The organism is Pseudomonas sp. PME37.24/025 (genome assembly GCF_055556615.1).
Genome location: NZ_JBVHNK010000017.1, coordinates 57,672 through 115,342 on the forward strand (window position 1 = coordinate 57,672; position 57,671 = coordinate 115,342).

Here is a 57,671-nt window from a genome sequence, read left to right on the forward strand (position 1 = left end):
CAGCGGTTACGACGCGAGCAAACGCACTTACACCGACAAATCCGGCTGGGGCTACGAAATAGGCGAGGACGGTTTCGCCAAAGTCGACCCGACCTTGCAAGACCCACGCTGCGTCTACCAATTAATGAAGCAGCATTACAGCCGCTACACCCTGGAGCTGGCCAGTCAGGTCTGCGGCATGCCCGTGGACGCGATGAAGAAAATCTGGGAGGAGATCGCCACCTGCTCGCAACCGGGCAAAACCATGACGATTCTCTACGCGCTGGGCTGGACCCAGCATTCGACTGGCTCCCAGATGATCCGCAGCGCGGCCATGGTGCAACTGCTGCTGGGCAACGTCGGCATGCCGGGCGGGGGCGTCAATGCCCTGCGCGGGCACTCCAACATCCAGGGCCTGACCGACCTGGGCTTGCTGTCCAACCTGCTACCCGGTTACCTGACCTTGCCGGCCGAAGCCGAACAGGATTACAACGCCTACATCGCCAAGCGCGCGCTCAAGCCGCTGCGTCCGGGGCAGATGTCCTACTGGCAGAACTACGGCAAGTTTCACGTCAGCCTGATGAAAGCCTGGTACGGCGCCAATGCCACTGCCGAGAATAACTGGGGCTACGAGTGGCTGCCCAAGCTGGACATTCCCGGCTACGACATCCTGAAAATGTTCGACATGATGGGCAAGGGCGAGGTCAATGGCTACCTGTGCCAGGGCTTCAACCCGATCGCCGCCTTGCCGGACAAGAACCGGGTGATGAAGGCGCTGGCCAAACTCAAATGGCTGGTGGTGATGGACCCATTGGCCACCGAAACCTCGGAGTTCTGGCGCAACGTAGGGCCTTACAACGATGTGCAAACGGCCGAGATCCAGACCGAAGTCATCCGCCTGCCCACCACCTGTTTCGCCGAAGAGAACGGTTCGCTGGTCAACAGCGGTCGCTGGCTGCAATGGCACTGGAAGGGTGCCGATGGCCCGGGGCAGGCGCGCACCGACGTGAAAATCATGGCCGAGCTGTTCTTGCGCCTGCGCAAGCGTTACCAGGCCAACGGCGGTGCCTGGGCCGAGCCGATCCTGAAGCTCGACTGGCCCTACAAGATCCCCGATGACCCAACGCCGGAAGAGCTGGCCCGGGAATTCAACGGCTACGCCATCGCCGACGTCACTGACGCCTCGGGCGCGGTGGTCAAGGCCGGTCAGCAACTGTCCGGCTTCGGCCAACTCAAGGACGATGGCAGCACGGCGTCCGGGTGCTGGATCTTCTGCGGTAGCTGGACCGAGCAGGGCAACAACATGGCCCGGCGTGACAACAGCGATCCTTTCGGCATGAAGCAGAACCTGGGCTGGGCCTGGGCCTGGCCTATGAACCGACGGATTCTCTACAACCGTGCTTCGTGCGACCCTCAAGGCAAACCGTGGGATGCGAACAAACGGCTGGTGTGGTGGAACGGCAAGGTCTGGACCGGCACCGACGTGCCTGACTACAAGGCCGATGTGCCGCCGGAAGCCGGGATGAACCCGTTCATCATGAACCCCGAAGGCGTGGCGCGTTTCTTCGCCCTCGACAAGATGAACGAAGGGCCATTCCCGGAACACTATGAGCCGTTCGAGACGCCCATCGGCATCAACCCGATGCACCCCAACAACAAGCAGGCGACCAGCAACCCGGCCGGGCGGATCTTCGATTCAGTCTGGGACACCCTCGGGCAGGCCAAGGACTTCCCGTATGCGGCGACCAGCTACCGGCTGACCGAACACTTCCACTTCTGGACCAAGCATTGCCCGATCAACGCCGTGACCCAGCCTGAACAGTTCGTCGAAATCGGCGAAGTGCTGGCCAAGGAGAAGGGCATTGCTGCCGGTGACCGGGTGCGGGTCAGCTCCAAGCGCGGGCATATCGAAGCGGTGGCGGTGGTGACCAAGCGGATTCGTCCGCTGCAGGTCAACAATCAGGTGGTGCACCAGATCGGTATCCCGTTGCACTGGGGTTTCACCGGCGCCACTCGTCACGGTTACCTGACCAACACCCTGGTGCCGTTCCTCGGCGATGGCAACACACAGACCCCGGAATCCAAGTCATTCCTGGTCAACGTGGAGAAAATCTAAATGGCCAGCCAAGACATCATCGCCCGCTCGGCCACCACCACCGTGCCGCCCTCGGTGCGCACGCAAGAGGAAGTGGCCAAGCTGATCGACACCACCAAGTGCATCGGCTGCAAGGCCTGCCAGGTCGCCTGCTCGGAATGGAACGAGCTGCGCGACGATGTTGGTCACAACCTCGGCACTTACGACAACCCTCAAGACCTCAGCGCAGACACCTGGACCTTGATGCGCTTCACCGAGCATGAAACCGACGCCGGTAACCTCGAATGGCTGATTCGCAAGGACGGCTGCATGCACTGCGCCGAGCCCGGCTGCCTGGCGGCGTGCCCGAGCCCCGGCGCGATCATCAAGCACGCCAACGGCATCGTCGACTTCGATCAGGACCATTGCATCGGCTGCGGGTATTGCATCACCGGTTGCCCGTTCAACATTCCGCGCATCTCGCAAAAGGACCACAAGGCTTATAAATGCACACTGTGCTCGGACCGGGTGGCGGTGGGGCTGGAGCCGGCCTGCGTGAAAACCTGCCCGACCGGCGCCATCGTTTTCGGCAGCAAGGAAGACATGAAAGAACACGCCGCCGAACGGATCGTCGACCTCAAGAGTCGCGGTTTCGAAAACGCCGGGTTGTATGACCCCGCAGGCGTCGGCGGCACTCACGTCATGTATGTGCTGCACCATGCCGACACGCCGAGGTTGTATGCCGGGTTGCCGGATCACCCAGCGATCAGTCCGTTGGTGGACCTGTGGAAAGGCCTGAGCAAACCCCTGGCGTTGCTGGCCATGGGCGCGGCGGTGCTGGCCGGATTCTTCCATTACGTGCGCGTTGGGCCGCAGTTGGTCGAGGAGGACGAACATCCCGTCATCGTCGACCCGGCGGTGCATGAGTTCGATCCATCGGTGCACACCTTTGATCCGACGAAACCCGGCGGGGAGGACAGGCCATGAACGACAAAACGATCCTGCGCTACACCTCCAACCAGCGCACCAATCACTGGCTGGTGGCGATTGTGTTTCTCATGGCTGCGCTGTCGGGGCTGGCGTTGTTCCATCCGGGGTTGTTCTGGCTCAGCAACCTGTTTGGCGGCGGTTCGTGGACGCGCATTCTGCATCCGTACATGGGCGTGGCGATGTTTGTGCTGTTCCTCGGCCTGGTGTTCAGTTTCGGGCGGGCGAATTACTTCAGCGCTAACGACCGGTTGTGGCTCAGACGCGTCGGGACTGTCATGCGTAACGAGGAGGAGGGCGTGCCGCCGATCGGCAAATACAACCCGGGGCAGAAGCTACTCTTTTGGGTGTTGCTGATCTGCATGCTGGTGCTGTTGTTCAGCGGGCTGGTGATCTGGCGTGCCTGGTTCAGCGCGTACTTCGGCATCACCGGTATTCGCTGGGCGATGCTGCTGCATGCGCTGGCGGGGTTCATCCTGGTGCTGAGCATCATCGTTCACGTTTATGCCGGTATCTGGATTCGCGGCTCGGTCCACGCCATGGTGCGTGGCAGGGTCAGCCGCGCCTGGGCGAGAAAACACCATGAGCTCTGGTACCGGGAAGTGACCCAAGACGAGACGCCCGAGCGACCGATCAGCAAAAAAGGATGACCCTGTGGCGACAATTCTCGAGCCTGGGCAAATAGAAGCGGCGGCGAGTTCACCGCCGTTTCTGTACCTGCCACCGAACAACCTGTTCACCTTGCGCGCGCTGCGTCTGGAACGCCTGGCCGACGGGCATCCCATGGCGGATTACCTGCGTTTGGTAGCCGGACTGTGTCACGTTCAGCAGAACCTGATGGACGATCCGCCCGTGGCTGCCGTGCCCGATCCCGAACGTCTTCGGGTGTGCGTGGAACATGGCTTGCCACCGTTCGCCGCCGACAGTCTGGTGCGCGAAAATGTTTGGCTACCCTTTCTCGAAGCCTTGTTGCAACGCTATCAGCCACCGCCACAGGCTGCAGTAGAAAACGCCGTGGCGACGTTGCGCAGTGCCAGCCCAGGGCTGCTCAAAGCCTGGGCGATTGCCTTGGTCAGCGGTCAATATTCAATGCTGCCGGCAGAGCTGGTGCCGTTCCTCGGTGCAGCGCTGCAAGCGGCCTGGAGCCATTGGTTGCTGAGCTCACCCAACCTTGAACTCAAGCGCGGCGACAGCCTCAGCCAATGCCCGGCCTGCGGTTCGCCGGCGATGGCCGGAGTGATTCGTCATCGCGGCAAATACAACGGTTTGCGTTATCTGGTGTGCTCGTTGTGCGCCTGCGAATGGCATGCGGTGCGGGTCAAGTGCGTGTATTGCGAACAGAGCAAGGGGCTTCAATACGTCAGCTTCGAGGATGACCGTCATGCCGCCAATCAGGCACCGTTGCGGGCGGAAGTCTGCCCCGGCTGCAATAGCTACCTGAAGCTGATCTACCTGGAAAACGACGCCGAAGCCGAAGCCCTCTCGGCGGACCTGTCCAGCCTGATGCTGGATATGCGCCTGGAACAGGAAGGCTACCAGCGCCTATCGCCGAATCTGATGCTGGCACCGGGAGGGGACTGAGCTAATCCCTTTGAGCAGTGAGCCCAGCGACTACACTCAGACGCGACGGTCATTCGCTTCCGGGAGCCTCCGATGTCCGCACCCTCCGCCAGCCAAGCCTTGCGGCTGCCCTCCATCGACAGCTTGTTGCGCCATCCCGCCTGCCAAGCATTGGCCGAACGTTACGGGCGTGACGCGTTGCTGGCCGGTCTGCGGCAATTGCTTGATGACTTGCGCGAACCGGTGCTCAAGGGTGAATTCGATGCCGTTGAAATCGCCCCCGACGTATTGGCGGGCAGGGCGGGTGAGCGTCTGGCGATCCAGCATCGCAGCCAGGTCCGGCGGGTGTTCAACCTCACCGGCACGGTGCTGCACACCAACCTCGGGCGCGCATTGTTGCCGGAGGAAGCCATTGCCGCCGTGGAACGGGCCGCTCGCTATCCGCTCAATCTGGAATTCGACCTGCACAGCGGCAAGCGCGGCGACCGCGATGATTTGATCGAAGGCCTGATCCGCGAGCTGACCGGCGCCGAAGCGGTGACCGTGGTCAACAACAATGCCGCCGCCGTGTTGCTGACGCTCAACAGCCTGGGCGCGCGCAAGGAAGGCATCATTTCCCGTGGGGAACTGATCGAAATCGGCGGCGCTTTCCGCATTCCCGACATCATGGCCCGCGCCGGCGTGCGGCTGCACGAAGTGGGCACCACCAACCGCACCCATGCCGGCGATTACGAAGCTGCGATTGGCCCACGCAGTGGTCTGCTGATGCGTGTACACGCGAGCAACTACTCCATCGAAGGTTTCACCGCCCGGGTGCCGACGGCTGAATTGGCCGAGCTGGCTCACCGTCACGGGCTGCCGCTGCTCGAAGACCTGGGCAGCGGCAGTCTGCTGGACCTGACTCGCTGGGGCTTGCCCGCCGAACCGACGGTGCGTCAGGCTCTGCTTGATGGTGCGGACATCGTTACTTTCAGTGGTGACAAACTGCTCGGCGGTCCCCAGGCCGGGTTGATTGTCGGCCGCAAAGACCTGATCGCGAAGATCAAGAAGAACCCGCTCAAGCGCGCGCTGCGGGTCGACAAACTGACCCTGGCCGCCCTCGAAGCCGTGTTGGCGCTGTACCGCGATCCTGATCGGCTGGCCGAACGCCTGCCGAGTCTACGCCTGCTGACCCGGCCCCAAGCCGACATCTTCGCCCAGGCCGAACACCTGCAACCGTCACTGGCGCAGGTGTTGGGGGACGGCTGGAGCGTCAGCGCGGTGCCGGCGCTGGGCATGATCGGCAGCGGCAGCCAACCGGTGGCGCGCTTAGCTAGCGCTGCGTTATGCCTGCGGCCCAACGTTTCCAAACGTCTGCGCGGGCGGCGATTGCTGGGGCTGGAGGCCGCGTTTCGTCAGCTGCCGATTCCCGTGCTCGGGCGCATCGACGGTGATGCGCTTTGGCTGGACCTGCGCCAACTCGACGACGAAACCGCATGGCTGGCGCAACTCGATCAGCTGGCGCCATTCGATCAACTGAAGGAGGAGGGCCGGGACGGGTGATTGTCGGCACGGCGGGGCACATCGATCACGGCAAGACCTCCTTGCTCCAGGCATTGACCGGCCAGGCCGGCGACCGTCGCCGGGAAGAACGCGAACGCGGCATGACCATCGACCTCGGCTATATCTACGCGGCGCTGGAACCGGACGCCGCGCTGACCGGTTTTATCGATGTTCCCGGTCATGAGCGCTTCACCCACAACATGCTGGCCGGGGCTCAGGGCATTGATCTGGTGTTGTTGGTGGTGGCGGCCGATGACGGCGTCATGCCGCAGACCCGCGAACATTTGGCGATTGTCGAGCTGCTGGGCATCCCTCGGGCACTGATTGCAATCACCAAATGCGACCGCGTCGACCCTGCTCGTGTGCAAGCCGTCCGGGAACAGATCGAAGCTTTGTTGGCACCCGGCCCTTATGCCGACGCGCCGCAAATCGCGCTGTCGAGTGTGACCGGCGAAGGCGTCGAGACACTGCGTCAGGCCTTGCTGGGTGCGCAACATGAGGTGCTTCAGCGCAGTGTCAGCGGCGGTTTTCGCCTAGCGATTGATCGGGCGTTCAGCGTGGCCGGCGCCGGTATCGTGGTGACCGGCACCGCGTTGTCCGGCCAGGTGGCCGTGGGCGATACGCTGGTGTTGAGTCCGCTGGGCAAACCGGTGCGGGTGCGAGGCCTGCATGCGCAGAACCAAGCGGCCGACAGCGCAACGGCCGGGCAGCGAGTCGCGCTGAACCTGAGTGCCGACCGTCTGGCCCTGGAGCAGATTCACCGGGGCCACTGGCTGTTGGCCGAATGGCTGCATGCGCCGACCCAGCGTCTGGATATCGAGATGACCTTGTTGGCCAGCGAGGCGCGAAGCTTCGAGCACTTTCAGCCAGTGCACGTGCATCTCGGCACTCAGGACGTGACCGGGCGAGTGGCGTTGCTGGAGGGCAGCAGCCTGGCGCCGAGTGAGCAGATGTTTGCGCAACTGCTGGTGAACGCGCCGGTACTGGCGGTGAAGGGCGACCGCTTGATCCTGCGCGATCAAAGCGCGCAACGGACCCTCGGCGGCGGCCAGGTGCTTGACCCGTTCGCCCCGGCCCGACACCGCCGCAGCCCCGAACGATTGGCGCAGCTACAAGCGCTGGCCACCACGACCAGTCTGGAAGAAGCACTGCCAGCGCTGCTGGCCAACAGCGACACCGGGCTCGACCTGCAACGTCTGGAGCGTCAGTTCAATCGCCCGCGCGATAGCTGGGCGTTACTCGATAACGTGCGCTTGATCGATACGCGGCAGGGGCCGTTGCTGTTCAGCGCGGTGTGCTGGGAAGCACTGAAAGCGCCGATGCTGGAACACCTCGCACGCTTTCATCAACTCGAACCGGATCAAATGGGACCGGACCGGGATCGCCTGCGTCGCTTCGCCGGCACCGCGCTGGACCGGCCGACCTTTATCAGCCTGCTCGACGAATTACTGGCCAGCGGTGCGATCGTCGCCAGCGGTCCATGGCTGCATTTGCCCGATCACCAAGTGCGGTTGAGCGAGGATGACGAAACCCTGTGGCAACAATTACAGCCGTTGTTCGAACAGGCGGGTTTCGATCCGCCGTGGGTGCGTGATCTGGCTAAAGCGACGGGCCATGAAGAGGCCGCGGTGCGCCTGCTGCTGCGCAAGATGGCGCGGCTGGGGCTGGCGCACCAAGTGGTCCGTGACTTGTTTTATACCGAGATAGTGGTGCGCCGATTGGCGGCTATGCTGGTGCAACTGGCAAGCGACAACCCGGTGATTCAGGTCACCGCGTTTCGCGATGCCGTGAGCCTGGGGCGCAAGCGCAGCATTCAGATTCTTGAGTACTTCGACCGAATCGGCCTGACCCGGCGCTTTGGCGACCGGCGCCACATCCGGCTCGACAATGCACTGGCTCAACAAGCAACAGACTGAGTTCAAGGAAGGCAATCGCGCCCGGTGGCGCGGCCGGGCTTCAAACCCGGTTGGGGACGGCATCCGTTCCCGGGCAGGTTCGACTCCGGCTGCCTTCCGCCATTTGGTAGAACACAGGGACAGGCGCAATCCCTGTGGGAGCGAGCCTGCTCGCGATAGCGGTGTATCAGTTGATAGAAATGTTGAATGTGAGTCCGCCATCGCGAGCAGGCTCGCTCCCACAAGTTTGCGCACCTTGACTTACCGGCATTGGGGCTGCCCCCTCGCCACAGGTTCTGCAGTTGTCATGCATTAGGGGCAGACAGACCATTGAAAACACGCCAACAAACACAACTATGACCTACGCTTATTTCAGACGCATGTTCAACGAACAGCGGCTCTTCCCTGATCGAAAACAACAAGAACAGCTATCCGGAGACGACTCATGTTTGCATTGGCCCGTCGATTCAGCAGCAACCTCGCCGTTTTAGTTACCGCCGCCGTGCTCGCATCACCGGTTTTTGCGCTGGACACCGTCAAGTTCATGGCCCCGGGTTCGGTCGGTGGTGGTTATGACCAGACCGCACGCGTCCTGGGCAAAGCCATGGTCGAGGCCAAAACGGCAAAAGCCGTCACCTTCGAGAACAAGGGCGGCGCCGGTGGCACCCTGGGGTTGGCGCAATTTGCCAACGGCACCAAGGGCGACGCCAATGCCCTGATCGTGGTCGGCGCGATCATGGTCGCGGCCATCGAGCAGAACAAACCGCAAATCACCTTGAAGGACGTGACGCCGATCGCCCGGTTGTTTACCGAATACAACGTGATTGCCGTGCGGGACGACTCCCCGTACAAAACCCTGGACGACCTGCTCAAAGACTTCAAAGCCAACCCGTCCAGTATCAAATGGGGCGGTGGCTCCAAGGGGTCGATCGACCACATTGGCATCGCCGAACTGGCGAGCAAAATGGACGTTCCCGTCAATAAGGTGAATTACGTTGCCTTCGCAGGTGGCGGCGAAGTCGTCGCCGCGGTGCTGGGCGGCCACATCACGGTGATCACCGGCGGTTACGCCGAGCTTGCCAAATACGTGCAGTCCAAGCAGTTCCGCTTACTCGCCATCGGCGCGCCCAGCCGTGTAGAAGGCATCGATGCACCGACCCTCAAAGAAAGTGGCTATGACGTGACGATCGGCAACTGGCGTGGCGTTTACGGCGCGGCGGGCCTGACGCCTGAACAGCGCAAAGAACTGACCGAAGCCGTCCTGACCGCGACCAAAAGCACTGTCTGGCAAGAAAACGTAAAAACCAATGCATGGTCACCGAGCATTCTGACCGGGGATGACTTCGGCAAATTCGTCGAAGAAGAACATGGGCGGCTGCGCGCAATGCTGGTCAAGGTCGGGCTGCTTTGAGATGGCCGGGCGCTGGAGCGTCATGCCGGCCCAACTGGCGATTGGTTTAGGTGTCGTCGCCATCAGCGCGGTATTGGCGTTCGGTGCCTCGCGATTTCCTCCCGAAATGGGCTTCGTCATCATGGCGGCCTACGTCTATCCCTACGCCGTCGCGGCGTTTCTGGGCGTGGTCGGTTTGTTGATGTGCTATCAGGCGCTCACCGGTGGTTTTCGCAACCTTCCCGACGACCATGAGACCACCCGTGCTCAGCCCGGCGGCAAGCTCGGCGCAACCTGGGTCACGGCGGGGCTGGTGGGCGTCGCCGTGCTCATTACCTACCTCGGCTTCGTATTGGCTGCTGCACTGCTGTTTGCCTGTTCTGCACGGGGTTTTGGCAGTCGCAGCCCGCTGCGGGACCTGGCCATCGGCATCGCCCTGACGCTGCCGATTTACTGGCTTTTCACCGCCGGGCTAGGGGTTTCCCTTCCGCCCCTGGTCAACGCCTGGATCTGATCCAGGCCGAAGGAGGTCGACAAGGTGGACATTCTCTCGAGTCTGGCAAGTGGCTTCGGTGCCGCGTTGGCACCGATCAATCTGATGTGGGGTTTTATCGGCTGCCTGCTGGGTACTGCGATCGGTGTTTTGCCGGGAATCGGACCGGCGCTGACCGTCGCCTTGCTGCTGCCGATTACCGCCAAGGTCGATCCTACCGGCGCGCTGATCATGTTCGCCGGCATCTATTACGGCGCTCAGTTTGGCGGCTCCACCACCTCGATTCTGCTCAACACCCCAGGGGAATCGTCCTCGATGGTCACGGCCCTGGAAGGCAACCTCATGGCCCGCAACGGACGGGCAGGCCCGGCCTTGGCGACGGCCGCTATCGGTTCATTTGTGGCCGGTACCATCGCGACAATCTTGCTGACCTTGTTCGCCCCACTCGTGGCCACGCTGGCGCTGAAGTTCGGGCCGGCGGAATATTTCGCGATTCTGGTACTGGCTTTCACCACGGTGTCGGCGGTGCTCGGTGCATCGATGTTGCGCGGCTTTGCCTCATTGGGCATCGGGTTGACCATCGGCTTGATCGGCCTGGACTCGACCTCGGGCATTGCCCGCTACACCATGGAGGTGCCCGAACTGGTCGATGGCATTGAGGTCGTGCTGGTGGCGGTCGGTTTGTTTGCCGTCGGTGAGGCCTTGTACAGCGTGCTCTACCAAAAGGAGGAAACGGGCAGCCGACATCGCCTGACCTCGTTGTGGATGACCCGTGCCGACTGGAAACGCTCGATTCCCGCGTGGCTACGGGGCACCTTGATCGGTTTTCCCTTTGGCTCGATTCCGGCCGGTGGCGCGGAAATTCCGACGTTCCTGTCTTATTCGACCGAACGCAAACTCAGCAAATACCCGAAAGAGTTTGCGGCCAGCAAAGGCGAGGGCGCCATCGAGGGTGTCGCCGGTCCGGAGGCGGCCAACAATGCGAGCGCCACCGGTTCTCTGGTGCCGCTGCTGACCCTGGGCATACCGACTTCGGCCACGGCGGCGATCCTGTTGGCCGCGTTCCAGAACTACAACCTGCAACCGGGGCCGTTGCTGTTCCAGACCTCGGGCGACCTGGTCTGGACGCTGGTGGCCTCGCTGTACATCGGCAACGTTATTCTGCTGGTGCTGAACCTGCCGTTGGTGGGGCTGTGGGTGAAACTCTTGCAGATTCCGCGACCGTACCTGAACGCCGGCATTCTGGTATTTGCCACCATCGGCGTGTATGGCATGCGCCACTCAACGTTCGACCTGTTTTTGATGCTGGGCATCGGCTGGGCCGGGGTGTTGATGCGGCGTTTCGATTTCCCCGTCGCCCCGGTGATCGTCGGCATGTTGCTGGGTCCGATGGCGGAAAAACAACTGCGTAACGCCTTGTCCATCAGCCAGGGCGACTGGATGGTGTTTGTGACGCAACCGATTGCGGCGTCGGTCCTGGTACTGACGCTGCTGGTGCTGCTGGTTCCGTACCTGCTGCATAAACGCGGTATCAAATTGCATGAGGATGATTGAGCGCCGATCGTTCCCACGCGATCGTAGGAACGATCAACTTTGTGGCGCACAACTTTCCAAGACGTTTCCTACAACGTACCCTGTTGCCGCGTTTCGGTATCGACCCCTATAGTTCGGGCTCGCGGAAAACACCGCGAACGACCTTGGCCGGTCGGTCACCCAAAACGCATCAGCGTCATTGTTCAGACCTTTTTATGTCTGTACATCGTGTTATGGCAGCTGTGCGTGGGACACCCTTGGGTGTGCCGGATCTATGGGTGCCGGTCGGCCAACCCGCACACAGCTGCCACCTTTTCCGCTTGGCCGCGGATGGTGGTAGCTCTATTTGGAGTTACACCCATGTTCGACCAAGTCATGCCCCGTTACCTCCCCATCGACACCTACGACGCCGAAACCCCGGTGCTCTTCATCAACACCCACAAAGAACTCAGCGACATGGCCGCTTGCGCCATGCACCGCTTCACCGTGGTTCGCGATTTGACCGACACCTTGTCCAGCCTCAACCTCACAGGCATTTCCGACTGCGACCTGACCCGCATCACCCGGGCGGTGCATCTGCTGACGCGTGAAGGTTGTGCCGTGCTGGATGTGATCCAGGCTCGGGCGTTGCAGCGGGAAGAGGGGTTCAAGACTACTGTTTAGCGGGGTGTCATCTGACGCTATCGCGAGCCTATGTGGCGAGGGGGCTTGCCCCCGTTGGACTGCGCAGCAGTCCCATTTTTTGGGGCCGCTTCGCGGCCCAACGGGGGCAAGCCCCCTCGCCACAGGCTCGCGAATGGACCTCAAGATCGCAGCCAACGCCTGATTGACTGCCTTGCCAAGTACAAATCAGAAACGGAACGCTTGTCGTCCTACCAGTAGCCATTTGCCTTTCTGTTTCTGCCAGATCTGGAAGTTCTCGATTTCCGTGGGAACGATCTCGGTGCCCTTGATGGCTTGTGCCGAAAAATGATGGCGGACCAACGCCACATCACCCGAGACGGTAATTTTCTGGTTCTGCATCTCCAGCGTCTGGAAAGCGCTTTTGCCGGTTTCGATGTCGGCGATGAATTCTTTCTTGTCCTGGATTTTCCCGCTGGAATGCCCGTAGGTAAGGTTCTCAGCGGTCAGCGCTTGCAGTTGGGGTACGTTCTTGTTCAGCATGGCTTGAGTCAGATGGTCTACCGCTGCGGCAACATCCTTCTCGCCCGATGAAGGGGCGGCCGCTACGTAGCCGCTGAACAGGCATAAAAAACCGATAAGCAGTTTCACTTTTTTCATGGATATTTCCTTGTTGTTATGGGTGCGAGGACGACAGATGAATCGCGCCAACTCATCTGTCGTCGTACAACTTAGCAGGTTTTTACTGAAGGTGCGTATATGGCATTCAGCAAGTGCTAGGGCAGCCGTCCCTCATGAAGTAGACGCGCGCCAATACGCTGAATTTCAGTTTCACCCTGAACCAGCGCCGCTCTGCTGGTGTGTACCGAATAACTGCCCAGCACCAAATCGTGCGGGTGCTTCACCGCCGAGCCCAGCACGAAAGAGGTGTCGCCGTGCGCCACGAAGTCGATAGGTTGGCCTGACTCCTCGAACACCGCCAGTTCGCCAGCATTGACCGGACCACCCACATCCAGCCGACCGGTATTGACCGCCAGCCACGCCACGTTGTGGTCGGCGGGAGGCGTGTAGCGCCAGCGTTCTCCATCTTTCAAGCGCACCACGAGGTAGTTCATGTCGGCAGGTGCCGCAATAGCACTTTTCGCGTCGCCGTAACGTCCGAGCAGCACACGCACCGGGCCTTCTTGCGGGATCTGTGAGGGCGCCAGGTAGAGACTTTCCGCCGGAGAGTTTTCGTGCGAAGCGGGCAGGGCGACCCAGAGCTGGAAGCCCAATATTGAGCCGTCACTGACCGGTGTAGCGTCATGCCACACGCCATTACCGGCACTCATCCACTCCACACCTCCAGTGGGCAGCATGCCGGTTTTGCCCGTGGTGTCTTCGTATGCCACGCCGCCTTCAATCATGTAGGTCAGCGTTGCGATCCCTGAGTGCGGGTGCATGCCGAAACCTTTCTGCCCACCTATAGGCTTGAAGCCGAAGAGATCAAGAAACACAAAAGGCTTCAACAACTGGCCCAAGTCGCCAGGGCTCATCAGCCGCGTGATCGGCCCGTGAGTGCTGCCGGATGTGCGGTGGACGATGGTGCGAGTCTGCGTTGCGACGATGCTGTTCATAGATTTTCCTCAAGTCTTGAGTCGGCCGCCGTTCCCATGGTTCAGCGCGCTACGAGCCAGGCCACGGGTTTCTGCCGCCAGGCTGCGAAGGCAGACATTGTCAGCAGCACCAGGGCAGGGGCGGGATTGCCGCCAATCACGAAGAGATGCGTGACCAAGGCGCCAGCCATGGTCGCCGTCAGCAGCAACCCGGCGAAAAAGCCCGTGACAGGGATCAGCAGCAATACAGCGCCAACCACCTCAATGGCACCGGTCAGGTAGCGGAACCATTGACCAACACCGACCGCGTCGAACACCTGGATCATTTGCGGCACGCCGGCCAGTTTGGCGATGCCGGCCGCGGCGAACGTCAAGGCCAGAAAAATGCGAACGCCCCAAAGGATGCGTTTCTGCATAGGGGAGAGGGATGAGGTATTAGTCATGGAAAACGATGTCCTTGCCTGTGGTTTGCGCAGTTAAAGGGCTAACTGCAACGATGCAAGGAGGATAAGCGTGTCCGGATTGGTTGATTAGATGGCACAATTGGATTGGTCTCGTCCATTTTTTGACGGAATTATCGCTTTATGCTCGACTTGAATGACATTGCCTTGTTTGTCCAAGTGGTCCGCAGCGGCAGCTTTGCCGAAGCGGCGCGGCGGCTGGGCATGCCGCCCAACACCGTAAGCCGGCGTGTCCAGCAGCTCGAGGCGCAACTCGACACCCGGCTGCTGCAACGCTCCACGCGCAAGCTGACACTCACCTATGCCGGGCAGGCTTTTCACGAGCGCTGTGTGGGTGCGGTGGACGGGCTGATCGAGGCCGGGCATGAGTTAATGACGGGCAGCCAGGAACCCAGCGGCTTGGTGCGTATTGCGGCGACGGCGGACTTCTTCGACTTCTTCCCGATGGAGTGGGTGGTCGATTTTCTCGCTGCTTATCCTCGGGTGCGGCTTGATTTCGTGCTCAGTGATGCCCGTGCCGATTTGATCGCCGAGCGGATCGATGTCGCGTTTCGCGGTGGCCCTCTGCAAGACTCAGGCTACGTCGGGCGTCAGCTCTTCGGCGCAGGCAGCGAGGGGCTGGTGGCGAGTCCTGCCTACATTGCTGCGCGCGGTATGCCCGGTACGCTGCAGGATCTGGTGAATCACGATTGCGTGAGCTTCGGCCACCCCAGTGGTTTAACCACTTGGCGTCTTGCCCGGCCAGATGGCGTGGAGGAAGAGGTGCAAATCGCCAGCCGTTTTAACGGCAACACGGCTCAGGCGCTGCGCAAGGCTACAGTGGCCGGTCTGGGCATCGCGCTGCTACCGCCGACGATTGCCAGGCTCGATCTCCAGGCGGGGCGACTGGTACGGGTGCTGCCACACTACCAGCGCGCAGGCTTTGGCTTGCACGTGCTTTACCCCAGCCGACAGCATCTGCCGTTGGCGGTATCGGCTTTCATTGAGCTGGTGATGGAGAAACTGAGGGAGGAGGCATTCCCGGCGCAAGGCCACATTCGGTAGGTCTAACCTGTCCATACATCAGCAGTGCTGTGCGAAAGCCCTCTATAATGCGCAAGCCTTTGACGCATGTGTATTCAACCGCCCGGTACTCCCTTGAAACGCGATCTTCGACTTGCCACTTTCCTGATCTTCCTGGTGTGTGTATCGGTGGTGCTGCTGACGGCCTGGCAGATATGGACAGCCCGACAGAACACTTTGAGTGATATCAGAACCGACACATTGAATCTGACCCATGCACTCAACACTTACACCGAGGGCACCTTCAAGCAAAGTGAAGTGCTACTGCTGGGCCTGACAGAAAGGATCGAGAAAGACGGCAGCAGCCCGCAGCAGCTAGAACGGCTGGGCATGTTGATTGAGCAAGAGATGGATGCACTCCCGCAATTGAATAGCGTGGTGCTGTATGACGCCCAAGGGGACTGGGTATTCTCGACCAACCGGCCGTTTTCACCCAATAGCAACAACGCCGATCGTGCGTTCTTCCAGCATCACCGCGACACTCCGGATCGCGGCATATTTATCGGCCCGGCGATTCTCAGCCGTGCCACTTGCGCCTGGGTGATTTCGGTCAGTCGACGCATCGATCATCCAGATGGAAGTTTTGCCGGGGTGATCGCCGCAACTATCAGTCTCGAGCATTTCCTCAAACTTTATCGAAGCATTCACGTGGGGCAATTCGGCGCGATCAGTCTGACCTCATCCGAAGGGCGCCTGCTGGTGAGGTATCCCTTTCAGGTGGAAGACATCGGTCGTGACCTGTCTCGCGCGCCAATATTTTCCGAATATTTGCGCAACACCTCATCAGGCACCGTGGACTTTGCTTCGAAAGTCGATGGAGTCCATCGCCTCTATGCGTTCAAGAGAAGCGATCAATATCCCTTCGTGACGACGGTAGCGGTGGGGCAGGACGAGGCGATGCAAGCGTGGTTGAGTCAGACAAAACAGTCTGTCGCTGTAGTGTTGTTGCTGCTGGGACTCTTGGTCGCGTTGGGGCGCAGGTTGATTTCCCACATCAGCCGGCGGATTCGGGCGGAGAACAAATTGCTTGTCACCCAGACCGCGCTGATCGAGCTTAACCAGACACTGGAGATTCTCGCCAGTGAAGACAAACTCACCGGTCTCGCCAACCGCCGTCATTTCGATCAGTTTCTGGATATCGAATTCAAACGCGCCAAGCGACTTGGAAGCCCTTTGTCACTGATCCTGATCGATGTGGATTTTTTCAAACGCTACAACGATCACTACGGGCATCTCGCCGGAGATGAATGCCTGCGCGTCATCTGCCAGGCGATCAAGCACTGCGTACGTCGCCCGGGTGACATGACTGCTCGCTATGGCGGAGAAGAAATCGCCGTTGTGATGCCCAGTACGGACGAATCAGGAGCCCGCACGGTTGCCGAGGCGATCCTGTCGGGTATCGCTGCCGAGCGACTTGCGCACCTGTCGAGCCCGTTCGGTATCGTGACCGCCAGCCTGGGGGTGGCAACTTATGTCGCCGACGATAGCGACCATGATGAAAAGGCGCTGATCGATCGTGCAGACCGCGCGCTTTACTCGGCAAAGTCTCAGGGTAGAAATCGGCTGAACAGCGCGGCCGAGCAGGGCATCCCCCTCGTCATCGATCGCAAGAACTGAAATCGCCTCACGAATTATGTCGATCCATGATGGGCGCATGCTGTGCCAATCGCTACTCGCCGACTATCCGGTCCAATGGTTTTCTATTCGTTTCTGGGCAAGTCGGTAGCACCGAAGATAACTGCTGTCGGCGTAACGTGGCTCTATGGTTTTCAGTTCGAGATCAAGGTGATTGCCAAGCTTCCTGAAACCATCAGGAGCTGATCTGGCCAGCGATAGCGCGGCGCAACTATCGGTTCAAGTAATAGTGACAATCAAGAAACGCAAGTTCTGCTTTGTCGGGCAAAGTTGGAAAATCGCTTCCATCGAAGACGCTGCTCAACGACCCCGACTTTTTATTTTCAGGACTTCACCGATGCGCCTTTTATTTGTTCCTGTCATGGCTTTCGCCTCCTTGCTGCTGGCCGGTTGCGCCTCCGCGCCGAACGACCCGACGCAGACCTTTCAGACGAAAAAAACGCCTGCCGAGTACGCCGACTGCGTAGTGCCGAAGTTGCAGCACAGCGCACTGAACCCGACGGTTTCGCAAACCCAGCGCAGTTACCGGATCGTGGTGCCGAGCAAAGTCGCGGCAGACAACGTTCTCGAAGCCTACAAAGCCCCGAATGGCGGCAAGGTGTTTTTGTATGAGCGCCACTTGCTGGCGTCGAACTTCATGCCTTCGAGTTTCGAACGTGCCGCGCAGGAATGCCTGTAACCGCTTTTAAAAATGCTCCTTTGGTTGGCCGCAACCAACCAATTTTTTGTCCCGTGACTCATTCGGTCACGGGATTTTTTTTGCGTGAAGGTTTTGATCGGCAATGGATCATTCTTTGAGAAGTGACCCCGCCGCGTGGCTGGCCTGGTTCCTGCTCCTGAAATGCGAGAGTTGGTAAGCGATAGCCAACCAAATGAACCATGCAGGCATCACGCACAATGCAAGGCGGGTGTCTGGCCGAAGGGCAAGCAGGCACAGCACAAATGCGAGAAATGCGAGGGAGAACCACGCCATCGGCACGCCTCCAGGCATTTTGTACCGCGATTGCGCATGAAGATCAGGTCTTGCTTTGCGATAAGCGATGTAGGACGCCAGGATGGTCGACCAGGTGAAGATCACCAGGATGGCCGACACCGTCGACACGATGGTAAAGGCGGTCATGACTTCAGGGATGATAAACAGCAGCAGCACCCCCAGCAGCATCAGAAAGGTCGTGAAGGCCAGGCTGATGAGTGGAACACTGTTTTTCGATAGCCGTCTGAAGATCCCGGGTGCACTGCCAAGGTCAGCCAGGCCGAACAACATGCGGCTGGACGAGAAGACACCGCTGTTGGCGGATGACGCCGCAGAGGTCAGCACCACAAAGTTCACAATGCCGGCCGCCGCTGGAAAACCCGCGATCAGGAACAGTTCGACAAAAGGACTTTTGTTGGGCGATACCTGCTGCCATGAGGTCACCGCGATAATGCAGACCAGGGACAGAACATAAAAAAGGATGATCCTGAGCGGTATGGAATTGATGGCTTTGGGCAACGTCTTTTCGGGCGACTTGGTTTCGGCGGCCGCGGTGCCGATCAATTCCGTACCGGCGAACGAAAAGATCGCCATCTGAAAGCCGGCGAAGAAGCCGAACAGGCCGTTGGGGAAGGCGGCCTGCTTGTCCAGCAGGTGCGTCAGGGAAGCCGTGACTCCCGTGGGTGAGACGAAGGAGCTGGCAATCAGCAGGACACTGACGGAGATCAGCGCGACGACGGCGATTATCTTGATGATCGCGAACCAGAATTCAACCTCGCCGAACAGTTTGACGGTGAGCACATTCAAGGCGAATAGCGTGAGCATCATGCCGATGGCGGGGATCCAGGCCGGTACATCAGGGAACCAGTATTGAAAGAACCCCCCAACAACCACTGCATCTCCCACAACGGCCACGCTCCAGCTCAACCAGTATGACCACCCGAGAAAGAAGGCCGCACGAGGGCCGAGGTAGGCCCCGGCAAAGTCAGCAAAGCTTTTGAAGTTCAGGTTAGATAAAAGCAGCTCGCCCATGGCACGCATGACGAAGTAAACAAAAAGACCGATGATCATGTAGATAAGTATGATCGAGGTACCGGACAGGGCGATGATCTTGCCGGAGCCCATGAACAGCCCCGTACCAATGGCGCCGCCCATGGCCATTAGTTGAATGTGGCGATTGCTAAGCGTGCGCTGCAATGCGGGTTGTTCAGTTATTTCATGCGTATCTGATTTCATCACAAAACCTCTTGATTTTATGTTTTTTGAGTTTTGGCAGAGAAATAGTGTGTGTTTTATTGTTGTGAGTTCGCCGTACATCAGGATGGTTATTCAAACGTTTGCAGTATCGGTTAATCAGTAAAGTGTTCGTGGCTCGCCACCTGACTTGATAGCGAGCTATTGTCTGTCTTAACTTGCTGCTAGCTGCTGTTTTTGCGGAGGCGATGCCGATGAAAGATCAGGGTTTTCCTCAATCAATTGATACAGGTTCTTGATATTGGCAGGCGTGGGTACAAGATGGATTTTTTCACCGATCGCGTATTTTCTAGCTTGGTCATGCAAATAACGAAGTGAAGAAAAGTCTTCAAGTGCAAATCCCACCGAGTCGAACACCGTGACTTGCGTGTCATTTTCCCGGCCTGGTTCGTTATCCCGAACGATGCGGAAATATTCGATGACAGGATGGTCAGCGTCCAGTTGCTGAATGTCGCCTTCAATGCGCGTCTGCGGTTCAAACTCGACAATGATCCGGGCGTTGCGCAGGATATCGGCGTGAAGTTCGGTTTTCCCGGGACAGTCACCGCCAACCGCGTTGATATGCATGCCGGGTTCGATCATGTCGGGCGTCAAGATTGTCGCGTAGGCCTTGTCCGCGGTGACGGTGGTGATGATATCAACGCCTTTGACGGCTTCATGCACCGAGGCGGCTACGGTGACATTGATGCCGGTATAGCTTTCCAGATTTTGTTTCAGCTTCAATGAAGCAGCGCTGTCGATATCAAATATCCGCACCTCGTTGATCCCGAGCATTTCATAAAAGGCAATGGCCTGGAATTCGCTCTGGGCGCCATTTCCGATAATGGCCATGCGTGTCGAACCCTTGCGTGCCAGGGACTGGGCTACCAGGGCGGACGTTGCCGCTGTGCGAACCGCGGTGGTCAGGGTGAGTTCGCTGAGTACGGCGGGGTATCCGCTATCGACGTTCGCCAATACCCCAAAGGCCATGACTGTCAGTAAGTTGTTGCCAGCATTTCCTGGGTGGCCGTTTACGTATTTGAATGAATACTGTTTGCCGTCGTCAGTCGGCATCAGTTCGATCACCCCGCAAATGGAGTGATTGGCGATGCGTGGGGACTTATCAAAGTCAGCCCAGCGGCAATAATCAGCCTTGATGTAGTTGGCCATTTGCGTGATGGCCTGACCGATTCCAATCTTGCCAAAAAGCGTGGCGGCGTGATCAACGTCTATAAATAGAGTCATATGTGTTTATCTCTTGGTTGCAAGTCAAGGAAGGTTGTCTCGGTCACCGAAACTTAGAATTGTTTGCTCTCATACCCATGAAGGACATTGACCGCATTGATGCCGATTTCATCGACCATGTATCCGCCTTCCATGACGAAGAGTGTCGGCGCGCCGACAGTGGCGATGATTTCACCCATGCCAAAGAAGTCCTCGCTTTCAAGAAGAAAGTGGCTGATCGGATCGTCCTTGAACGTATCGACGCCCAGGGAAATCACTAAGAGTTCAGGCGAGAAGTGACGAAGTTTTTTACAGGCGTGGATCAAGGCGTTTTGATAACTATGCCAGGTGGTGTTTTTCGGCAACGGATAGTTCAGGTTATAACCGTCACCGGCACCGGCTCCACACTCGGTACTGAAACCCGAGTAATAAGGATAGGAAACCGACGGATCTCCATGCAGGGAAGCAAACATCACATCGTTGCGATCGTAGAAAATGTTCTGCGTCCCGTTGCCATGATGGAAGTCGACGTCGAGCACCGCGACACGTTTAGCACCTTGAGTCAGTGCATGTTGCGCGGCAATGGCCGCGTTATTGAGGTAGCAGTAGCCTCCCATGTATTCACGAGCAGCGTGGTGTCCGGGTGGACGACACAGGGCAAAGGCGCTGTTGTGGCCTTCGTTGATCAACGACAGTCCAGTGAGTGCAATGTCCGCGCTGGTTTTGACGGCTTCCCAGGTGGTCGCGGTGATCGGCGAGCCGGCATCCATGGCAAAGAAACCGAGCTTGCCATCAATGAACGCGGGGACGTGTTCATTGGACAAGTCGCGTACCGGCCAGACCAGGGGAAGGGCGTCATGCTCCCGACCTGTTGCCGTCCATTCGGACCACGCGGTTTCCAGAAAGGAGACATAGCGCTCACTGTGTGCATTGACGTAGCACGCCCGGTCAAACGTTCGCGGGACGATGATATCGCCGAGCCCAACGTGCTGGACTCGGTCGCGAACGGTATCCGCTCGGCTTGGCTGTTCGAAAGAAGGTTTGAGAACGCCGTCCTTCAATTCGGTCCCATGGTGCAAGCGATGGGAATCGCTGAAAACTGTAAGCATTTATACGCATCCGTCGTGGTGGTCCAGTGCCAATAGTTTGTTCTGGTACGGATGCACTTTCTTTGCTTTTTGTTCTCGCTCTGCTAGCGTAATCGGGATTATTTTCCCGTGGATGGCACCATGCAGAAAAAAAATACCCATCGCGCATTGCTTGACGATACCGACCTTTCCATCCTTGCCTTGTTGCAGGAGGACGCCAGCATTTCCAACGCCGAGTTGAGTGAGCGCCTCTCGCTAAGCCTTACTCCATGCTGGAGGCGGCGCAAGAGACTGGAAGAGGAGGGCGTGATCAAGGATTACCAGGCAAACCTCGATCGAAGGAAGTTGGGGCTGGACATCATGGCGTTCGTGCATATTCGCTTTGCCACGCACACCGACCATACCCCCGAAGCCTTTGAAGCCGTCATCATGCAGCTTCCTGAGGTATTGTCCTGCCACAAGATAACCGGGGATGCCGATTACCTTTTGCAAGTGTTGGCTCAGGATCTTGATAGCTACAGTGACTTTGTCGAGAGCGTATTGAGGCGACAACTCGGTATCGCCTCTATCCAGTCAAGTCTTGCGTTGCGTGAAGTCAAAACGACCAGTCGCATTGCCATTCCGGGGCGGACAAAGCAGTAAACGGGCGTTCTGAAGCGTCCAGCCCGAGAAATTCATTTCCCCTGCGCCTGGCTACCCGGACTGGCTCCTCTTATTGCATCACATAACGCCCCGGTGCCGACTCAAGTGCCGGATGTTGCGCGTTGCCCATGCTCAGCACTGAAGGCTGGCGTTCCCCGGCATGTTCGGCCAGCCAGACAAACCAGTCATTCCACCAACTACCCGGATGCTGCTGGGCATTCTTGAACCAGGTTTCTGGATTCTTGGTGGCGCGATTGTTGGTCCAGTAATGACGTTTTTCCTTGGCCGGTGGGTTGATCACCCCCGCGATATGCCCTGAGGCGCCGAGCACGAAACGCTTGGTTCCAGACAGTAGCTCGGTGCTGGCGTAGGCGCTTTTCCATGGCACGATGTGGTCGTCATGGGTGGCGAGGATGTACGCCGGGGCATCGATGGCGCGCAGGTCCAGCTTGACCCCGCAGCAATCCAGCTCGCCGGATTTCAGATCGTTCTGCAGGTAGGTATGGCGCAGGTACCAGCAGTACATCGGCCCGGGCAGGTTGGTGCTGTCGTTGTTCCAGAACAGCAGGTCAAGGGGTATCGATTTCTGCCCCTTGAGGTATTTGTCGACGTTGTAGTTCCACCACAAGTCATTGGGGCGCAGCAACGAGAATGTATTGCCCATGTCCTCGCCCTTGAACAGGCCGATGGGGCCGTTGAGGCCGCCGATGGTGCGCTCGCGATAAGCCACCAGTTGCTCGTCGACGAAGATGTCGATGGGGCCGGTATCGAGGTAGTCGAGGAAGGTGGTCAGCAGGCTCACGCTGGCGATCTCTTTGTCGCCACGGGCCGCCAACACGGCCAGCGCCGAGCTCAACAACGTGCCACCAATGCAGAAACCCACGCAGTTGGGCCGTTGCTCACCGCTGATTTCACGGGTCAGCTGCAGGCCTTTGATAATCCCGGTTTCAATCAGGTCATCCCAGGTGGTGCCGGCATGTTCCTGGTCGAAGTTGCGCCACGACATCAGAAATACCGGGTGGCCTTGCAGCAGCAGGTGGCGAACCATCGAATTGTCGGGGCGCAGGTCGAGGATGTAGTACTTGTTGATCGATGGCGGAACGATAAACACCGGGCGCCGGTACTGGGTTTCGCTTTGCGGATAGTACTGGATGAGCTGGAAGAGTTCGTTCTCGAAGACCACTTCGCCGGGGGTGTTTGCCAGGTCGACACCCACTTTGAACGCGCCGGCGTCACACTGGCGCATCTTGCCTTCCTGCAGGTCGCTGGCCAAGTGCATCAGGCCTGTGAGCAGGCTGCTTCCTTGGGTGTCCACGACCCGTTGCAGTGCATCGGGGTTACTGGCCAGAAAATTACTCGGCGCGCCGGCGGCGATGGCTTGCTCCGCCAGATAGAGCAAGCGTTGACGCGGTTTCTTGCCGTCGATCGGCAGCTGATCGAGCAGCTTCAGCAGAAAGCCGGCATTGAGCAGATAAAACGCCGCGAGGGAACCGAACAGCGGTTGGCTCCAGTTGCCGCTGGCGAAACGCCGATCTTCGAAGCTGAAGGGTTGACCGGTCAACAGACGCTGGCCGAGTTCACACCATTGTTGCTGATAGTCCGATTGAAGGCTGTCCAGGGCTTCGCGTGGCAGCTCGAACCAGGCGTTGTAGTCCTGCCCGGTAAACCAGGGATTGGTGCTGACCCAGAGCCTTAGTTGTTGCACTGCAAAGGATGCAATGAACGGAACTTGGCCCGACCAGAGTGTGTTTAAGGTATGCGCGTTGTCCATGGAACTCCTTGCCCACATGAATAAACCGGACGGAAAAAAACGCGGCGCCGGACGTCGGCGCCGCGTCTGACAACTCAGCCTGTGTTTCTAACGCTCGATGACCAGGCTGACGCCCTGGCCGCCACCGATGCACAAGGTGGCCAGACCTTTTTTGCCATCGCGACGGATCAGTTCATGTACCAGCGACACCAGAATCCGCGCGCCTGACGCGCCGATCGGATGACCGAGGGCAATGGCGCCACCGTTGACATTGACCTTGTTCATGTCCCAGCCCAGTTCCTTGCCGACGGCCAGTGATTGCGCGGCGAACGCTTCGTTGGCTTCGATCAGGTCCAGGTCGTCCAGGTTCCAGCCGGCTTTCGTCAAGACCAGACGGGTAGCGGGCACCGGGCCGATGCCCATGATCGACGGGTCCACTCCGGCACTGGCATAGGCCTTGATGCGCGCAAGTACCGGCAAGCCCAGAGCCAGGGCTTTGGCGGCGCTGGCCAGCATCAACACGGCGGCGCCGTCATTGAGGGTCGACGAGTTGCCCGCGGTCACGCTGCCGTTTTTCTGGAACGCGGGTTTGAGGTTGCCCAGTGCCTGGAGCGTGCTGTCCGGACGCGGCTGTTCATCGGTGTCGAAGACCAGCGGCTCGCCCTTGCGCTGGGGGATCAGGATCGGGGTGATTTCACCCTTGAAGTAACCCGCCTCGACGGCCGCGGCGGCTTTCTGTTGCGAGGTTGCGGCGAAGGCGTCCTGATCTTCGCGACTGATGCTGTATTGATTCGCCAGATTCTCGGCAGTGATGCCCATGTGGTAGTCGTTGAAGGCATCCCACAAACCATCCTGAATCACGCTGTCTTGCAGTTGCGCATGACCCAGGCGCAGGCCAGTGCGCGCCTTGGGCAGAACATAGGGGGCCAGGCTCATGTTTTCCTGACCGCCGGCAATCACCAGTTCGGCGTCGCCGCAACGGATCGCCTGGACCGCAAGCTGGACCGCCTTGAGGCCTGAACCGCAGACTTTGTTCAGGGTCAGGGCAGGGGTGGTATGGGGCAGGCCGGCCTTGATTGCGGTTTGGCGTGCCGGGTTTTGCCCCGAGCCTGCAGTCAGCACCTGGCCGAGGATGACTTCATCAATCTGCGCGGCGTCGATCCCGGTCTGTTCGAGCAGGCGACGAATCACCGCCGCGCCCAATTCGGTGGCTGGAATGGCGGACAGTGAACCTTGAAAACTGCCAATGGCGGTGCGAGTAGCGGCAACGATTACGACTTCGTTCATGCATGACCTCATTAGGATTCTGTCGAGCGGGAGCAGGGCATCCATGCCCTGACAGGCTTACTGCATGTTCATGCCGCCGTTGACCGAGAAGTCGGCACCGGTGCTGTAGGCCGATTCATCGGACGCCAGCCAGGCGACGATCGAAGCGATTTCTTCGGGTTGGCCAAGGCGCCCGACCGGTGTGGCTGCGATCATGGTGTCGAGAATGTCCGGCCGGATGGCCGCGGTCATGCTGGTCTGGATGTAGCCGGGCGATACGGTATTGACGGTCACGCCCTTGCCCGAGACTTCCCGGGCCAGTGCCATGGTGAAGCCATGGATACCGGCTTTGGCCGCGCTGTAATTGGTCTGGCCGAACTGGCCGCGCTGACCGTTGATCGACGAGATGTTGATGACCCTTCCCCAGCCCTTGGCCAACATGCCTTCAATCACCTGTTTGGTGGTGTTGAACAGGCCGCTGAGGTTGGTCCCGATCACCGCGTTCCAGTCTTCTGGAGTGAGTTTGCGAAAGGATGCATCCCGAGTGATGCCGGCGTTATTGACCAGCACATCGATCGGGCCGAATTGCTCTCGTGCCATCTCGAAGGCCTTGCGGGTCGATTCCCAATCGGTGATGTCGCCGAAGATGCATTCGAACTGATACCCCGCCGCCATTTGGCTCGCGATCCATTCGTTCTTGCGGGCGGAATCCGAGCTGCAGCCGACGATGACCTTGAATCCTTCCTTGTACAGGCGTTGGCTTATCGCAGTGCCAATCCCACCCATACCACCCGTGACCAACGCAATACGACCAAGCGACTTCATACAATCCCTTCCTTTCTTTGTTTTGCGTTGCAAGATGGGGGGATTGTTCGGTATTGACCGGGCGTGCGGAAGTGTTGAGAGGTGACTGTCTGGTGTCCAACGGTGCCATGCTCCGGTGAATGCCGGATGGCGAAAAACGCGGGTTACCTATACTGGGATCAATATTGGCGACTGAAGAACCCGTTAGTCTTTGATTCATTGCAGATCAGTTATGGCTCCGGACAGGACGTTCGGTTCCACAGGTCATTGAGGACGCCATGTACAGAATGAGTTCAGGTTATGCCAGCGTGCTGGCGAATACGCTCTCGGCTCAAGGACTGGATGTCGCCAGTCTGTGTCGGGAGGCTGGACTAGACATGAAGCTCGCGAATAAACCCGGAGCGTTTTGCGAGCGCAGGGCGATCTATCGATTATGGGACCTGGCTTCTCAGGCCTCGGGTGATCTGGACATCGGTCTGAAAGCCTACGGAAACTTTAATCCCGGCACTTTTCAGATCGTCGGCTACACCATGATGTCCAGTCTCAATTTGAAAAAAGCGCTAGAACGGCTGGTTCGCTTCAGTCCGTTGATAGGCACCGGATTCAGCCTTTTCCTTCTACCGGAACAGCAAAACTACCGACTGTCCGGACTCGATCATCAACAAAGCGGCTCGGTCAAACCACGCCAATACAGTGATGCCGGATTGGCGTCACTGCTGGGGTTTTGCCGTTGGCTGGCGGGCAGCAAGTCACTGCAGCCCTTGAGTGTGGATTTCACTTATCCCGAACCTGAAGACACCTCTGAACACCGTCGGCTGTTTGGATGCGACCTGCATTTCGACGCGGCCTACGACAGCATTGTGTTCGACGGGGAGGAGTTGCAGCGCCCCTTGAGCATGGCCAATGAAGCGTTGGCGGTGCTGCATGACAGCTTTGCCGAGGCGCAACTGGACCTGTTATTTGGTTTTTCCATTGTCGGCAGGATTCGGGCGCTGGTTACCGAGCGCTTGAGTCAGGTGCAGGGGCAATGCGACATGGAGTCGATCGCTGCAGCCTTGAACATCAGCAAGCGAACACTGCAACGCGCCCTGGAAAAAGACGGGACCCAATTCAAGGACGTACTGAATGCCGTACGCAGGCAATTGGCCGATTTTTATCTGCGCCATTCTCACTTCAATATGAAGCATGTGGCCTATCTCCTTGGTTTTCATGATCACAGCAGCTTCAACAAAGCCTGCAGCCGCTGGTTTGGCATGACACCCGGTCAATATCGGGCCGATGAATCGTTCGGGATCAAGGAGACAATGCCGGTCTGACACGGCCTCCCGTCGACGTTCAGGTTATTTCACCGGAGGTTTTTTTACGGCTTTCTTGCCCTTGGCAGGTTTGCGCACCGCACTCGCCACCTTGGCGATGGGGTCAGAGGTTGATGCGGGAAATTTGTGCTTGATCGGCTCTGGCGTTATCGCCGGGTCTTTCACTTCGATGGCATCGGCTGCACCGGGTGGTTGGGTCAGGCTGAAACCTGGCAGCGGTACGTCGAGTAGCGTGTGCAGCTCACACCAGCATGGGTTGTTTGCGCCGCTGGTCAGCAGTTCGGGCAGCAAATTGGCGACGGCCGCCAGCACTTGTTCGCGCTCTTGGACCTCAACCAGCATTAAGGGCAGGCTGTGCAGGCTTTCTTGCGGGTGGGTGGCGACCAGCAGTTTTTGCAGGCGCAGGGTTTCGCGCAAATCAAGCGGCTTGGCACTGTAGTCCTGGAGCAGCACCTGCAGCTGCTGGATCAATTTCTCGACGCTTTCCTTGCCCGGTTCGTCGCTGTCGCGGCCCAGCAGGAACAGGATCCGTATCAAGGCTTCCATCAGACCGCCAAGGGGCAAGGCATCCTGCAGGCGCTCGATCAGAACCTGGTCGTGCTGCTCGGCGTGTTCCTGCAGATTTCGACCGGGTGCATTGCCGGCGAGGCTATTGAGTACGCCATACACGCCGTAGAAACACATTTCGTGAGCCGCATCACGCAGGTCCCGATAGCCGTTCAAGGCGTCCTGCACCTGGTTGGAAAACAGTTCCTGCCAGACTAGTAACGGGTTTTTCTGGCTGGCGGGGTGACGATCCTTGCTCACTTGGGCGGCACTGCCAGCCAGCCACCACAGCGCCGGGTTCAAACTGCTCCAGGCCACTTGCTGCTGATGGAAAGGGTGCGCGCGGCGCAGCATTTCGGCACTCGGTTCGTTGATCAGTTGGCGCAACCACGGGCGTATGAATTCGTCGTACACGCTGTTGTTGATGGCGGACGCGCGTTGCACTAGCGCGAATTCGCGATCGTCATCACGGGGCGGCTGCACCTGGCCATGGATGTCGGCGATACGCCGGCGTTCGAAACGCACGGCATACGGCGTCGCCGAATTCTCCGGCAGGTCTTCGATCAGCATTTCATACAGCCCGGCCGACAGCGCATTGATCGCATCGACCGCACCGAGCAATTCACGGTGTTCACGCCGCGCCACTTCACCGGACACGAAGATGCCCAGGTGACCGATGCTCGCATGTCGCAGGTAAACGATGGTGCGTCCGGCATTTTGCAACGCGAGATCGCTGGGATAGACGTCGGTGATCCAGTCCAGTGCCTGCTGCGGGGAGGTGATGTTGTCGCCATAGGAACAGAACACCACCACCGGCACTTCGATCAATTTGAGGTCGAGCCCGCTGCTCTTGCGCCCCAGACCACCGGACAGCTGATTACCGATGAACAGGTCGTCGACAATCATTTCGATCTCTTCGCCATTGAGCAGGGTCGGGCTGCCCCACCAGCGTTCGAAATCCAGAAAGCGTGCGGCCTCGCTGTCGACTTCGCTGAACAGGTGGTAGTACTTGCCCCACCAGGTGTTGGCCGGGTCCAGGTTTTCGAAATTGCTCACCAGCCAGGTGCCGTCGAAACGGTCGTTACCAAGGTCGCTCCCCAGGCGCGCCATCCAGCCACCGCCCAGCAAACCGCCGGTGTAGCGCATCGGATTGCGGCCATTGACGCCGGCCCAGTACGACAACGGCGCACCGTTGACGATGATCAGCCCCGGCAATTCCGGCCGAGTGGCCGCCAGGCCCATTAACGCCCAGCCCGCTTGGCAGTTACCAATGACGACAGGTTTGGCGCTGTCCGGATGTCGAGCGCTGACGACCTCGATGAACCGTGCCTGGGCGTCTGTGATATCGGCAAGGGTTTGCCCTGGGCGTGGCGAGTGACTGAAGGCGATGAAGTAGGTGGGATGGCCGGCTCTCAGGCTTTCGCCGATGACCGAGTCCTGTTTGAAACCGCCGATCCCCGAGCCATGACCGCCGCGGGGGTCGATGATGATCACGGGCTGTTTTTTACTGTCGATCGGTTGCCCCGGGCCGCCGAGGATTTTCAGCAACGAATAGTTGACCGCACGAGGCAGGTCTTCACCAGCGACCAGCGTTTCATGATTGAACTTGAGCAGCAGCGGATACCCGGCGCGTTCGTGGGCCAGAGTGTTGTCGCCGCGCTGACGCAAGGTGTCCCAGAACAGCACGCTGCGCTGGCCAAGGTCAGTGAAGTATTCCTGCCAGTCAGCAGGCGTTGGCTGCTGGAGTTGCCGAAGGCTTAAAGGCGCGAAAGTTTTTGCCTGGCGCTTCTGCACGGCGTCGAGGATGTTGTGGGTATTGAGGCGCTGCAGATGATTAAGGTGTTCGAACAAGCCGGCGGGGTCGCTACGCTCTTCATCTTGCAGCGCAATATTTACTTTCTGACCCATGGTGATCTCCTGCTGCCTTGCATGGGAACCTGCGCATCTGAACCCTTTAGTTAAAGAGGGCTAGGCTGGCCGTTCGATGAGCAGGAGTCTACAGCGAATAAGGAGGGCGTTAGCAACGTTTATTTTGCACTGCACAAAAATAGGCGTTGCCAAATGGTTTTGTGCGCTGCAATATCAAGGCTAACGCGATGACTGGCCGGATCGCTATCGCGTCCTCAGGTCCATCAGGGCCTTCCAGTACCAGGAGATTCAAGCATGTCTTTTTTCAATTCGGAAAAACTGCAGACCGCTCAGAAAGCCAACCTCGACCTTTTGCAGCAAATCAGCAGCAAAGTCTTCGCCAGCGTTGAACAGCTCAGCCAGTTGCAGTTCAAGGCACTGCGCGACTCCACCGAGGAGCAGTTCGAAGGTGTTCGCAAGCTGCTGGCCGTCCGTGATCCACAAGGTTTCGCCGAGCTGCAGGCTTCTTTCACCCAGCCGAGCGCGCAAACCGAACGCCTGGCCGAATTCAATCGTCAGGTTCAAGCATTGATCGTGGGTACTCAGTCGGACATCGCCAAATTGACTTCGAGCCAAATCGAAGCGGGCACCCAACAGGTGCATGAGTTCGTTGAAACGATCAGCAAGAATGCACCGGCCGGCTCCGAGCCTGTTGTGGCTGCGTTCAAGTCGGGCCTGGCGAATGCCGGTAGTGTGTTCGAAAACGCACAGAAAGCCGTAAAACAGGCTGCCGATGTGGCTCAGAGTGGTTTCGAGGCAGCGACTGCCGCGGCCACCAAAGCTGCTCCAGAAGCAAGCACCAAGGCTACCAGCGGTAATAAGTAAGTCACACTAGATCAGCGGCACCAATGGCGATGGGTTTATTCCCCATCGCCATTTTTTTGTGCCACGAAAAACCTTGTCGAGGCGGCTCTGGTTCACGCTGATACCAGTCGTCTGATCCAGTCCAGCAGCACACTGGGCAACAGTTCTGGTCTGCGCAGCAAGGCATATTGCCGCGAGCCGAATACCGCCGGCAGGTAATTCGCCGCCTGGCGGTCAATGGTCAAACAGAAGGGATAGATGCCTTGGAGCTTGGCTTCGATCACTGCCTGACGCGTGTCTTCCACACCATAGCGGCCTTCGTACTGATCAACATCGTTCGGCTTACCGTCGGAGAGCAGTAACAAGAGACGGTGCGTGGCGGCTTCGCGCATCAGCAATGTGCTGGCGTGGCGCAGGGCGGCACCGGCCCGGGTATAGCGTTCCGGCTCGAGGGCGGCGATGCGTCGACCGACTTCATCGCTGTAGCGCTCATCGAATGCTTTCAGGGTGCGGATCATGACCCGCTGCGGCCCTTCGCCGGAAAACGCCAGCACGCTATAGGGCTCGCCCAGGCTCTCCAGCGCCAGACAGACCAGCAGCAACGCCTCGCGCTCGACATCAATGACCCGGCGATGGCTGGACAGCCAGCTGTCGGTGGAGCCGCTGACGTCGATCAGCAACATGATCGCCATGTCGCGCCGGCCACGGCGCTGGGTCTGATACAGCGCCTGCGGCATGCTCAGCCCGGCGCTGGCCTCGGCGCAACCGTCGATATACGCCTCCAGATCGATATCATCGCCCTCCCATTGTTTGCGCAGCCTGACGCGCTGGGCCCGCAGACTTTCGAATTGCCGGCGGATGGCATCGAGCACCGGACGGTGAGTGTCGAGGGTACGCTCGACCCACTGCTGCGGGCCTTCCTGGGCTGGACACAGGTGCAGTGTCGCACCCGGATCACGGTAGGCCTGGCGGCGGTAATCCCACTCGGGGTAGCTGATTGCGTTGTTGGCGAGATCCTGTACACCGTGTTGAGCGCGGGTCTGTGGCGGGTTGTCAGACAGCAGCACTTCTTTCGGCCGACCTGCCGTGATCACCAGTCGGGCTTCGTTGAGTTCGGCCAATGACTCGGCGAAATCAGCCGCAGGGGTATCGATATCCCGGTCGGCAGGGCGCTGCATCCCCATGGGGTCTTCGGCCTTTTCCAGCGGTTCGGCGGGCTGCACCATCCACAGGCCTTGTTCCTGATCGTCGTCCTCGTCGGCACAGGCTTCGCGCACAGTGGGCTGACGTGCGAGACGGGCGCTGCGGGGCAGGGTGTCGGTTGTGTCGATTTCGCCGGGCAGGGTCGACACCTTCTGGCCCGCCGACGGCTCGCGCAGATCGCCGGTCCAGGCATCGAGCAGCAACAAATGAGCGTCCAGCCTGTGCGGTTCGTCGATGGACAGGAAACGTTGCGCAAGGGTTTCTGACTGTTGTACCGAGTCGGCCGTTTTGGCGGGTATCTCCAGCTCTTCCAGAGGCGTGCCGCATTCGCTACTCAGCAGTAAACGAAGGAAGTTTTCCAGAGGTTGTCGATGATTGGGAAAGGCGCGAAGCGGCGGGCGAGTCGCCAGGGCATGTTGACGCAAGCCATGGATCGATGGCCCTAACCCCGGCAACAGTCGCACCAAATCCGTATCGGCGGCCCAGGCTTCCAGAAGTAGATAGACGCTGCGCTGCATCGGGTTGTCGAGGGCTGACAGGGCGCTGGCGCTGCCTCGTCGGGCACGCATCGCCTGTTGCAAGGCCAGGGTTTTATAACGTTGCAGCGTGAGCGGAGCCTCGTTGCTGCCCAAGTCTTCCGGCAGCCATATAGTCACGCCATCGGTCGCCGGTACGGCGTTTTGCTGACACGGCTTGTCGTGACGCAGCAAAAGCTTTTTCAGGAACGTGGGGGGCGAGGGTGGTTGCGCGACCCGCAGCGGATAGTGGGTGTTGAACACCGCCTTGATCAGTAAATCGAGGTGTTGTGCGACATCCCCGAGGGTGACGAATTTTGCAGTGTCCGAGAGTGCCCGGTGACGACGCCATAACGCCTGCGCATACACCGTAGCGTGGCGTGCGACGTCGGTGATGAGGTCCTCGGCTTCGGCCATTTAGATAAATGTCAGGTCGACGAGGTCGCGCATGGCCGCGACCAGCACCGCGTCATCGGACAGCGGCGAGATCAACGCGACCCGGCACGCGATGGGTGCAGCAATGCCGCGGGTAATCAACCGTGCCGTGGCGATCAGCAGACGGGTACTGGGGACTTCCGCCAGGCCACGGTCCTGCAAGGCGCGTAGCCGTTGGGCGAGAGTGACCAAGGCGTGCGCGGTGGCGTAGTCGGTGCCACCCTCATGGATGACGATGGCGATTTCGCGCTCGGCCGGCGGGAAGTCAAAATCCAGCGCCACAAAGCGCTGTCGGGTACTCGGCTTCAAGTCCTTGAGAATGCGTTGGTAACCGGGGTTATAGGACACTACCAGCTGAAAATGTGGTGAGGCTTCGAGGATCTCGCCGATTTTGTCCAGTGGCAGAATCCGTCGGTGGTCGGTCAACGGGTGCAGGACAACAATCGTGTCTTGCCGCGCTTCGACCACTTCGTCCAGGTAACAGATAGCGCCTTCGCGCACGGCTCGGGTCAGCGGGCCTTCTGTCCAATGGGTGCCCTGGTGTCCGATCAGGAAACGCCCGACCAGGTCGCTGGCACTCAGATCGTCATGGCAGGAAATAGTGATCAGCGGGCGTTTGAGACGCCAGGCCATGTGTTCGACAAAACGGGTTTTGCCACAGCCGGTGGGGCCTTTGAGCATGATCGCCAGTTGTTGCGCATGGCATTGCTCGAAAATCGCCACCTCGTCGCCGCAGGGCTGGTAATAGGGTTCCGCTTGCAGCGCTGCGGGTTCGGCGTGCATCAGCGAGCGTTCCATCACAACGCCGCGCCTGAGGCTCGAGGTGTGGCCAGGACCGGATCGGTTTCATCGACATTGAAGTCCGGCGCATGGCGGAAAAATTCGAAGATGAACAGCCCTGCACCCAGGCTGAACATCGACGCCGTCGCCACCAGCATCAGGAAGTGCACCTGAATCTTCAGCTGCACATCCAGGTAGCCCAGGCCGAGAATGCGCTCCAGGTACACCTGACCAATGCCCGCCGTGGCAAATGACAAGGTCATGCCGAACATTCCCCCCAACTGCAGCCAGAACGCCCAGTAACCGATACTGCTTTCCTCCACCGGACGACGGGTCATGCCGGGCAGCGCATAGGTGATCATCGCCAGGACAATCATGGCGTAGGCGCCATAGAAGGCCGCGTGGCCATGCATGGCGGTAATCAGGGTGCCGTGGGTCCACTTGTTGACGTCGGGGAAGGTGTGGGCCAACCCCAGCAGACCGGCGCCGAACATGGTGGACACCGCACTGCCCAAGGTCCAGTGCAAGGCCAGTTTGTTGGGGTGAGAGAGGCCGGAGCGGCGCATCGCGTTGTAGGCATAGATCGCCATGCCGATCAGCGCCATCGGCTCAAGTGCACTGAAAAAACCGCCCAGTGGCAGCCAGTAATGAGGAACGCCGATCCAGTAATAATGGTGTGCGGTGCCCAGAATGCCGGCAATGAACACCAGGCCGACGATGACGTACAGCCACTTCTCCATCACCTCGCGGTCAGCACCGGACAGCCGGATCAGCAGATAGGCAAGGAAGCCCCCCTGAATCATCTCCCAAACACCTTCGACCCACAGGTGGATCGTCCACCAGCGGTAATAGATCGATACCACGTAATTTTCATAGTGCAGCAGCGCTGGCAGAAAGAGCACGGCGGCGCTGGCAAGGCCCAGCAGCAGGACGCCCTCGGTGGCGGTGAAACGCCCGGCCTTCTTGATCGTCATGCCGATGTTGTAGAGGAACATCAGCATGCAAATCACGATCACGATCTTGTGGGGCAGCGGCTGTTCGAGCAGCTTGTTCCCGGTGCCATAGCCGAACAGGTAGCCAAGAACAGCGGTGACGCCCATGGCCGTCCACAACCCGAGCTGGATGTAGGCCAGTTTGGTGCTGTGCAGCTCGCCACGGGATTCGTCCGGCACCATCCAGTAAGTCGCGCCCATGAACCCGGTCAGCACCCAGACGATCAATAGATTGGTGTGAATGGACTTGGTGACATCGAATGGCAAGAGGTTCAGCAGCGGATCCGGCCCGAGGTATTTGGCCGCCGAGAGCAGGCCGAAGACCAGTTGCAGGCCAAACAACACCATGGCAACGGCGAAATACCAGTAGGCGACGGATTGAGATCTGTAGCGCATGGTCATCCCCTGCGGTTACTGGAACGACGCCAGATAGGCGACCAGTTGATCGATCTGTTCGGGCGTTAGCGATTTGGCGAAGGTGTCCGGCATGAAGGACATGCCGTTGGCGGAAAACATGTCGCCCGGATGCAGGTAGGCACTCGGCGTGACGATGGATTCGCGGATGAAGCCTTCGGCGTCCTTGGCCTTGCCCTTGTAGTCAGGCGAGGCGATGACCTGCTTGGCGCGGTTGGCCAGCCCGGCCAGTGATGGTCCGGCGAGGTTGACGCCCGGCGCAATCGAGTGGCAAGCGCTGCACACCGGCGTTGCGGTTGTTCGAAACAACGTCTCGCCCAAAGCGATCGGGTCTTCCTTGCCGGACACCGGGCGGGCGGCGGGAGGTGGTTGGTCGCCACCGGTGGCATTCTGCTGTGCCACGGTGAGGTCCATGCCGGGGATCGATGCACCGGTTACCAGAATCGGGCGCGGTGGCCAGCCTTGATTGTCGACCTTGCTCACCCAGTCGAGGAAGGCGATCAAATCGGCGATTTCCTCGTCGCCGAGTTTCAGGTTCGGCATCAGACGACGATGGCGTTTCTCGTCATAAAACTTTGAGGGGTCTTTGAGGAACGCAGTGAGGTAAGGGGCGCCGCGCTGCTGGGTGATTTTCGTCAGGTCGGGGGCGTAATAAGCCCCCTCGCCGAACAAGGTGTGGCAATTGATGCAATTGTATTGATGCCAGACATCCTTGCCGCGAGTCACCTGCGGCGTGATCTGTTGGGCATTGGTCAGTGTGGGGAACTGCCGGTGACTATCAACCGTCATGCCCAGAAACACCACAGCGGCGATCGCCGTCGATATCAGCGCGAATGAGCGTGTCTGGCGTTTGTTCATTGCGAACTCCCTATACGCCGATACCGGTCCAATAGGTGATGCCGATGACACCGGCATAGACGACCGCGCTGGCCATCAGCACGAGCACTGCATAGCTGACGAGCTTCAAGACTTTTTGCACGACTGCCTCCCAATGTGAAAGTGCAGGTGGAAAGTGCAGGGTCATTCGCGTTACGCATTAAATGCTAATGCGCGCGAAAGAGCGTTTGCCCGTTGCGCTGACGATTGCTTGAGGTCTGCATTCGAACAGCCGCGAACAGGCGCTAAAGATTGACGACTTCACCAAGCCTTGCATTCAAGTGCCGTGGTTCAGTGGGGGAGGCAGGATGACTGTGAGCCTAGTAGACGTCGCGCGACTGTCAATGACTCGGACGTACTTCATTCACCGTCTTTTTTCTTTCCGCCATCAGCATTTGGCTTGCCGCCGAACATGCCGAACAGGTTCTGGGTGTTCAGGTACAGCGCCTTGGACTGGTCGACATATTGCCGCATCAGGTCCTGCATCACTGGCGCCTGCTGATGCATGAACGTGCTCCAGGCCTCGGAGGATTGCGCACCGGTCTGGGACTGGATGTCGATTACGGTCTGAATGCTCTTGTCCAGATAACTGCCGAGTACGCCCTGATAAGGGCCGTAGAACTGGATAATCCCCATCAGCATCTCGCTGGTGAAGATCGGCTCGCCGCCGCTTTCGGCTTCCAGAATCACTTGCAGCAAGATGCTCCGCGTCAGATCCTCGCCGCTCTTGGCATCGACCACCTGAAAAGCAATTTTGTCGACCACCAACTGGCGTATGTCCGCCAGCGTCAAATGACTGCTGGTGTGGGTGTCATACAGTCGGCGATTGGGGTACTTCTTGATCAGGCGTGGGGTGGTATCAGTCATGCGGGGCGTCTCGTGGCGAGCCTGGTTTGCAGGCATCTTAACCTACAATCACCATTGGTGTTTTTGAGGCCCCTTCGCGAGCAAGCCCGCTCCCACAGGGTTCTGCTGTGAATGCAGTATTTGTGAACAACAAAGATCACTGTGGGAGCGGCGGTGCGACGATTCGACTTGCCCGCGATGAGGCCCTCCAGCACACCGAATATTCCCGAGTCGTAAAAAAGGGGAACCCGCCGTTAGCGAGTCCTCCTCACAGGAACTGGATCTAATTACCAAATCGGCAAGGTGTAGCTGACGATCAAACGGTTTTCATCCAGGTCGCTGCCAAAGTGGGTCGAGCGAACTGTCGCGTTACGCCATTTCACCCCGACATTCTTTAATGGCCCGCTCTGCACGACATAACCAATGTCGGTATCACGTTCCCATTCCTTGCCTTCCGGACGATTGCCGCCCAGATCGATATTGTCGCCAGTAATGTAGCGGGTCATGAAGGTCAGGCCCGGAACACCGACGGCCGCAAAGTTGTAGTCGTAGCGCGCCTGCCAGGATTTTTCGTCCTTGCTGGCGAAGTCGCCGATCTGCACGAAGTTCACCAGGAAGGCGTCGGTGCCGTTGACGTAGGCGTAGCCGGTGTCGCCGCTCATGCCTTGGTAACCCAGGCCCAACGCATGCCCGCCGAGGTTGTAAGTGAACATCGCGCCGATGGCATTGTTATCGACATTACTGCCACCATCGTCCGTGGAGCGGGCGAAGCGCAGATCCGTCTTCAGCGACTGGCCGGTTGTGACCGGCAACACGTAGGTCAGGTTGACCAGGTGCTGGCTGTAGAAATTGTCGAGGTGACCATAGCTGTAACCGGTGGCGAGGTTGCTGGTCCATTTGTAGTTCAGGCTGGCGAAATCGAAGCTGTCGCTATCGAGATGACGTGTGGTGATGCCCTTGGCGCCGGTTCGGGTGATGCCCATGTCCTCGTAGTCCGAGGAGTCGCGCTGATTGACTTGTGTCAGTCGCCCGGCATCCACCGTCAGGCCTTCGATTTCCAGCGAGGTCAACTGACCGCCCTTGAAGGTTTGTGGCAACAGCCGTGAATCGTTGGCCAGTACCGTCGGCAGTTTCGGCAGCAGCGTGCCGAGTTTCAGCGTGCTTTTGGAGGCCCGCACTTTGGCCGTCAAACCCAGTTCGCCGTACTCGTCCTGCGCCCCTTTGCTGGTGTCGCGGTGGCGTTTGAGCAGGCCGGAGCCTGCGCGATCAGGGCTCGAATCTAGCTTGACGCCGAGCAGGCCAATGGCATCGAAACCGACACCGATCAAACCGTCGGTGAATCCCGACTCATAGCGCAGCAGGAAACCCTGGGCCCATTCCTCTTGTTTGGATTGGGCGGCATTGTCCTGGCGATAGTCGCGATTGAAATAGAAGTTGCGCAGCTCAAGGCTGGCCTTGCTGTCTTTGACAAAGTCAGCAGCGGCGGGGGCCGAGAGGCTGATGACGCCGCCGGCCAGCAACAGTCGGGTAGCGAGGATGCGGGTGTTGCGGTCCATGGTGAAGCCCCTTTGTTTTTATTATGGAAAGACAGGTCCCGCGGCCCTCGCCAGGTGGGCGAGGGCTTATCAATAAAAAACGCGAACGCCAAAAAGAGAGGAGCGTGGCGCCGCGTGGGTTCAATCGTTAGAACTGTTCGGCGCTCAGGCCAAACAAGGAGGCACTGCCCGCGCGGATGGATTGCTCCAGGCTCAAAATGCGCGGCAGCAAGCGGTGGATGTAGAAGTCGGCAGTGGCGATCTTCGCGCCATAAAACCCCGTATCTTCGGGCAGCTTTTGCTTGGCAACCTGCGCCATGCGCGCCCAGAGCCAGGCATAAGCGACGTAACCGAACAGGTGCAAATACTCCACCGAAGCAGCGCCGACTTCGTTGCGATTGGTGGTCGCCTGGTCCTGCAGCCAGTCGCTCAGGTCTTCCAGACGCTGCACGGCATCGAACAGTTGAGCGGAGTAGGGCGCGTCGGGCTGATGGGCGAAATGGCGGATCTCGCCGGTGAACTGGCGCAGCGCGGAGCCCTTATCGGCGAGCACTTTGCGTCCAAGCAAGTCCAGGGCCTGAATGCCGTTGGTGCCTTCGTAGATCTGCGCGATGCGCACGTCACGGACCAATTGTTCCTGGCCCCATTCGCGAATGTAGCCATGGCCGCCGAACACTTGCTGGCCGTTGATGCAGCTTTCCAGTCCGGTGTCGGTGAAGAACGCCTTGGCCACCGGTGTCAGCAGCGCGACCAGGGTTTGCGCGCTGTCCTGTTCCTTGGCGTCATCGGAAAACTTCGCCAGGTCCAGTTGCTGTCCGACATAACTGGCGAAAGCGCGGCCGCCCTCGGTCATGGCTTTCATGCTCAGCAGCATGCGGCGCACGTCGGGGTGAACGATGATCGGGTCGGCCACTTTGTCCGGGGCAATGGCACCGGTCGGTGCGCGGCTCTGCACACGTTCACGGGCGTAAGCCACGGCGCTCTGATAGGACGCTTCGGCGCAGCCAATGCCTTGAATGCCGATGGACAAGCGCTCGTAGTTCATCATGGTGAACATCGCCGCCAAACCTTTGTTGGCTTCGCCGACCAGCCAACCGCTGGCGCCGTCGAAGTTCATCACGCAGGTGGCCGAGGCCTTGATGCCCATCTTGTGTTCGATGGAGCCGCAACTCACGGCGTTGGCATCGCCGAGGGAACCGTCGGCATTGACCAGCACTTTGGGCACGACGAACAGCGAGATGCCTTTCGGTCCCGCCGGTGCGTCTGGCAGTTTGGCCAGCACCAGATGGACAATGTTTTTGGTCAGGTCCTGATCGCCACCGGTGATGAAGATCTTGCTGCCGGTGATGCTGAAGCTGCCGTCGGCCCGGGGTTCGGCGCGGGTGCGGATAATCCCCAGATCGGTGCCGGCGTGGGCTTCGGTCAGGCACATGGAACCGGCCCAGCGGCCTTCGTACATCGGCGGCAGGTAGAGGTTTTTCAGGGTGTCGCTGGCGTGGGCATCCAGCGCCAGGCAGGCACCGGAACTCAACGCCGAATACAGCGCGAAGCTGGAATTGGCGCCGTAGAGCATTTCTTCGAACTGCACGGCGAGCATCTTCGGCATGCCCATGCCGCCGAAATCGGCGTTGCCGGACAGGCCCACCCAGCCGCCTTCGATGTAGGTGGCATAAGCCTGTTTGAAACCGATCGGCGTGCTGACTTGGCCGTCGGCCCACTGGGCGCCTTCCTCGTCGCCACTGCGATTCAATGGCGCAATCAGGTGCGAGGTGACTTTGGCCGCCTCCTCAAGAATGGCGTCAGCGGTGGCGGCGTCGACACTGTCGGCCAGGGCTGGCAGGCGTGCCCACAGGGCCGGGGCGTCGAACACTTCATGCAAGACAAAGCGCATGTCGCGCAGCGGGGCGTTGAATTCGGGCATAACGTGAACCTCAAAAGGGTGTGCGATGGACACGGCGCCGCTTGAGCAGGCCGCGCCCTTTCTATCAATGGCTGGAAGCGCTGGCGGCACCGAGGCCGGTCTGGGCGCGAACAAACTGGTCGGCGTAAGCGTCACGCTCCTTGTCGGCCCGCACGCTGCGGTCAAGTTTCGACACCACGACGATCACGAAGAACGCCAGTGGCATGGAGAACAGCGCCGGGTGGTCGTACGGGAAGATCGCTTGAGCATGGCCGAGCACGGTGACCCAGACCGCTGGCGAGAGGATCACCAGCACCAGTGCGCAGATCAGCCCGGCGAAACCGCCGATGATTGCGCCTTTGGTGGTCAAGCCTTTCCAGTACATGGCCATGATCAGCACCGGGAAGTTGGTCGAAGCAGCGATGCCGAAGGTCAGGCCCACCAGGAACGCGACGTTCATCTTCTCGAACAGAATGCCCAGCAGAATCGCGATGATGCCAAGGCCTACGGTGGCCATGCGGGTCACGCGCATTTCCTGTTTCTCGCTGGCTTTGCCCTTCTTGAACACCGTGGCATAGAGGTCGTGGGAAATCGCCGAAGCACCGGCCAGGGCCAGCCCGGAGACCACCGCAAGGATGGTGGCGAAGGCCACGGCCGAGAGGAAACCGAAGAACAGATTGCCACCGACCGCTTTGGCCAAGTGCATGGCGACCATGTTGCCGCCACCAATCAAGGTGCCGCCGACTTCGCCATTGACGTAGTACTGCGGGTCGGTGCCGATGATCACCATCGCGGCGAAGCCCAGGGTGCATACCACCAGGAAAAAGAAGCCGATGAAACCGGTGGCGTAGAACACCGATTTGCGCGCTTCCTTGGCGTTAGGCACGGTGAAGAAACGCATCAGAATGTGCGGCAGGCCGGCAATCCCGAACACCAGGCCGAGCGACATCGAGGCGGTGTTGATCGGGTCGGCAAGCATTGAGCCGGGGCCCATGATGTTCCAGCCGCTGGCGTGGGCTTCGACGGCTTTGCTGGCCAGGGTTTCGTAGCTGAAGCCGAATTGCGACATGGCCATGAATGCCAGGGTCGTACCGCCGGCAAGCAACAACACAGCCTTGATGATCTGCACCCAGGTGGTGGCGATCATGCCGCCGAAAATCACATACACCAACATCAGTGCGCCGACGATCACCACCGCAACCGGGTAGTCGAGGCCAAACAGCAACTTGATCAACTGACCCGCACCGACCATCTGCACGATCAGGTAGCAACACACCACCGTCAGCGAACCGAAGGCGGCGAAGATCCGCACTTTGTTCTGGTCCAGGCGATAGGACACGATGTCGGCAAAGGTGTAGCGCCCCAGGTTGCGCAGGCGCTCGGCCATCAGGAAGGTGATGATCGGCCAGCCAACAAAGAAGCCGATGGTATAGATGAAGCCGTCGTAGCCCTTGGCGAACACCAGGCTGGACAGCCCCAGTAGCGTAGCGGCGGACATGTAGTCACCGGCAATTGCCAGGCCATTCTGAAACCCGGTGATGCCACCGCCCGCGGTGTAGAAGTCCGACGTGGATTTGGTTTGCCGCGCGGCCCACCAAGTGATGGCCAATGTGCCCAGCACGAAGACGAAGAACATGCCGATCGCATGCAGGTTGAGCGGTTGTTTTTCCACCGCACCCAGCGCGGGTGCAGCCAGCACAACGGAGGCCGGCAATAGCCCGGCAGCGGCGAGGAGAAGTTTACTGAGCAGGTTCATTACTTGCTCTCCTCGAGAATCGCGGCGCCCAGTGCGTCGAAACGTGTGTTGGCGCTGTAGACGTACCAGCCGGTCAGCAGCCAGGAAAAAATGATGATCGCCGCGCCAACCGGCATGCCCAGGGTCAACATCCGATGCTCGGCGATCGGCGCGTGCAGCCACTGCGGGGCAAACGCCACCACCAGCATGAACGCGTAGTAGGTGCCGAGCACGGCAGCACTCAGCGACCAGGCCAGGCGCGAACGGCTGCTCACCAATTGAACGAATTTAGGGTTGGACCGAATGCGTTCACAGCGTTGGGTATCGGTTGAATGAATGTCGATCATGGGTGGCTCCACATTGTTTTTGTTATCAGTGTGTAGGGCAGGGGCAGGGCCAAATTCAGCCTGCACGAGCCCGAAGCGGCAGGTAAAACACCTGTCGCCTGGTGGGTACAACGTCGATTCGGTTAGAGCGCTTTGGCCCTGTCGCGCAGAACGTACTTCTGGATCTTGCCGGTTGAAGTCTTCGGCAGCAGGGTGAAAATCACGGTGCGCGGCACTTTGAAACCGGCCAGGTGTTCGCGGCAGAAACTGATGATGTCGGCCTCGCGAACGTCCTGGTGATCAGCCTTCAATGTGATAAAGGCACAGGGCGTTTCGCCCCACTTCTCATCAGGGCGGGCGACGACAGCCGCTTCCATGACGGCTGGATGGCGATAGAGCACACCTTCCAGTTCGATGGTGGAAATGTTCTCACCGCCGGAAATGATGATGTCCTTGAGTCGGTCCTTGATCTCGACATAACCGTTGGGATGACACACCGCCAGGTCGCCGGTGTGGAACCAGCCGCCGTCGAACGCTTCGGCTGTGGCGGTCGGGTTCTTCAGGTAGCCCTTCATCACGGTGTTGCCGCGCATGAAGATCTCTCCGATGGTCTGACCGTCTCGCGGGGTCGGCTCCAGCGTCTTCGAATCGCCGACCATCACACCTTCGAGCGTCGGGTAGCGCACGCCCTGACGGGATTTGATTTGCGCTCGTTCGTCCAGCGGCAACTCATCCCATTCGGCGTGCCAGGCGCAGAGCGTCACCGGGCCATAGGTTTCGGTCAGGCCATAGACGTGGGTGACCTTGATGCCCATTTGTTCCACGGCACCGATCACTTTGGCCGGCGGTGCAGCGCCGGCGACCATCGCGTTGACCGGATGATCGATCGCCGCTTTAGCCGATTCCGGCATGTTGACCAAGGCATTGAGCACGATCGGCGCAGCGCACAGATGGGTGACCTGATGCTCGCGGATCAGCGTGAGGATTTTCTGTGGATCGACGCGGCGCAAAAACACATGGACACCGGCCATGGCGGTGACGATCCACGGGTAGCACCAACCGTTGCAATGGAACATCGGCAGGGTCCAGAGGTACACCGGATGGTTGCCCATGGCCCAGGTCATCTGGTTGCCCAATGAGTTCAGGTAAGCACCGCGATGGTGGTAAACCACGCCTTTGGGGTTGCCGGTGGTGCCGGAGGTGTAATTCAGCGAGATGGCTTGCCATTCATCATCGGGCCACTGCCAGGCGAAAGCAGGGTCGCCTTCGGCCAACAGCGCTTCATAGTCCAGATCGCTGACAGACTGGCCTTCGCCATATTCCGGATCATTGACGTCGATGACCAATGGCGGGTGATCCAGCATGCCGATCGCCGCGTGAATCACATCATGGAACTCACGGTCGCTAATCAGCACCTTGGCTTCGCCATGCTGCAGCATGAAGGCAATGGCTTCAGCATCCAGACGCACGTTGAGCGGGTTGAGCACCGCGCCAATCATAGGCACGCCGAAATGCACTTCGAGCATCTCGGGAATATTGGGCAACATCACCGCCACGGTGTCGTTCTTGCCGATGCCGCGACCGGCCAGCGCCGAGGCCAGACGGCGGCAGCGGGTATAGGTCTGCGCCCAGGTGCGGCGGATCGAGCCATGGATGACGGCGGGATAGTGTGGGTAAACGCTGGCGGTGCGCTCGATGAAGCTGAGCGGAGACAAGGCAATATGGTTGACAGCCGCAGGGCTTAGCCCTTGTTCATAGATCGACATGTACGGGTACTCGGTGGCTGATTGTTAGCTCTATAGGTGACCTTGCAGCGTAGCCGCTGAGGTCGCCTTTTATGTCCGGCCTGATTTATATAACATTCAGCTATTGATATGGAAGTACAACCTACGTCATATAGGATATGTACTATATTTGATTCTTGCGGGACTAAATGAATACAGTGACACCGCAAACGCCGGTATATCCTTGGCCTCCCCAACGAAGCGGACCTGTGATGACCCTGACTCCCGTTCGATTGCACAGCTGGTTGCGCCTGCAGCGCGAGGGTGTGTCTCTGGCCGCCCGGGCCGATGCGTTGTGCCGTGCGCTGCAGGATTGCCCCGAGGTGCGCCGGGCGGTTTATCTGAGTTGGCAAGCCAATGCGCGGATTTACAGCCACGAGGGCGCCGCCCAGCATTTTCCACCGGGGCTGGGCGACCCTTCGCTGGCCAGCGATCAGTTGCTGTTTGATCGACTGGTCGAGGCGGGGCGACTCGATCTGGCGCAAGTGCGGCAACTCGATTGCTGGTTGTCCGGTCGATTGCGTCGGGCCGCTATCAGCCATGGCCAGGTGTTTGATCTGGCCTTGCAACCGGGGCAGCCGGGGTTGTTGCTGGTGGAAGTGTGCGAGGGCGTGAGTCTTGATTGGCTGGGTTGGGTGCAGGATTTGCTGACGACCTTGCTGAGCAGTGTCAATGGCATGCTGCGCGGCTCACCGCTGTTGGGACACGACCCGCAACCGAGTCTGTTGCTCGATGCGCAGGGCCGGCCGCTGGAGTTCAACGCGGCGCTGCTGGCGTTGCTGGCCGAGAAGCCGCTGACCGATGTGCTGGGTTTTTTACCGGTCAATCACCGGGTGCTGGTACGCGCCTGCCTGGACCAGCAGCGCGCCATCGAAGGTGTCGAAGCCCAATTCGAAGCGCAGATCCTGATCTGGACGTTTATCCCCGATCCGCAGGACAACCGTGTACTCGCCCGGTGTCGCGATGCCACGGCACAAGTGCTGGCCGAGCGTGAAGCGGCCACGGCACGGCGGCTGTACCGGCTGATCATTGAAAACACCACCGACCTGATTTCCCGACACACACCGGACGGGCGCTTTCTCGATGCCTCGCCGGCCTCCTGGACATTGCTCGGTTACTGGCCGGAGGAGTTGCGCGGGCAAATGGCCCAGGGTTTGTTCCATGGTCAGGACCTGGCCAGCCTGGTGCAGCGCGCGCGGGATGCCCTGGAGCAGGACGGTTATCACACGATGACGTATCGGATTCGCCATCGGGACGGGCATTACCTGTGGTTTGAAACCGCCAGCCGGGCGATTCGTGAGACCTATACCGGGGCAGTGGTGGAAGTGGTCAGCGTGTCCCGGGACATTACCGCCCGGGTGCACGCCGAGGAGAACAAGCGACGCCTGGCGGAAGTCGTCGAGGCCAACACCGATCCTGTGTTGTTCATCGACCCCGAGGGGCAAGTCACTTACCTCAATCCAGCGGCGCGGCGGATCCTGGGGATCGACGAGCAACAACCGATGCCAGCACTGGCAACGTTGTTCGCCAGCAGCGACCTGGCACGTCTGCAGCGTGATGGCTGGAGTAGCGCCGAGCGCGACGGTGTCTGGAGCACCGATGCGCGACTGCAGCCACCGGCAGGCGGCACTTCAGTGCCGGTATCGCTGGTGCTGCTGGCGCACCGTTCGGCCGGCGGCGAGCGCTATTACTCGTTGGTGGCGCGGGACATGACCGAGCGTGAACTACGTGAAGTGCAACAGCGCCGCCATCAGGACGAACTGGCGCACACCGCGCGGTTGGTCACCCTGGGTGAATTGGCCTCGGGCATCGCTCACGAAATCAACCAGCCCTTGGCTGCGGTAGTCAATTACGCCAATGCCAGCCAGCGCTATTTACAGACGCTGGATTCCAACCCCCAGGCCGCCGCCAAAGTGGCGCAAGGGCTGGAGCGCATTACCCATCACGCCACGCATGCTTCAGAAGTGATCAGACGTTTGCGCGCGTTTCTGCGCAAGGGGCAACGCCGCATGCAGGCCTTGAATTTCACTGAGGTCGCCCGCGAGGCCGTGCGTTTATGTGCCTGGGAGGCGAGCAATTGCCAAGTGACAATCGAGGATCGCCTACCGGATAATCTGCCGCCGATTTATGCCGACCGAGTGCTGCTGGAGCAGGTCCTGCTCAATCTCTTGCGCAATGCCATCGATGCCAACCGCGAACAACATCCGGGGCAACCCTCGCTGATCGTGATGGCTGCGGGGCAGGGCGCTGGTGCAACCGTGGAAATCAGTGTGCAAGACCAGGGGCCAGGCGTCAGCGAGCCCGAACTGGAGCAGATATTTACCCCGTTCTATACCAGCAAGGCCGATGGCCTGGGGCTTGGCTTGTCCATGAGCCGCAGCATCATCGAAGGTTTTGGTGGCGAATTGCAGGCCCGACGCCAACCTGTCGGGCTGCTGATGTGCTGCCGCTTGCCGCTGGCCGGCCCAACAAAACAACAACAGGAATAACGTAATGGCAGGTGTGACGGAGCACGTGGTGTATGTGGTCGACGACGATCAAGGCATGCTCGACTCAACGGTCTGGTTATTGGAATCGGTAGGTCTCAAGGCCTTGCCGTTTACCAGTGGCGTGGAGTTTCTCAATGCCTGTGATGCCACGCTCGATGCCTGCGTGCTGCTCGATGTGCGCATGCCCGGCATGGGCGGTTTGAACGTGCAGGAAGAAATGCGCGCGCGTGAGCTGAACCTGCCGATCATTTTCGTCAGCGGGCACGCGGACGTGCCGATCGTGGTTCGCGCCTTCAAGGCGGGCGCCCATGACTTCATCGAGAAGCCCTACAACGAGCAATTGCTGCTGGACAGCGTGCAACAGGCGCTCAGCAACTGCGCGGCAAGCCGCTCGGGCAATCAGGGGCACGAAGCCCTGCAGGCACGCTTGCTGACACTGACCCCACGGGAGCGCGATGTTTTGCTGCCGCTGGTCCAGGGTTACACCACCCGTGAGATCGCCGAGCAACTGGGCGTCAGTGCGAAAACCGTCGACCTGTATCGTTCGCGGGTGATGAAACGCATGCAGGCCAATACCTTGCCGGACCTGGTGGGCATGGCCATCGCCGCTGAACTGGTTGATCCGCTGAAGCTGCGGTGATTGCTCGCGTTTTCTGATGAGCGTCTATGGGGGGAGGATCAGCCGCAAGACAGACCGGACGTCCCGCCAGCGCTATGACTGCCTGAGCTTGCGCTAGCATGAAAGATGTTCAGGTCACTCGCCATTGAGACTGGTCATGGGTGTGTCGAGTGTGCGTGACGGGCTCTGCCAATTGCAGGGGCCGGAGGAGGCGTGTTGAAACCATTCCAGCTCAGACCCAGCGCCTCAACCCTGAACATGTTGCGTCAAGCGTGCCTGCAACGCCGTGATGCGGTGCCGCCAACGTTAACGGAAAGAGCGCTCATTCCGGACATTCCAGATGCTCGCTACTGGCTGGACCAGGACCTGACTCCGTTCATTCGGGATGTAAGTCTGGCCAACCTTCGAGAGGCTGAGGCGCTCGCCAGCGCAGGGCTACCGAACGACACCCTGCCGCGGGCAAATTTGCTGGCCGTTTCGGGCGGCGGCGACGCCGGCACATTCGCGGGGGGCATTATTGCGGGATGGACCCAGCATGGGAGTCGACCTGTGTTCAAAGTCGTCACCGGCATTAGCGCTGGCGCCCTGGTCGCCCCGTTTGCCTACCTGGGCCCCCAGTACGACGATGTCATTGTGCGTATCTGCAATGCAGTCGGTCCAAAAGACATTTTCCATGCGCGCAATATGCTGACCCGTCTTGCCAGCGATGGTATGGCGCACAGCAAGCCACTGTCGCGGCTCATTGCGCAGCACGTCACTGCCGGGATTCTTGCGGTGATCGCATCGGAATACGCCAAGGGACGGCTTCTGATGATCGGTACAACCGACCTTGATTCAGGGCGCCCGGTCACCTGGAACATGGGCGCTATTGCCTCCAGCCAGGCACCGGGAGCGCTCGAGCTGTTTCGCAACATTATGGTCGCGTCGATGAGTATTCCCGGTGCCGTCTCACCCGTCATGATTGATGTGGATGTTAATGGCCACCCGTTTCAGGAAATGCACGTGGACGGAGGTGTCCTTACGCAGGTGTTCCTTTACCCACCCGGCACCGTAATGGCGCTGAACCAAGTGCCCGGGGCGCGTTTGCGGCGTGAACGGCATTTCTATGTCATTCGCAACGGCAAACTGGAACTGCAATGGTCCGGAACCAAGCGCCGAACCTTGAACATCGGTGGTCGAGCCATCAGCGCATTGATCCAGAATCAGGGGATCAGCGATCTGGATCGGATTTATCGAATTGCCCAGCAGGATGAGGCGGACTTCAATCTGGCGTACATCGGCGCCGACTTCCACGTTTCTCGCCTCCATAAATTCGATGGCGAGTACATGAAGCGCTTGTTCAAATACGCCTTTGAACTCAGTGCCAAAGGCTATCCGTGGCATAAATCGCCGAGTACGTGAGAGACGGTATCAGCCGATCGGCTCGGCCGTACAACTCATTTCCCCAGAGCCTGGCTTCTGGAAAAGCACCACGTTGCCGTCTTGCCAGAAGCTGTAGCTCCCTTGGTAATCCTTGCCGGTGTATTGGGTTCCCGAATCACTCGGCACTTGGTTCAGGGTGATCGAGGTGTTCGCCCATTTCAGGTACACGACACCCGGCTGCGTGTTAAAGAAAGTGGCGGCAATCAATGCGTTTAACCCTGTACACCGAAAAGCCAGGGGGCCTTCGGTGAGTCTGTCTGGATCTTTGGTTCTCGCAATTGCCGAGCCTTGGCGTAGCTGATGCGCGCGCTCGGCATAACTTCGGATCGCGCACGCCTTGGGCGCAGGCTCGGAAGCACACTGATTGCGAGCGTCGATCCAGAACTGCTGGTCGATCATGACTTTGTCTGGAGGCGGCACTGAATGATCATCCGTGAGCGCCAGGCGATAAAGACGCGTCAGTTCGATATCCATCTGCGTTAGTTGTGGATCGCGACAGATAAGCTTTTCGACGGGGGCCCTTGCCGTGGCGCAGTCGAAGCTGGTCTGCGAAGCATTGGCACAGGTGCCCGTCGCCGCGCAAACGCTGGCAGCGAGCAGACGGGTGAGCGTTTTCATGTTGGGCTGATTCATTACCTGATACCCGGATTGCTGTGGGATCTATCGATCCGTTGAACAGTCATTTGTTCGCATTGGGTGTATCGCAGTGTAAGTCAGTGCTTAAAACTTGCCGCACCAGTTCGAGTTCGAGTTCGAGTTCGAGGGAGTAGCAGTACAAAAGGAATTAGAGGTTGCATCATAAGAACTTTGTTCCAGGGCTAGTGGCCAGACGCTGAGCTAGACTCAAAGATCCAAAGCACACTGATAGCAGTGGAGGCTTTATGAAGAAATTCATCCCCCCCGGTCTGGCTACGATTGTCTCGCTATTCTGCCTTTGCGCTTCAGCCGAGACCGTAACGCCGCTCAAAGGGCAGTCCTCCGAAATGATTCAGCAGGACATCAGCTCATGCCAGGCTCAAGCCGGCAACGCAGCAAGCAGCACAACGCCTCAATCGGGTGGACGTGCCCGTGGTGCCGCTTCTGGCGCAGTAGCAGGTGCGGCGGTTGCCGGAGCGCGCGGTCGTCAGTATGACGAGGTTTATGACAAGGTAGACGACGACGTTAAACAGGAATATCGACAGAACAAGGCCAAGGATGCTGCTGTGGCAGGTGCGGTTGTAGGTGGATCCCGGCAACGTCAGGATCGTCGTCAGGATCGCCGGGCAGAACCGGCGGCTACTGCTTCCGCCTACAACAGTTGCATGCAGCAACGGGGCTACCAGATAACCCCTTGAACCTGAACAACAAAGGGTAATTGCATGAAAATCTGCATCGTCTTTGACGGGCGCGACGGTGCAGGGAAGGGCGGAACGATCAAGGCGCTCAAGCCTGCCTGACCACATAGGGGGTGCAATGCGCATTCCATTGCTTTACGCGGTGTCAGCTGTATTTTTTTTGAGCGGATCTTCCTGCCTGGCGCAGCCGAATGCGACCGCGACCGCAAACGCTGCCGATACAGCGCCCGTCACGGCGGCGGCCAAAGATGCCGTGTTTACCCAGGAACAGCTGGATCAAATGCTGGCTCCCATTGCGCTTTACCCGGACCCACTGCTGGCACAGGTGTTGATGGCCACCACGTACCCCGGGGAAATCGCCGAGGCGGTAACCTGGTCTAAAGCACATCCGGAAGCCAAGGGCGATGATGCGGTCAAACAAGTGGCAAGCCAGCCCTGGGATCCGAGCGTGCAAGCGCTGGTCGCTTTCCCGCAGGTGCTGGTAACGCTGGGGCAGGATCCCGTCTGGGTACAACGCCTGGGTGATGCCTTCCTGGCGCAGCCCGACGATGTCATGGGGGGCGTGCAACGCTTGCGTCATCAGGCGCAAGCAGCAGGCAACCTGCAGAGCAACCAATATCAAAACGTGACGGTTCAGGCTGTCGCGGCACCGGCACCGGCACCGGCAGCTTCGGCTCCGGCTCCGGCCAGCAGCACTTCCACCATCATCATTCAGCCCTCCGATCCGCAGGTGGTGTACGTCCCCAGTTATAACCCGACAACAACCTACGGCACCTGGCCCTATCCAGCGTCGCCTCCCGCTTACTATCCACCGCCGCCAGCCTATTACCCCGGTTCTGCGTTGATGGCTGGGCTGGCGTTTGGTACCGGTGTGGCGATCATCGGCTCGTTGTGGGGTGAATGTGACTGGGACAATAACGACATAGACATCGACGTCGATCGCTACAACAACATCAATCGCAACAACCAGATCAGCAATAACCAGAACAAGTGGCAGCACAACGCCGTTCACCGCGATGGCGTTCCCTATCGAGACACCAAGAGCCGCGAACAGTATGGCCGACAACTGGGCGGTGCCAATCAGCGTGAGGCTTATCGAGGGGACGATGCTCAGCGAGCCCAGTCTCGCGAAAAAGCCCGCAGCTCAATGGACAAGCACGGTATCGAACGACCTGCCACCAGCAACCGTGAAGCCCGTGATCGAGCGCGCGCAGCCCAGTCCGCAAGCTCGGCCAGCAATCGGATGCAAGCAGGTACAGACAGACCAAAGTCGTCTGACAGAAGCCAGGACACTGCCAGAAACACTCGGGAGAGTCAGCAACCCAGGAAACAGACCGCTCAGGTAAATCAGCGCGGGCAGGGCGATTCGCAAGGGCGCCAGGCTGCGCAAAAACGGCCGCCGGCCAGTACGAGTAGTGCGGGCAGTGCCCGCAACAATGCATTCGCCGGTGCGCGCTCACCGTCCCAGGCTAACGCACAGGCCAGTCGTGGCCAGGCCAGTGTGGCATCCGCCCAGCGTCCCGGTGCCTCGCGTTCAGCCGGCCATCAGATCAGTCGCCCCGCCAGTCCACCCGCGCGTCAAAGGGGGGGCCGTCGTTGAAAAACAATCCTCGATTGAAGGCTCTCATGGGCATGCTCCCTCATACCTTGGCGATAACTGCCGGCCTGGCGTGGTCGTGCATTGTTACGGCACAGCAGGCATTTCCAACGCCAGAAGAGGCCGCTCAAACGTTCGTCGAAGCACTGGGTACGCAACACGCCGATCAGGCACGCCTGACAGAACTGCTGGGTAATGAATGGCGCAGTTTCATCCCACGCGAAGGCGTGGAGCGCAAAGATGTGGATGCGTTTTTGAAGCAATACCACGAGCAACACAGCATTGAAAAAACCAGCGATCGCAAGGCGGTCCTGTCGGTCGGCCGTGACCACTGGACACTGCCTATCCCCATGATAAAAGCCGCGAACGGTTGGCGCTTCGACATCGACGCCGGTAGCGCCGAAGTCCGTGCACGTCGAATTGGCCGCAACGAACTCGCCGCGTTGCAATCAGTGCTGACTTATCATGACGTCCAGATGGACTATGCGTCAGTGGATCGCGACGGTGACGGCGCACTCACTTATGCGCAAAAAATCTTCAGCACCGCCGGCAAGCACGACGGGCTTTACTGGGCGGATGACGATAGCGGTCAGATCAGCCCGTTGGGTCCCTTGTTCGGTAAAACCATTGCCGGCGAAGACTGGCATGGTTACTACTTCCGCATCCTTGATGGCCAAGGTCCTTCGGCACCTGGCGGCGCCTATAGCTACCTCATCGGTGAAAAGATGAGCCGTGGCTTTGCACTGATCGCCTGGCCGGCGAAATACGATGACAGCGGGGTGATGAGTTTCATGATCAGTCATGAAGGACAGGTGTTCGAGAAAGACTTGGGCCCCGGTGGTGACAAGTTGGCGCAGTCGATGAAGCGCTTTGATCCAGATGACAGTTGGAAGGTGGTTACGGAGGGTCAAGAGTAGATCTACCTGCGCCTCCTCAACCTTTTTTACGCGGACGATGCACTGATGATTCGTTTGCTGTTTCGCAGCACTTGATCACCCATGGGGGAGGTGCGTACAGAAGTGGGTTATCGGTGCTGTCGCGGCCCTTTCATATCGTTCATCCATTAAAAAAAGAACCCCTTAGCCCCAGATAACATGATTTTTCACGGGATCAAGCCTTCCATATAGTCATCGCAAGCCCAATCGGAACACATTTGTGTTTCATCGATGCGAGATAAATTTATGGATGACAAGCTAAAGCCCGACCAAAGCCAGGGTGCTGGTATGGGGACACGAGTGGTTTGGGGAGGGGAGCAAGTTCAGCATCCCTACAACGCTACCCAGACTCCCATCGTCGTCAGCGCCGCCTACGGTTACCAGGACATCGATGAATGGTATGACGTGGCGTTGGGTAAAGAACCTGGTTTCATTTACAGCCGCATGAGCAACCCGACTGTCTCTGTCCTGGAACACAAACTCTGCGAGCTTGAAAGCGCAGAATCAGCTGTCGCTTTTAGTACCGGGATGGCTGCAATCAGTGGTGTGTTGCATACCTTCCTGTCCTGTGGTCAACGTGTGGTTTCTACCCGCGACAGCTACGGTGGCACAAACAAGATCTTTGAAGAGTTTCTCCCTCGCATGGGCGTCGAGGTCACGCTTTGCGATACCCTCGACACCGAGGCTATTGAGCATGAGATCGCTAAAGGCTGCAATGTTCTCTATCTGGAAACCCCGACGAACCCAACACTGAAAGTCCTGGATATTCGACGTCTCGTGGCGGCGGCGAAGCGTGTCGGGGCTTTGGTCATAGCAGACAATACGTTCGCGACGCCTTTGAATCAGAACCCCCTTGCACTCGGGGTTGATGTAGTCGTGCACAGTGCTACCAAGTTTCTATCCGGTCATGGCGATGTGCTTGGCGGTGTGGTCTGCGGCACCGAACATCTGATGTCTCAAGTTCGCCATTACCGTGAGATCAATGGGGCCTCGCTGGATCCTTTCTCGGCTTATCTCATCATCCGCGGTATCAAGACTCTTGCTTTGCGTTTGCGCCAGCAACAGGCGAGCGCGCAAGTGCTGGCCGAGTATCTCTGCACCGAGCCACTGGTGGAGTCTGTGAACTATCCGGGACTACCTCAACATCGAAGTCATGTCATTGCTCGCTCGCAGATGCGCGGATTCGGCGCAATCATCAGCTTCGTGCTGGTGGGAGGCATGGACACGGTGACCCGTTTGCTACCGCTGCTTAAGTATGCACATCGGGCGGGTAACTTAGGCGCGGTGGAAACCATCTACGGGCCGGCACGGACAACCAGCCACGTGGAAAACACCTTGGAGGAACGCGAAGCACTTGGAATTTCCGAGGGCTTGGTCAGGGTCTCCGTGGGTATTGAAGAGACGGCCGATTTATTGGCTGATCTTAAACAAGCATTCACGTTAGTTCGCAGTAAACACAATCATGCACGTCACCACGCTGATAACACCGAGCGTTTCACTGAGGTGGGAACCTGAACTCGGATAAGACTGCCGACTTCAGGGTCGGACAGTTCTTCATGAATAGTAAAAACAATAACAACTAGCGACAACTTAATTGTGCTGCCTAATAGCCAGTGACAAGGAAATTTGTCCGAACATTTCATGAGAATATAGCGATGACCACTCAAGTAAAAAATGATCAGCCCGATCCAGAATCAAACTTCAAGAAAGAAATGCAAACCCGCCACATTGTGATGTTGGCGTTGGGCGGTGTTATCGGCACGGGATTATTCCTTACTTCCGGTTACACCGTTAATCAGGCAGGGCCGCTCGGCGCAGTGATTACCTACATCATCGGTGCGGTGATGGTGTATCTGGTGATGGTCTGTCTCGGTGAGTTGGCGGTACAGATGCCGGAAACCGGATCTTTCAGTAGCTACGCAACTCGATACCTGGGCCCAGGCACGGGCTATACCGTGGCGTGGTTGTACTGGCTCACTTGGGCGGTCGCTATTGGCTCTGAGTTTACGGCTGCGGGTATCCTGATGGTTCGGTGGTTCCCTGATACACCGGTCTGGATCTGGAGCGCGCTTTTTGCCATGGCGGTCTTTTTAAGCAACGTTGCATCTGTTCGTTTGTTTGCGGAAACAGAGTTCTGGCTTTCGCTTATCAAAGTACTGACCGTTATTACTTTTATTGTCATTGGTGGTGCGGCTATTTTCGGTCTCTTCCAAGTACAGCACTTGCAGGGTGTCGGGCTCTCAAATTTTACCCGTGAAGGGCTTTTCCCGACGGGTTTCTTACCCATTGCGATGACACTTCTAGCTGTCTCTTTCGCATTTTCCGGGACTGAGCTTATCGGGATTGCCGCCGGTGAAGCGCAAGATCCTCAGACAAGCGTTCCCAAGGCAATCCGCACGACAGTAGTCCGTTTGGCGCTGTTCTTCGTGGGTACGATTTTCGTACTGGCGACCTTGCTGCCCCGCGAACAGGCGGGAATCGTTGAAAGTCCGTTCGTGATGGTGTTCGAGCTGATTGGCATCCCATACTCAGCGGACATTATGAACTTCGTCATTCTCACCGCCTTGATTTCCGCCGCTAACTCGGGGCTGTATGCAGCTTCGCGCATGCTTTGGACGTTGAGTGATCAAGGGCACATGCCCAAGCGCTACGCCAGGCTCTCGCGCCGGGGCACACCGGTTAACGCGATTGTTTTGAGTATGGCGGGTGCTGTGGCATCTCTGCTAAGCAGTGTGCTTGCCCCTGACACGGTTTACTTGGCCCTGGTGTCGATTTCGGGTCTTGCAGTCGTGGTCGTATGGATGAGCATCGCCGCGAGCCAAATCGCCTTCCGACGCCAATACGTGGCCAATGGCGGGCGAGTTGAAGATCTGCATTTCCGGGTGCGCGGCTACCCTTGGGTTCCCATTGGTGCGCTGTTGTGTTGCTTGCTGGCCTGTGTCGGTATTGCTTTTGATCCTGAGCAGAGAGTGGCGCTTTACTTCGGTCTTCCGTTTATCGCGTGGTGCTACTTTGTTTATTGGATCACTCGCAAGAAGCGGGAAGAGCGGTTGGCATTGGCGGCGGCTGTCCATCATTCCGCTGGCGCAGCGTGAATAGCTCAGGCAATGATTGAGCAGAGATAATTCCCGATGAGGTTGCGCCGATGAGTCAAAAATCACTACCGCCCCTGAATTGGCTGAGGGCATTCGAAGCGTCGGCGCGGTATTTGAACTTCACCCATGCAGCCGAGGAGCTGCACCTGACTCAAGGTGCAGTCAGCCAGCAGATCCGTCAGTTGGAGTGTCACCTCGGTGTGGCGCTATTCAAGCGCCTGCCCCGAGGGCTCGGATTGACGGAAGAAGGGCAGTCGTACCTGCCGGTAGTTCAAGACGCGATCAGTCGCCTTGCAGTGGGTACAAACGAGATTTTTGGCCAGCGCAATCGAAGGCATGTGAAGGTGCGTGGCAGCCTTTCCTTCCTTCACTATTGGTTGGCCCCTCGGCTCGCAGATTTTTGTCGAGAGTATCCGCAAATCGATATCCGATATATCAGCAACATTTGGGTGAAGGAACCGGATGGAGAGGATGACCTGGAGATTCGCTGGGGATGCGGAGAGTGGTCGGGATTGCATGCTCAGCGATTAACGTGGGACATCCTCCAGCCCGTTTGCTCGCCTGAACTTATGACCCGTTCACCGATACGTGAGCCTCGCGATTTGATGAACCATTCTTTGCTGCATGTATTGGGGTACGAGGAAGGTTGGGGTTACTGGTTGAAGCGGGTTGGTGCAGACGATGTCGATTATTCCCGTGGTCTTCAGTTCGACACACTGATTTCCACAATCCGCATGGCGGAACTGGGTCAGGGCGTTGCCTTGGCGCGGTCTTCCGTCGTGGAAGACTTGCTCAAAAGTGGGCACCTGATTGCTCCCTTCAGTCACCGAATTGAAGCCAGCGAGTCCTTTTATCTAGTGCGCGAGCAGGCCGAGGTGCTCTCGCCTGATGCCGCGACTTTTTCTACATGGTTGGTGGCTCAAGCCCACCGCCTTTTGTAATTCGGAGTCATCCATGTATTACGTAAGCACACGCGGCGGTGAAGTGCGGGCGGACTTTCACAGTGTGGTTCTGTCGGGGCTTGCCGAAGATGGCGGTCTCTATGTCCCGGCAAGTTTGCCTGTCTTCACTGAGGCGCAGATTACCAGTTGGTCGTGGTTACCATTCGATGAGCTGGTCTGGCGAGTAGTCTCGCCCTACGTTGGCTCTTCCATGGACGAAAGCACTTTGCGTGCCTTGCTCAGCGACAGCTATCGGAACTTTAATCACCGCGCTATTACCCCGCTTGAGCAGATTGGCCATAACGAGTGGATACTTCAGCTGTTTCATGGCCCGACCCATTCTTCCAAAGATTTCGCTGCGCAACTGCAATCGCGTTTGGTGGAGCATTTCCTGGGTGAGGTTGGTGGCGAGGCGCTGATCGTCGGTGCGACCAATGGTGATACCGGGCTGGCTGCGATTGAGGCATTCGCTAACTGCCCGGGCACTCGCATGGCGATTATGTATCCGCGCCATGGGGTACCGGCTGAACAACTCTCTGCCCTGCAAGCGGCAGACCCTGAGCGGGTTCAGCTTTTCCCGGTAGACGGTAATTTCGACGACTGCCAGACGTTGGTCTCCCGGCTCTTGCGTGATTGGCCGTTAGAAGGGGTAATACCGGTCTGTTTCAACTCCACCAATTGGGTTGGTGTTCTCGCACAGATCGTTTTTTATTTCCACGCGGCCTTGCAGCTGGGCGGGGGGACACGTCCTGTAGGCTTCAGCGTTCCAGCGGCCAGCTCTGCTGAGATCTACGCCGGCTACCTTGCCCAGAAAATGGGATTACCCATCAACCAGGTGATCATTTCTACGAACAGTAATGATGCACTTCACCAGTTCATTCATCGCAATCGCTATTCGACCCGAGTGAGTAACCGTACGTTATCTCCCGCGATGGATTTCTCTCTTTTCTCCAACCTGGAACGGTTCATCTGGGAGCTGTATGGGCACGATGGGGGCTCAGTGAAGGCGCTGATGGAGCATTTTGAGGACTGCGGCGAGTTAAGCATTGGCAACCAGCAGTGGCTCCGGGCCCGAGTTCTATTCGATTCCTATGCGGTAGACGAATCACAGGTTCGCGACGAAGTCGTCAAGTTGTTCCGTGAAACCGGGTCTGCAATCGATCCACATACCGCTGTCGGTGTGCTGGCTGGCCGAATTCATCGACGCAGCCTGGGGGCTCCGATGGTGACCTTTGGGCAAATTGCTCCGGCCAAGTCTGCGGCCCTATTGTCCGAATTAGGTGTCTGGCGGGGAGAGGTGCCAACGACTGCCGACATTTCTGCTCAGCCACCGTACTTGGCTAAAGGCGATCTGGAGGGCCTGTGCCAAGCCCTCTTGTTGGCGCAGCAGAGGCACGTATGAAGCGCATTCTGGATCCGCTGGATGAGCGCATCCTCGCCGAACTCACTGCAAATGCTCGAATCGCCCATGTTGAGCTGGGCGCCAAGATCAACTTGTCTCGCAATGCTGTGCGGCA

General features: G+C 58.9%; 48 protein-coding genes, 1 tRNA gene and 2 pseudogenes (2 of these 51 cut by a window edge). 30 read left to right on the forward strand and 21 right to left on the reverse strand.

Annotation, left to right across the window (positions count from 1 at the left end; translation table 11 throughout):
• The 11 genes from fdnG to ACZ3HH_RS26260 all read left to right on the forward strand — a co-directional run.
• Positions 1-2,095 carry the 3' portion of a formate dehydrogenase-N subunit alpha gene (gene fdnG, locus ACZ3HH_RS26210; RefSeq protein ID WP_465809007.1) on the forward strand. It extends 971 nt beyond the left edge of the window, so 2,095 of the gene's 3,066 nt are visible here — the last part of the coding sequence; its start codon lies beyond the left edge, outside the window; the stop codon is at positions 2,093-2,095.
• Positions 2,096-3,040 (forward strand): formate dehydrogenase subunit beta, encoded by a 945-nt coding sequence (gene fdxH / locus ACZ3HH_RS26215; RefSeq protein ID WP_050683370.1) that lies wholly within the window; start codon positions 2,096-2,098, stop codon positions 3,038-3,040.
• Entirely contained in the window at positions 3,037-3,690 is a 654-nt protein-coding gene (locus ACZ3HH_RS26220) for a formate dehydrogenase subunit gamma (protein ID WP_465809009.1), read from the forward strand. The genes fdxH and ACZ3HH_RS26220 overlap by 4 nt, the downstream gene beginning before the upstream one ends.
• Before the next feature lie 4 nt (positions 3,691-3,694).
• A complete protein-coding gene (gene fdhE / locus ACZ3HH_RS26225) occupies positions 3,695-4,621 on the forward strand; it encodes a formate dehydrogenase accessory protein FdhE (RefSeq protein ID WP_465809011.1) in 927 nt (308 codons plus the stop codon).
• A gap of 72 nt (positions 4,622-4,693) precedes the next feature.
• On the forward strand, positions 4,694-6,142 hold the full coding sequence (gene selA / locus ACZ3HH_RS26230) for an L-seryl-tRNA(Sec) selenium transferase (RefSeq protein ID WP_465809013.1): 1,449 nt from the start codon (positions 4,694-4,696) through the stop codon (positions 6,140-6,142).
• Positions 6,139-8,058 (forward strand): selenocysteine-specific translation elongation factor, encoded by a 1,920-nt coding sequence (gene selB, locus ACZ3HH_RS26235; RefSeq protein WP_465809015.1) that lies wholly within the window; start codon positions 6,139-6,141, stop codon positions 8,056-8,058. The genes selA and selB overlap by 4 nt, the downstream gene beginning before the upstream one ends.
• 6 nt (positions 8,059-8,064) lie before the next feature.
• Positions 8,065-8,160 (forward strand) — tRNA-Sec (locus tag ACZ3HH_RS26240).
• 322 nt (positions 8,161-8,482) lie between these two features.
• A complete protein-coding gene (locus ACZ3HH_RS26245; protein WP_465809017.1) occupies positions 8,483-9,448 on the forward strand; it encodes a tripartite tricarboxylate transporter substrate binding protein in 966 nt (321 codons plus the stop codon).
• A gap of 1 nt (position 9,449) precedes the next feature.
• Positions 9,450-9,941, forward strand: coding sequence for a tripartite tricarboxylate transporter TctB family protein (locus ACZ3HH_RS26250; protein ID WP_465809019.1), 492 nt, complete (start codon positions 9,450-9,452; stop codon positions 9,939-9,941).
• A 24-nt stretch (positions 9,942-9,965) separates the two neighbouring features.
• Positions 9,966-11,474, forward strand: a complete 1,509-nt coding sequence (locus tag ACZ3HH_RS26255; RefSeq protein WP_465809021.1) for a tripartite tricarboxylate transporter permease — start codon at positions 9,966-9,968, stop codon at positions 11,472-11,474.
• A 339-nt stretch (positions 11,475-11,813) separates the two neighbouring features.
• The gene (locus ACZ3HH_RS26260) at positions 11,814-12,116 is read left to right on the forward strand and encodes a hypothetical protein (RefSeq protein ID WP_465809023.1); all 303 of its coding nucleotides are present in this window, start codon (positions 11,814-11,816) and stop codon (positions 12,114-12,116) included.
• A gap of 186 nt (positions 12,117-12,302) precedes the next feature.
• Here the strand turns inward: ACZ3HH_RS26260 and ACZ3HH_RS26265 are convergent, their stop codons facing one another.
• The 3 genes from ACZ3HH_RS26265 to ACZ3HH_RS26275 all read right to left on the reverse strand — a co-directional run bounded on the left by ACZ3HH_RS26265 (position 12,303) and on the right by ACZ3HH_RS26275 (position 14,112).
• Positions 12,303-12,734, reverse strand: a complete 432-nt coding sequence (locus ACZ3HH_RS26265; RefSeq protein WP_465809025.1) for a nuclear transport factor 2 family protein — start codon at positions 12,732-12,734, stop codon at positions 12,303-12,305.
• Positions 12,735-12,850: 116 nt separating this feature from the next.
• On the reverse strand, positions 12,851-13,690 hold the full coding sequence (locus ACZ3HH_RS26270; protein ID WP_465809027.1) for a pirin family protein: 840 nt from the start codon (positions 13,688-13,690) through the stop codon (positions 12,851-12,853).
• Between the two features lie 41 nt (positions 13,691-13,731).
• Entirely contained in the window at positions 13,732-14,112 is a 381-nt protein-coding gene (locus ACZ3HH_RS26275) for a DoxX family protein (protein ID WP_465809029.1), read from the reverse strand.
• A gap of 141 nt (positions 14,113-14,253) precedes the next feature.
• Between ACZ3HH_RS26275 and ACZ3HH_RS26280 the strand changes: the two genes are divergently transcribed.
• From ACZ3HH_RS26280 to ACZ3HH_RS26295, 4 genes and pseudogenes are all read left to right on the forward strand, one after another.
• Entirely contained in the window at positions 14,254-15,174 is a 921-nt protein-coding gene (locus ACZ3HH_RS26280; protein WP_465809031.1) for a LysR family transcriptional regulator, read from the forward strand.
• A 93-nt stretch (positions 15,175-15,267) separates the two neighbouring features.
• Positions 15,268-16,809 carry a sensor domain-containing diguanylate cyclase gene (locus ACZ3HH_RS26285; RefSeq protein ID WP_465809033.1) on the forward strand — a complete coding sequence of 514 codons (1,542 nt, stop codon included), beginning with the start codon at positions 15,268-15,270 and terminating at the stop codon, positions 16,807-16,809.
• Between the two features lie 111 nt (positions 16,810-16,920).
• A pseudogene (locus tag ACZ3HH_RS26290) lies at positions 16,921-17,013 on the forward strand (RidA family protein); the annotation flags it as partial.
• A 151-nt stretch (positions 17,014-17,164) separates the two neighbouring features.
• Complete coding sequence (locus tag ACZ3HH_RS26295; protein WP_460145973.1) at positions 17,165-17,506, forward strand: hypothetical protein; 342 nt, start codon at positions 17,165-17,167, stop codon at positions 17,504-17,506.
• Positions 17,507-17,614: 108 nt separating this feature from the next.
• On the opposite strand, the gene ACZ3HH_RS26300 is transcribed toward ACZ3HH_RS26295, so the two are convergent.
• From ACZ3HH_RS26300 to ACZ3HH_RS26310, 3 genes are all read right to left on the reverse strand, one after another.
• Complete coding sequence (locus tag ACZ3HH_RS26300) at positions 17,615-19,036, reverse strand: amino acid permease (protein ID WP_465809035.1); 1,422 nt, start codon at positions 19,034-19,036, stop codon at positions 17,615-17,617.
• Positions 19,037-19,207: 171 nt separating this feature from the next.
• A complete protein-coding gene (locus tag ACZ3HH_RS26305; RefSeq protein WP_465809037.1) occupies positions 19,208-20,278 on the reverse strand; it encodes an ornithine cyclodeaminase in 1,071 nt (356 codons plus the stop codon).
• 53 nt (positions 20,279-20,331) lie between these two features.
• Positions 20,332-21,366 carry a histone deacetylase family protein gene (locus ACZ3HH_RS26310; protein WP_465809039.1) on the reverse strand — a complete coding sequence of 345 codons (1,035 nt, stop codon included), beginning with the start codon at positions 21,364-21,366 and terminating at the stop codon, positions 20,332-20,334.
• A 120-nt stretch (positions 21,367-21,486) separates the two neighbouring features.
• Between ACZ3HH_RS26310 and ACZ3HH_RS26315 the strand changes: the two genes are divergently transcribed.
• Positions 21,487-21,987 carry an Lrp/AsnC family transcriptional regulator gene (locus ACZ3HH_RS26315; protein WP_052963513.1) on the forward strand — a complete coding sequence of 167 codons (501 nt, stop codon included), beginning with the start codon at positions 21,487-21,489 and terminating at the stop codon, positions 21,985-21,987.
• Between the two features lie 70 nt (positions 21,988-22,057).
• Here the strand turns inward: ACZ3HH_RS26315 and phaC are convergent, their stop codons facing one another.
• The 3 genes from phaC to phbB form a co-directional block, all read right to left on the reverse strand.
• Positions 22,058-23,758 carry a class I poly(R)-hydroxyalkanoic acid synthase gene (phaC, locus tag ACZ3HH_RS26320; protein WP_465809041.1) on the reverse strand — a complete coding sequence of 567 codons (1,701 nt, stop codon included), beginning with the start codon at positions 23,756-23,758 and terminating at the stop codon, positions 22,058-22,060.
• Positions 23,759-23,845: 87 nt separating this feature from the next.
• Complete coding sequence (locus ACZ3HH_RS26325) at positions 23,846-25,024, reverse strand: acetyl-CoA C-acetyltransferase (protein WP_465809043.1); 1,179 nt, start codon at positions 25,022-25,024, stop codon at positions 23,846-23,848.
• Between the two features lie 57 nt (positions 25,025-25,081).
• Positions 25,082-25,828, reverse strand: a complete 747-nt coding sequence (gene phbB, locus ACZ3HH_RS26330; RefSeq protein ID WP_465809045.1) for an acetoacetyl-CoA reductase — start codon at positions 25,826-25,828, stop codon at positions 25,082-25,084.
• A 257-nt stretch (positions 25,829-26,085) separates the two neighbouring features.
• Here phbB and ACZ3HH_RS26335 point away from each other — a divergent pair, with 257 nt between their 5' ends.
• Positions 26,086-27,123, forward strand: coding sequence for an AraC family transcriptional regulator (locus ACZ3HH_RS26335; RefSeq protein ID WP_465809047.1), 1,038 nt, complete (start codon positions 26,086-26,088; stop codon positions 27,121-27,123).
• A gap of 24 nt (positions 27,124-27,147) precedes the next feature.
• Here the strand turns inward: ACZ3HH_RS26335 and ACZ3HH_RS26340 are convergent, their stop codons facing one another.
• Positions 27,148-29,577 (reverse strand): DUF3141 domain-containing protein, encoded by a 2,430-nt coding sequence (locus tag ACZ3HH_RS26340; RefSeq protein WP_465809049.1) that lies wholly within the window; start codon positions 29,575-29,577, stop codon positions 27,148-27,150.
• 255 nt (positions 29,578-29,832) lie between these two features.
• Between ACZ3HH_RS26340 and phaP the strand changes: the two genes are divergently transcribed.
• The gene (phaP, locus tag ACZ3HH_RS26345; protein WP_465809051.1) at positions 29,833-30,402 is read left to right on the forward strand and encodes a TIGR01841 family phasin; all 570 of its coding nucleotides are present in this window, start codon (positions 29,833-29,835) and stop codon (positions 30,400-30,402) included.
• 92 nt (positions 30,403-30,494) lie between these two features.
• On the opposite strand, the gene ACZ3HH_RS26350 is transcribed toward phaP, so the two are convergent.
• The 10 genes from ACZ3HH_RS26350 to ACZ3HH_RS26395 form a co-directional block, all read right to left on the reverse strand.
• A complete protein-coding gene (locus tag ACZ3HH_RS26350; protein WP_465809053.1) occupies positions 30,495-32,516 on the reverse strand; it encodes a nitric oxide reductase activation protein NorD in 2,022 nt (673 codons plus the stop codon).
• Entirely contained in the window at positions 32,517-33,332 is an 816-nt protein-coding gene (locus ACZ3HH_RS26355; protein ID WP_465809055.1) for an AAA family ATPase, read from the reverse strand.
• On the reverse strand, positions 33,332-34,702 hold the full coding sequence (locus tag ACZ3HH_RS26360) for a cbb3-type cytochrome c oxidase subunit I (protein ID WP_465809057.1): 1,371 nt from the start codon (positions 34,700-34,702) through the stop codon (positions 33,332-33,334). Before ACZ3HH_RS26360 ends, ACZ3HH_RS26355 begins: the two co-directional genes overlap by 1 nt.
• Positions 34,703-34,717: 15 nt before the next feature.
• The gene (locus ACZ3HH_RS26365) at positions 34,718-35,578 is read right to left on the reverse strand and encodes a c-type cytochrome (RefSeq protein WP_465809059.1); all 861 of its coding nucleotides are present in this window, start codon (positions 35,576-35,578) and stop codon (positions 34,718-34,720) included.
• A gap of 378 nt (positions 35,579-35,956) precedes the next feature.
• Positions 35,957-36,499 (reverse strand): polyhydroxyalkanoate synthesis repressor PhaR, encoded by a 543-nt coding sequence (gene phaR / locus ACZ3HH_RS26370; RefSeq protein ID WP_465809061.1) that lies wholly within the window; start codon positions 36,497-36,499, stop codon positions 35,957-35,959.
• A 230-nt stretch (positions 36,500-36,729) separates the two neighbouring features.
• The gene (locus tag ACZ3HH_RS26375; RefSeq protein WP_465809063.1) at positions 36,730-37,998 is read right to left on the reverse strand and encodes an OprD family porin; all 1,269 of its coding nucleotides are present in this window, start codon (positions 37,996-37,998) and stop codon (positions 36,730-36,732) included.
• 127 nt (positions 37,999-38,125) lie between these two features.
• Positions 38,126-39,898 carry an acyl-CoA dehydrogenase C-terminal domain-containing protein gene (locus ACZ3HH_RS26380; protein ID WP_465809065.1) on the reverse strand — a complete coding sequence of 591 codons (1,773 nt, stop codon included), beginning with the start codon at positions 39,896-39,898 and terminating at the stop codon, positions 38,126-38,128.
• Positions 39,899-39,962: 64 nt separating this feature from the next.
• The gene (locus ACZ3HH_RS26385) at positions 39,963-41,633 is read right to left on the reverse strand and encodes a cation acetate symporter (RefSeq protein WP_465809067.1); all 1,671 of its coding nucleotides are present in this window, start codon (positions 41,631-41,633) and stop codon (positions 39,963-39,965) included.
• A complete protein-coding gene (locus ACZ3HH_RS26390; RefSeq protein WP_465809069.1) occupies positions 41,633-41,959 on the reverse strand; it encodes a DUF485 domain-containing protein in 327 nt (108 codons plus the stop codon). The genes ACZ3HH_RS26385 and ACZ3HH_RS26390 overlap by 1 nt, the downstream gene beginning before the upstream one ends.
• 122 nt (positions 41,960-42,081) lie before the next feature.
• On the reverse strand, positions 42,082-43,704 hold the full coding sequence (locus ACZ3HH_RS26395; RefSeq protein WP_465809071.1) for an acyl-CoA synthetase: 1,623 nt from the start codon (positions 43,702-43,704) through the stop codon (positions 42,082-42,084).
• A 230-nt stretch (positions 43,705-43,934) separates the two neighbouring features.
• Here ACZ3HH_RS26395 and ACZ3HH_RS26400 point away from each other — a divergent pair, with 230 nt between their 5' ends.
• The 3 genes from ACZ3HH_RS26400 to ACZ3HH_RS26410 all read left to right on the forward strand — a co-directional run bounded on the left by ACZ3HH_RS26400 (position 43,935) and on the right by ACZ3HH_RS26410 (position 48,231).
• Positions 43,935-46,211 (forward strand): PAS domain-containing sensor histidine kinase, encoded by a 2,277-nt coding sequence (locus tag ACZ3HH_RS26400; RefSeq protein WP_465809073.1) that lies wholly within the window; start codon positions 43,935-43,937, stop codon positions 46,209-46,211.
• 4 nt (positions 46,212-46,215) lie between these two features.
• A complete protein-coding gene (locus ACZ3HH_RS26405; protein WP_465809075.1) occupies positions 46,216-46,851 on the forward strand; it encodes a response regulator transcription factor in 636 nt (211 codons plus the stop codon).
• Between the two features lie 195 nt (positions 46,852-47,046).
• Positions 47,047-48,231 (forward strand): patatin-like phospholipase family protein, encoded by a 1,185-nt coding sequence (locus ACZ3HH_RS26410; protein WP_465809098.1) that lies wholly within the window; start codon positions 47,047-47,049, stop codon positions 48,229-48,231.
• A 9-nt stretch (positions 48,232-48,240) separates the two neighbouring features.
• On the opposite strand, the gene ACZ3HH_RS26415 is transcribed toward ACZ3HH_RS26410, so the two are convergent.
• The gene (locus tag ACZ3HH_RS26415) at positions 48,241-48,885 is read right to left on the reverse strand and encodes an MliC family protein (RefSeq protein WP_465809077.1); all 645 of its coding nucleotides are present in this window, start codon (positions 48,883-48,885) and stop codon (positions 48,241-48,243) included.
• 248 nt (positions 48,886-49,133) lie between these two features.
• Here ACZ3HH_RS26415 and ACZ3HH_RS26420 point away from each other — a divergent pair, with 248 nt between their 5' ends.
• From ACZ3HH_RS26420 to ACZ3HH_RS26460, 9 genes and pseudogenes are all read left to right on the forward strand, one after another.
• Complete coding sequence (locus ACZ3HH_RS26420; RefSeq protein ID WP_465809079.1) at positions 49,134-49,586, forward strand: hypothetical protein; 453 nt, start codon at positions 49,134-49,136, stop codon at positions 49,584-49,586.
• 24 nt (positions 49,587-49,610) lie between these two features.
• A pseudogene (locus tag ACZ3HH_RS26425) lies at positions 49,611-49,676 on the forward strand (hypothetical protein); the annotation flags it as partial.
• A gap of 28 nt (positions 49,677-49,704) precedes the next feature.
• On the forward strand, positions 49,705-51,186 hold the full coding sequence (locus tag ACZ3HH_RS26430) for a DUF3300 domain-containing protein (RefSeq protein WP_465809081.1): 1,482 nt from the start codon (positions 49,705-49,707) through the stop codon (positions 51,184-51,186).
• A 26-nt stretch (positions 51,187-51,212) separates the two neighbouring features.
• Complete coding sequence (locus tag ACZ3HH_RS26435) at positions 51,213-52,100, forward strand: DUF2950 domain-containing protein (protein WP_465809083.1); 888 nt, start codon at positions 51,213-51,215, stop codon at positions 52,098-52,100.
• Between the two features lie 264 nt (positions 52,101-52,364).
• Entirely contained in the window at positions 52,365-53,633 is a 1,269-nt protein-coding gene (locus ACZ3HH_RS26440; RefSeq protein ID WP_465809085.1) for a cystathionine gamma-synthase family protein, read from the forward strand.
• A 140-nt stretch (positions 53,634-53,773) separates the two neighbouring features.
• Positions 53,774-55,213, forward strand: coding sequence for an amino acid permease (locus ACZ3HH_RS26445; protein ID WP_465809087.1), 1,440 nt, complete (start codon positions 53,774-53,776; stop codon positions 55,211-55,213).
• Between the two features lie 50 nt (positions 55,214-55,263).
• Positions 55,264-56,154: a LysR substrate-binding domain-containing protein gene (locus ACZ3HH_RS26450; protein ID WP_465809089.1), complete on the forward strand. Its 891-nt coding sequence runs from the start codon at positions 55,264-55,266 to the stop codon at positions 56,152-56,154.
• 13 nt (positions 56,155-56,167) lie between these two features.
• Positions 56,168-57,556, forward strand: coding sequence for a threonine synthase (gene thrC, locus ACZ3HH_RS26455; RefSeq protein ID WP_465809091.1), 1,389 nt, complete (start codon positions 56,168-56,170; stop codon positions 57,554-57,556).
• A protein-coding gene (locus ACZ3HH_RS26460; RefSeq protein WP_258622293.1) for an Lrp/AsnC family transcriptional regulator crosses the window boundary here: on the forward strand, positions 57,553-57,671 show its start. Its footprint extends 319 nt past the window's final position; 119 of the gene's 438 nt are visible here — the first part of the coding sequence; the start codon lies at positions 57,553-57,555; its stop codon lies off the right edge, out of view. Before thrC ends, ACZ3HH_RS26460 begins: the two co-directional genes overlap by 4 nt.

Excerpts from the sequence above, each read along its gene's own strand:
- fdxH (WP_050683370.1), top strand. The coding sequence starts at position 2,096 with ATGGCCAGCCAAGACATCATCGCCCGCTCGGCCACCACCACCGTGCCG.
- ACZ3HH_RS26220 (WP_465809009.1), top strand. The coding sequence starts at position 3,037 with ATGAACGACAAAACGATCCTGCGCTACACCTCCAACCAGCGCACCAAT.
- selA (WP_465809013.1), top strand. The coding sequence starts at position 4,694 with ATGTCCGCACCCTCCGCCAGCCAAGCCTTGCGGCTGCCCTCCATCGAC.
- ACZ3HH_RS26245 (WP_465809017.1), top strand. The coding sequence starts at position 8,483 with ATGTTTGCATTGGCCCGTCGATTCAGCAGCAACCTCGCCGTTTTAGTT.
- ACZ3HH_RS26250 (WP_465809019.1), top strand. The coding sequence starts at position 9,450 with ATGGCCGGGCGCTGGAGCGTCATGCCGGCCCAACTGGCGATTGGTTTA.
- ACZ3HH_RS26260 (WP_465809023.1), top strand. The coding sequence starts at position 11,814 with ATGTTCGACCAAGTCATGCCCCGTTACCTCCCCATCGACACCTACGAC.
- ACZ3HH_RS26265 (WP_465809025.1), bottom strand. The coding sequence starts at position 12,734 with ATGAAAAAAGTGAAACTGCTTATCGGTTTTTTATGCCTGTTCAGCGGC.
- ACZ3HH_RS26270 (WP_465809027.1), bottom strand. The coding sequence starts at position 13,690 with ATGAACAGCATCGTCGCAACGCAGACTCGCACCATCGTCCACCGCACA.
- ACZ3HH_RS26275 (WP_465809029.1), bottom strand. The coding sequence starts at position 14,112 with ATGACTAATACCTCATCCCTCTCCCCTATGCAGAAACGCATCCTTTGG.
- ACZ3HH_RS26280 (WP_465809031.1), top strand. The coding sequence starts at position 14,254 with ATGCTCGACTTGAATGACATTGCCTTGTTTGTCCAAGTGGTCCGCAGC.
- ACZ3HH_RS26295 (WP_460145973.1), top strand. The coding sequence starts at position 17,165 with ATGCGCCTTTTATTTGTTCCTGTCATGGCTTTCGCCTCCTTGCTGCTG.
- ACZ3HH_RS26300 (WP_465809035.1), bottom strand. The coding sequence starts at position 19,036 with ATGAAATCAGATACGCATGAAATAACTGAACAACCCGCATTGCAGCGC.
- ACZ3HH_RS26305 (WP_465809037.1), bottom strand. The coding sequence starts at position 20,278 with ATGACTCTATTTATAGACGTTGATCACGCCGCCACGCTTTTTGGCAAG.
- ACZ3HH_RS26310 (WP_465809039.1), bottom strand. The coding sequence starts at position 21,366 with ATGCTTACAGTTTTCAGCGATTCCCATCGCTTGCACCATGGGACCGAA.
- ACZ3HH_RS26315 (WP_052963513.1), top strand. The coding sequence starts at position 21,487 with ATGCAGAAAAAAAATACCCATCGCGCATTGCTTGACGATACCGACCTT.
- phaC (WP_465809041.1), bottom strand. The coding sequence starts at position 23,758 with ATGGACAACGCGCATACCTTAAACACACTCTGGTCGGGCCAAGTTCCG.
- ACZ3HH_RS26325 (WP_465809043.1), bottom strand. The coding sequence starts at position 25,024 with ATGAACGAAGTCGTAATCGTTGCCGCTACTCGCACCGCCATTGGCAGT.
- phbB (WP_465809045.1), bottom strand. The coding sequence starts at position 25,828 with ATGAAGTCGCTTGGTCGTATTGCGTTGGTCACGGGTGGTATGGGTGGG.
- ACZ3HH_RS26335 (WP_465809047.1), top strand. The coding sequence starts at position 26,086 with ATGTACAGAATGAGTTCAGGTTATGCCAGCGTGCTGGCGAATACGCTC.
- ACZ3HH_RS26340 (WP_465809049.1), bottom strand. The coding sequence starts at position 29,577 with ATGGGTCAGAAAGTAAATATTGCGCTGCAAGATGAAGAGCGTAGCGAC.
- phaP (WP_465809051.1), top strand. The coding sequence starts at position 29,833 with ATGTCTTTTTTCAATTCGGAAAAACTGCAGACCGCTCAGAAAGCCAAC.
- ACZ3HH_RS26350 (WP_465809053.1), bottom strand. The coding sequence starts at position 32,516 with ATGGCCGAAGCCGAGGACCTCATCACCGACGTCGCACGCCACGCTACG.
- ACZ3HH_RS26355 (WP_465809055.1), bottom strand. The coding sequence starts at position 33,332 with ATGGAACGCTCGCTGATGCACGCCGAACCCGCAGCGCTGCAAGCGGAA.
- ACZ3HH_RS26360 (WP_465809057.1), bottom strand. The coding sequence starts at position 34,702 with ATGCGCTACAGATCTCAATCCGTCGCCTACTGGTATTTCGCCGTTGCC.
- ACZ3HH_RS26365 (WP_465809059.1), bottom strand. The coding sequence starts at position 35,578 with ATGAACAAACGCCAGACACGCTCATTCGCGCTGATATCGACGGCGATC.
- phaR (WP_465809061.1), bottom strand. The coding sequence starts at position 36,499 with ATGCCTGCAAACCAGGCTCGCCACGAGACGCCCCGCATGACTGATACC.
- ACZ3HH_RS26375 (WP_465809063.1), bottom strand. The coding sequence starts at position 37,998 with ATGGACCGCAACACCCGCATCCTCGCTACCCGACTGTTGCTGGCCGGC.
- ACZ3HH_RS26380 (WP_465809065.1), bottom strand. The coding sequence starts at position 39,898 with ATGCCCGAATTCAACGCCCCGCTGCGCGACATGCGCTTTGTCTTGCAT.
- ACZ3HH_RS26385 (WP_465809067.1), bottom strand. The coding sequence starts at position 41,633 with ATGAACCTGCTCAGTAAACTTCTCCTCGCCGCTGCCGGGCTATTGCCG.
- ACZ3HH_RS26390 (WP_465809069.1), bottom strand. The coding sequence starts at position 41,959 with ATGATCGACATTCATTCAACCGATACCCAACGCTGTGAACGCATTCGG.
- ACZ3HH_RS26395 (WP_465809071.1), bottom strand. The coding sequence starts at position 43,704 with ATGTCGATCTATGAACAAGGGCTAAGCCCTGCGGCTGTCAACCATATT.
- ACZ3HH_RS26400 (WP_465809073.1), top strand. The coding sequence starts at position 43,935 with ATGACCCTGACTCCCGTTCGATTGCACAGCTGGTTGCGCCTGCAGCGC.
- ACZ3HH_RS26405 (WP_465809075.1), top strand. The coding sequence starts at position 46,216 with ATGGCAGGTGTGACGGAGCACGTGGTGTATGTGGTCGACGACGATCAA.
- ACZ3HH_RS26415 (WP_465809077.1), bottom strand. The coding sequence starts at position 48,885 with ATGAATCAGCCCAACATGAAAACGCTCACCCGTCTGCTCGCTGCCAGC.
- ACZ3HH_RS26420 (WP_465809079.1), top strand. The coding sequence starts at position 49,134 with ATGAAGAAATTCATCCCCCCCGGTCTGGCTACGATTGTCTCGCTATTC.
- ACZ3HH_RS26430 (WP_465809081.1), top strand. The coding sequence starts at position 49,705 with ATGCGCATTCCATTGCTTTACGCGGTGTCAGCTGTATTTTTTTTGAGC.
- ACZ3HH_RS26435 (WP_465809083.1), top strand. The coding sequence starts at position 51,213 with ATGGGCATGCTCCCTCATACCTTGGCGATAACTGCCGGCCTGGCGTGG.
- ACZ3HH_RS26440 (WP_465809085.1), top strand. The coding sequence starts at position 52,365 with ATGGATGACAAGCTAAAGCCCGACCAAAGCCAGGGTGCTGGTATGGGG.
- ACZ3HH_RS26445 (WP_465809087.1), top strand. The coding sequence starts at position 53,774 with ATGACCACTCAAGTAAAAAATGATCAGCCCGATCCAGAATCAAACTTC.
- ACZ3HH_RS26450 (WP_465809089.1), top strand. The coding sequence starts at position 55,264 with ATGAGTCAAAAATCACTACCGCCCCTGAATTGGCTGAGGGCATTCGAA.
- thrC (WP_465809091.1), top strand. The coding sequence starts at position 56,168 with ATGTATTACGTAAGCACACGCGGCGGTGAAGTGCGGGCGGACTTTCAC.